The 56820-nt window shown below is 64.6% G+C and carries 54 protein-coding genes and 1 riboswitch (2 of these 55 cut by a window edge); of the genes, 20 read left to right on the forward strand and 34 right to left on the reverse strand.

Annotation, left to right across the window (positions count from 1 at the left end; genetic code table 11):
* The 13 genes from OIU93_RS01520 to OIU93_RS01580 form a co-directional block, all read right to left on the reverse strand.
* Positions 1-133 carry the 5' portion of a septum formation initiator family protein gene (locus OIU93_RS01520; protein WP_264268282.1) on the reverse strand. Its footprint begins 761 nt before the window's first position, so 133 of the gene's 894 nt are visible here — the first part of the coding sequence; its start codon is at positions 131-133; its stop codon lies beyond the left edge, outside the window.
* A 142-nt stretch (positions 134-275) separates the two neighbouring features.
* Positions 276-1556, reverse strand: a complete 1281-nt coding sequence (gene eno, locus OIU93_RS01525) for a phosphopyruvate hydratase (RefSeq protein WP_264268283.1) — start codon at positions 1554-1556, stop codon at positions 276-278.
* A 100-nt stretch (positions 1557-1656) separates the two neighbouring features.
* Positions 1657-2376, reverse strand: a complete 720-nt coding sequence (locus tag OIU93_RS01530) for a MazG nucleotide pyrophosphohydrolase domain-containing protein (RefSeq protein ID WP_264268284.1) — start codon at positions 2374-2376, stop codon at positions 1657-1659.
* A 290-nt stretch (positions 2377-2666) separates the two neighbouring features.
* The gene (locus tag OIU93_RS01535; RefSeq protein WP_264268613.1) at positions 2667-3860 is read right to left on the reverse strand and encodes an adenosine deaminase; all 1194 of its coding nucleotides are present in this window, start codon (positions 3858-3860) and stop codon (positions 2667-2669) included.
* 99 nt (positions 3861-3959) lie between these two features.
* Positions 3960-4682, reverse strand: coding sequence for a DedA family protein (locus OIU93_RS01540; protein ID WP_264268285.1), 723 nt, complete (start codon positions 4680-4682; stop codon positions 3960-3962).
* 190 nt (positions 4683-4872) lie between these two features.
* On the reverse strand, positions 4873-6186 hold the full coding sequence (locus OIU93_RS01545) for a thymidine phosphorylase (protein ID WP_264268286.1): 1314 nt from the start codon (positions 6184-6186) through the stop codon (positions 4873-4875).
* 49 nt (positions 6187-6235) lie between these two features.
* Positions 6236-6652, reverse strand: a complete 417-nt coding sequence (locus OIU93_RS01550) for a cytidine deaminase (RefSeq protein ID WP_264268287.1) — start codon at positions 6650-6652, stop codon at positions 6236-6238.
* 14 nt (positions 6653-6666) lie between these two features.
* Positions 6667-7950, reverse strand: a complete 1284-nt coding sequence (locus tag OIU93_RS01555) for an ABC transporter permease (RefSeq protein ID WP_264268288.1) — start codon at positions 7948-7950, stop codon at positions 6667-6669.
* Positions 7947-9170: an ABC transporter permease gene (locus OIU93_RS01560; RefSeq protein ID WP_264268614.1), complete on the reverse strand. Its 1224-nt coding sequence runs from the start codon at positions 9168-9170 to the stop codon at positions 7947-7949. The genes OIU93_RS01555 and OIU93_RS01560 overlap by 4 nt, the downstream gene beginning before the upstream one ends.
* A gap of 35 nt (positions 9171-9205) precedes the next feature.
* Positions 9206-10762, reverse strand: a complete 1557-nt coding sequence (locus OIU93_RS01565; RefSeq protein ID WP_264268289.1) for an ABC transporter ATP-binding protein — start codon at positions 10760-10762, stop codon at positions 9206-9208.
* Between the two features lie 208 nt (positions 10763-10970).
* A complete protein-coding gene (locus OIU93_RS01570; protein WP_264268290.1) occupies positions 10971-12065 on the reverse strand; it encodes a BMP family protein in 1095 nt (364 codons plus the stop codon).
* Between the two features lie 278 nt (positions 12066-12343).
* Complete coding sequence (locus OIU93_RS01575; RefSeq protein WP_264268291.1) at positions 12344-13549, reverse strand: amidohydrolase; 1206 nt, start codon at positions 13547-13549, stop codon at positions 12344-12346.
* 206 nt (positions 13550-13755) lie between these two features.
* Positions 13756-14868 (reverse strand): mannose-1-phosphate guanylyltransferase, encoded by a 1113-nt coding sequence (locus OIU93_RS01580; RefSeq protein WP_264268292.1) that lies wholly within the window; start codon positions 14866-14868, stop codon positions 13756-13758.
* A 250-nt stretch (positions 14869-15118) separates the two neighbouring features.
* Here OIU93_RS01580 and sdhC point away from each other — a divergent pair, with 250 nt between their 5' ends.
* The 4 genes from sdhC to OIU93_RS01600 are packed head-to-tail and all read left to right on the forward strand — an operon-like array spanning position 15119 to position 18592.
* Positions 15119-15514, forward strand: a complete 396-nt coding sequence (gene sdhC / locus OIU93_RS01585; protein WP_217388615.1) for a succinate dehydrogenase, cytochrome b556 subunit — start codon at positions 15119-15121, stop codon at positions 15512-15514.
* 3 nt (positions 15515-15517) lie between these two features.
* The gene (locus OIU93_RS01590) at positions 15518-15964 is read left to right on the forward strand and encodes a succinate dehydrogenase hydrophobic membrane anchor subunit (RefSeq protein WP_264268293.1); all 447 of its coding nucleotides are present in this window, start codon (positions 15518-15520) and stop codon (positions 15962-15964) included.
* A 58-nt stretch (positions 15965-16022) separates the two neighbouring features.
* Positions 16023-17810, forward strand: coding sequence for a succinate dehydrogenase flavoprotein subunit (gene sdhA / locus OIU93_RS01595; RefSeq protein ID WP_264268294.1), 1788 nt, complete (start codon positions 16023-16025; stop codon positions 17808-17810).
* Positions 17810-18592, forward strand: coding sequence for a succinate dehydrogenase iron-sulfur subunit (locus OIU93_RS01600; protein ID WP_264268295.1), 783 nt, complete (start codon positions 17810-17812; stop codon positions 18590-18592). Before sdhA ends, OIU93_RS01600 begins: the two co-directional genes overlap by 1 nt.
* 194 nt (positions 18593-18786) lie before the next feature.
* Here the strand turns inward: OIU93_RS01600 and OIU93_RS01605 are convergent, their stop codons facing one another.
* From OIU93_RS01605 to OIU93_RS01630, 6 genes are all read right to left on the reverse strand, one after another.
* Complete coding sequence (locus OIU93_RS01605; protein ID WP_264268296.1) at positions 18787-19941, reverse strand: YihY/virulence factor BrkB family protein; 1155 nt, start codon at positions 19939-19941, stop codon at positions 18787-18789.
* Positions 19922-20479 carry a 2'-5' RNA ligase family protein gene (locus OIU93_RS01610; protein WP_264268297.1) on the reverse strand — a complete coding sequence of 186 codons (558 nt, stop codon included), beginning with the start codon at positions 20477-20479 and terminating at the stop codon, positions 19922-19924. The genes OIU93_RS01605 and OIU93_RS01610 overlap by 20 nt, the downstream gene beginning before the upstream one ends.
* Positions 20480-20481: 2 nt before the next feature.
* The gene (gene trpS, locus OIU93_RS01615) at positions 20482-21519 is read right to left on the reverse strand and encodes a tryptophan--tRNA ligase (RefSeq protein ID WP_264268298.1); all 1038 of its coding nucleotides are present in this window, start codon (positions 21517-21519) and stop codon (positions 20482-20484) included.
* A 16-nt stretch (positions 21520-21535) separates the two neighbouring features.
* Positions 21536-22282: an exodeoxyribonuclease III gene (locus OIU93_RS01620; protein WP_372342860.1), complete on the reverse strand. Its 747-nt coding sequence runs from the start codon at positions 22280-22282 to the stop codon at positions 21536-21538.
* A 182-nt stretch (positions 22283-22464) separates the two neighbouring features.
* Positions 22465-22989 (reverse strand): hypothetical protein, encoded by a 525-nt coding sequence (locus OIU93_RS01625; protein WP_264268300.1) that lies wholly within the window; start codon positions 22987-22989, stop codon positions 22465-22467.
* 601 nt (positions 22990-23590) lie between these two features.
* Positions 23591-23947 carry a VOC family protein gene (locus tag OIU93_RS01630; protein ID WP_264268301.1) on the reverse strand — a complete coding sequence of 119 codons (357 nt, stop codon included), beginning with the start codon at positions 23945-23947 and terminating at the stop codon, positions 23591-23593.
* A 1014-nt stretch (positions 23948-24961) separates the two neighbouring features.
* Between OIU93_RS01630 and OIU93_RS01635 the strand changes: the two genes are divergently transcribed.
* From OIU93_RS01635 to OIU93_RS01670, 8 genes are all read left to right on the forward strand, one after another.
* Positions 24962-25171 carry a Flp family type IVb pilin gene (locus tag OIU93_RS01635; RefSeq protein ID WP_264268302.1) on the forward strand — a complete coding sequence of 70 codons (210 nt, stop codon included), beginning with the start codon at positions 24962-24964 and terminating at the stop codon, positions 25169-25171.
* 110 nt (positions 25172-25281) lie between these two features.
* The gene (locus OIU93_RS01640) at positions 25282-25665 is read left to right on the forward strand and encodes a TadE/TadG family type IV pilus assembly protein (protein ID WP_264268303.1); all 384 of its coding nucleotides are present in this window, start codon (positions 25282-25284) and stop codon (positions 25663-25665) included.
* Positions 25653-26729, forward strand: coding sequence for a pilus assembly protein TadG-related protein (locus OIU93_RS01645; protein ID WP_264268304.1), 1077 nt, complete (start codon positions 25653-25655; stop codon positions 26727-26729). The genes OIU93_RS01640 and OIU93_RS01645 overlap by 13 nt, the downstream gene beginning before the upstream one ends.
* 44 nt (positions 26730-26773) lie before the next feature.
* Positions 26774-27517: a Flp pilus assembly protein CpaB gene (cpaB, locus tag OIU93_RS01650; protein WP_264268305.1), complete on the forward strand. Its 744-nt coding sequence runs from the start codon at positions 26774-26776 to the stop codon at positions 27515-27517.
* Positions 27514-28710, forward strand: coding sequence for an AAA family ATPase (locus OIU93_RS01655; RefSeq protein WP_264268306.1), 1197 nt, complete (start codon positions 27514-27516; stop codon positions 28708-28710). The genes cpaB and OIU93_RS01655 overlap by 4 nt, the downstream gene beginning before the upstream one ends.
* Positions 28707-30284 carry a CpaF family protein gene (locus OIU93_RS01660; RefSeq protein ID WP_264268307.1) on the forward strand — a complete coding sequence of 526 codons (1578 nt, stop codon included), beginning with the start codon at positions 28707-28709 and terminating at the stop codon, positions 30282-30284. The genes OIU93_RS01655 and OIU93_RS01660 overlap by 4 nt, the downstream gene beginning before the upstream one ends.
* Before the next feature lie 2 nt (positions 30285-30286).
* Positions 30287-31234, forward strand: coding sequence for a type II secretion system F family protein (locus OIU93_RS01665; protein ID WP_264268615.1), 948 nt, complete (start codon positions 30287-30289; stop codon positions 31232-31234).
* Positions 31235-31250: 16 nt separating this feature from the next.
* Positions 31251-32138: a type II secretion system F family protein gene (locus OIU93_RS01670; protein WP_264268616.1), complete on the forward strand. Its 888-nt coding sequence runs from the start codon at positions 31251-31253 to the stop codon at positions 32136-32138.
* Positions 32139-32409: 271 nt separating this feature from the next.
* Here the strand turns inward: OIU93_RS01670 and OIU93_RS01675 are convergent, their stop codons facing one another.
* Complete coding sequence (locus tag OIU93_RS01675) at positions 32410-33309, reverse strand: LysR family transcriptional regulator (protein ID WP_264268308.1); 900 nt, start codon at positions 33307-33309, stop codon at positions 32410-32412.
* A 112-nt stretch (positions 33310-33421) separates the two neighbouring features.
* On the opposite strand from OIU93_RS01675, the gene OIU93_RS01680 reads away from it, so the two are divergent.
* The 3 genes from OIU93_RS01680 to OIU93_RS01690 all read left to right on the forward strand — a co-directional run bounded on the left by OIU93_RS01680 (position 33422) and on the right by OIU93_RS01690 (position 36358).
* Positions 33422-34717, forward strand: a complete 1296-nt coding sequence (locus tag OIU93_RS01680) for a cytochrome P450 (protein ID WP_264268309.1) — start codon at positions 33422-33424, stop codon at positions 34715-34717.
* Between the two features lie 64 nt (positions 34718-34781).
* Positions 34782-35105 carry a 2Fe-2S iron-sulfur cluster-binding protein gene (locus tag OIU93_RS01685; protein WP_264268310.1) on the forward strand — a complete coding sequence of 108 codons (324 nt, stop codon included), beginning with the start codon at positions 34782-34784 and terminating at the stop codon, positions 35103-35105.
* Positions 35106-35110: 5 nt separating this feature from the next.
* Complete coding sequence (locus tag OIU93_RS01690; RefSeq protein ID WP_264268311.1) at positions 35111-36358, forward strand: NAD(P)/FAD-dependent oxidoreductase; 1248 nt, start codon at positions 35111-35113, stop codon at positions 36356-36358.
* 11 nt (positions 36359-36369) lie between these two features.
* On the opposite strand, the gene OIU93_RS01695 is transcribed toward OIU93_RS01690, so the two are convergent.
* Positions 36370-37287, reverse strand: coding sequence for a LysR family transcriptional regulator (locus tag OIU93_RS01695; protein ID WP_264268312.1), 918 nt, complete (start codon positions 37285-37287; stop codon positions 36370-36372).
* Between the two features lie 170 nt (positions 37288-37457).
* Between OIU93_RS01695 and OIU93_RS01700 the strand changes: the two genes are divergently transcribed.
* A complete protein-coding gene (locus OIU93_RS01700; RefSeq protein ID WP_264268313.1) occupies positions 37458-38858 on the forward strand; it encodes an MFS transporter in 1401 nt (466 codons plus the stop codon).
* A 622-nt stretch (positions 38859-39480) separates the two neighbouring features.
* Here the strand turns inward: OIU93_RS01700 and OIU93_RS01705 are convergent.
* From OIU93_RS01705 to glyA, 7 genes are all read right to left on the reverse strand, one after another.
* A complete protein-coding gene (locus OIU93_RS01705; RefSeq protein WP_372342848.1) occupies positions 39481-40587 on the reverse strand; it encodes a fatty acid desaturase in 1107 nt (368 codons plus the stop codon).
* Between the two features lie 353 nt (positions 40588-40940).
* The gene (locus tag OIU93_RS01710; protein ID WP_264268315.1) at positions 40941-41213 is read right to left on the reverse strand and encodes an SHOCT domain-containing protein; all 273 of its coding nucleotides are present in this window, start codon (positions 41211-41213) and stop codon (positions 40941-40943) included.
* A gap of 158 nt (positions 41214-41371) precedes the next feature.
* Complete coding sequence (locus OIU93_RS01715) at positions 41372-42076, reverse strand: response regulator transcription factor (RefSeq protein WP_264268316.1); 705 nt, start codon at positions 42074-42076, stop codon at positions 41372-41374.
* Between the two features lie 37 nt (positions 42077-42113).
* Positions 42114-43241 (reverse strand): sensor histidine kinase, encoded by a 1128-nt coding sequence (locus OIU93_RS01720; RefSeq protein ID WP_264268317.1) that lies wholly within the window; start codon positions 43239-43241, stop codon positions 42114-42116.
* A 104-nt stretch (positions 43242-43345) separates the two neighbouring features.
* Positions 43346-43963 (reverse strand): hypothetical protein, encoded by a 618-nt coding sequence (locus OIU93_RS01725; RefSeq protein ID WP_264268318.1) that lies wholly within the window; start codon positions 43961-43963, stop codon positions 43346-43348.
* A 79-nt stretch (positions 43964-44042) separates the two neighbouring features.
* Entirely contained in the window at positions 44043-44924 is an 882-nt protein-coding gene (locus OIU93_RS01730) for a bifunctional methylenetetrahydrofolate dehydrogenase/methenyltetrahydrofolate cyclohydrolase (protein ID WP_264268319.1), read from the reverse strand.
* A gap of 77 nt (positions 44925-45001) precedes the next feature.
* The gene (gene glyA, locus OIU93_RS01735) at positions 45002-46288 is read right to left on the reverse strand and encodes a serine hydroxymethyltransferase (protein WP_264268321.1); all 1287 of its coding nucleotides are present in this window, start codon (positions 46286-46288) and stop codon (positions 45002-45004) included.
* 62 nt (positions 46289-46350) lie between these two features.
* Positions 46351-46438, reverse strand: a riboswitch (ZMP/ZTP riboswitch).
* Positions 46439-46530: 92 nt separating this feature from the next.
* Here glyA and OIU93_RS01740 point away from each other — a divergent pair.
* A complete protein-coding gene (locus OIU93_RS01740; protein WP_264268322.1) occupies positions 46531-47628 on the forward strand; it encodes an NAD(P)/FAD-dependent oxidoreductase in 1098 nt (365 codons plus the stop codon).
* A 60-nt stretch (positions 47629-47688) separates the two neighbouring features.
* Complete coding sequence (gene purU, locus OIU93_RS01745; RefSeq protein ID WP_264268323.1) at positions 47689-48537, forward strand: formyltetrahydrofolate deformylase; 849 nt, start codon at positions 47689-47691, stop codon at positions 48535-48537.
* Between the two features lie 85 nt (positions 48538-48622).
* On the opposite strand, the gene OIU93_RS01750 is transcribed toward purU, so the two are convergent.
* Complete coding sequence (locus OIU93_RS01750; RefSeq protein ID WP_264268324.1) at positions 48623-49144, reverse strand: hypothetical protein; 522 nt, start codon at positions 49142-49144, stop codon at positions 48623-48625.
* 380 nt (positions 49145-49524) lie between these two features.
* On the opposite strand from OIU93_RS01750, the gene OIU93_RS01755 reads away from it, so the two are divergent.
* Together OIU93_RS01755 and OIU93_RS01760 are read left to right on the forward strand one after the other, a co-directional pair.
* The gene (locus OIU93_RS01755) at positions 49525-50049 is read left to right on the forward strand and encodes a gamma carbonic anhydrase family protein (RefSeq protein WP_264268325.1); all 525 of its coding nucleotides are present in this window, start codon (positions 49525-49527) and stop codon (positions 50047-50049) included.
* 37 nt (positions 50050-50086) lie between these two features.
* Positions 50087-51145, forward strand: a complete 1059-nt coding sequence (locus OIU93_RS01760) for a Gfo/Idh/MocA family protein (protein WP_264268326.1) — start codon at positions 50087-50089, stop codon at positions 51143-51145.
* Between the two features lie 206 nt (positions 51146-51351).
* Here the strand turns inward: OIU93_RS01760 and OIU93_RS01765 are convergent, their stop codons facing one another.
* The 5 genes from OIU93_RS01765 to metE form a co-directional block, all read right to left on the reverse strand.
* Positions 51352-51819 carry a 2'-5' RNA ligase family protein gene (locus OIU93_RS01765; protein ID WP_264268327.1) on the reverse strand — a complete coding sequence of 156 codons (468 nt, stop codon included), beginning with the start codon at positions 51817-51819 and terminating at the stop codon, positions 51352-51354.
* Between the two features lie 128 nt (positions 51820-51947).
* On the reverse strand, positions 51948-52952 hold the full coding sequence (locus OIU93_RS01770) for a bile acid:sodium symporter family protein (protein WP_264268328.1): 1005 nt from the start codon (positions 52950-52952) through the stop codon (positions 51948-51950).
* A gap of 328 nt (positions 52953-53280) precedes the next feature.
* Entirely contained in the window at positions 53281-54486 is a 1206-nt protein-coding gene (locus OIU93_RS01775) for a cystathionine gamma-synthase (protein WP_264268329.1), read from the reverse strand.
* An 18-nt stretch (positions 54487-54504) separates the two neighbouring features.
* Entirely contained in the window at positions 54505-55836 is a 1332-nt protein-coding gene (locus OIU93_RS01780) for an O-acetylhomoserine aminocarboxypropyltransferase/cysteine synthase family protein (RefSeq protein ID WP_264268330.1), read from the reverse strand.
* A 96-nt stretch (positions 55837-55932) separates the two neighbouring features.
* Positions 55933-56820, reverse strand: the end of a protein-coding gene (gene metE, locus OIU93_RS01785) for a 5-methyltetrahydropteroyltriglutamate--homocysteine S-methyltransferase (RefSeq protein ID WP_264268331.1). It continues 1470 nt past the right edge of the window; the window shows 888 of its 2358 coding nt (coding positions 1471-2358); its start codon lies beyond the right edge, outside the window — the gene reads right to left on this strand; it ends in the stop codon at positions 55933-55935.

The following is a 56820-nucleotide window of genomic DNA, read 5'->3' on the forward strand; positions in this document are numbered from 1 at the left end:
AGGGGCGCGGTCGCTTGGGCGCTTCGTCGGGTGCCTGCGAATCGGCGTCGTGGCGGGAATTCGCTGTGCCATTGCGCGCGGGGTCATTGGCGGAGGACCCGGAGCGTGGCATGGGGGGACGTCGCGTGGCCATCTGACTCCTTGCCCGGTAATGCCGGAGCCCTTTTTAGATGGCCCCGGAAGGTTCGTGGTGGCGAGCTTTCGGGGGTTAACACAAAAACTCGTGGGGGAACCAAGAATAGTTCCCCCACGAGCCTACGTGTAATTACGGCTTGCTATGCACCGAAACGCGGGAAGGCACCGGCACCGGCGTAAACCGCCGCATCGCCGAGTTCTTCCTCAATGCGCAGCAGCTGGTTGTACTTGGCAACGCGCTCCGAGCGGGCCGGGGCACCGGTCTTGATCTGGCCGGCATTGGTGGCAACGCAGATGTCGGCGATCGTGGTGTCTTCGGTCTCACCCGAGCGGTGCGAGGTGATGGTGGTGTAGCCGGCACGCTGGGCCATGGACACCGCGTCCAGGGTCTCGGTCAGCGAACCGATCTGGTTGACCTTCACCAGCAGCGAGTTGGCGGTGGCCGTCTCGATGCCGCGGGACAGGCGCTCCGGGTTGGTGACGAACAGGTCGTCGCCCACCAGCTGGACCTTGTCGCCGATGGCGTCGGTGAGGGTCTTCCAGCCTTCCCAGTCGTCCTCGTCCAGCGGGTCCTCGATGGACACCAGCGGGAAGTCGGCAACCAGCTGGGCGTAGTAGTCGCTCATCTCCTGCGCGGTGATCGACTTGCCCTCGAACTGGTAGGTGCCGTTCTCGAAGAACTCGGAGGAGGCAACGTCCAGCGCCAGGGCAATGTCCGTGCCCGGGGCGTACCCGGCGCGGGTGATGGCCTCGGTGATCAGTTCCAGTGCCGCACGGTTTGACGGCAGGTTCGGGGCGAAGCCGCCCTCGTCGCCCAGGCCGGTGGACAGGCCCTTTTCCTTGAGCACGGACTTGAGGTTGTGGTAGACCTCAACGCCCCAACGCAGGCCCTCGGAGAAGGTTGCGGCGCCGATCGGGGCGATCATGAATTCCTGGATGTCGACATCGGAGTCGGCGTGCGAGCCGCCGTTGAGGATGTTCATCAGCGGAACCGGCAGCACGTGGGCGTTCGGGCCGCCCAGGTACTTGTACAGCGGCAGGTTCGCGGACTCGGCGGCGGCGTTGGCCACTGCCAGCGAGACGCCCAGGATGGCGTTGGCGCCCAGCTTGGACTTGTTGGACGTGCCGTCCAGGTCGATCATCGTCAGGTCGATGGCGCGCTGGTCGGTGGCATCCATGCCCTCGATGGCCTCGCCGATGTCCTCGATGACCGCTGCGACGGCGCCGAGAACACCCTTGCCCTGGTAACGCTTGGGGTCCTCGTCGCGGCGCTCTGCTGCCTCAAAGGCACCTGTGGATGCACCGGAAGGAACTGCTGCGCGGCCCATCGAGCCGTCGGACAGCAAAACCTCAACCTCAACGGTTGGGTTGCCGCGCGAATCGAGGATTTCGCGGGCGTGAATGGCTTCAATCAATGCCATGGGAAGGTACTCCTTCAAGGGGTGTGGATGTTGGTCAAACGTGAACTGCATCATGCAGGCGCCGTTGCCTGCCCCTAGCCTAGCTTGGGCGAGACCCAGTTCACGAAGTTGTTTCCTGCGTTTCGGCCCCGGCCTGCGCAATGCGCTGTTGCACGACGTTGCGCAGGGCCCGTTCGGCGTCGAGCCCTTGGGTCTGGGCCTGGGCGCACAGGGCGAGCAGGTGCTCGCCCAATTCCTGTTCGCTTTCCGGGACGCCGCCTCGCAGCGGTTCCCCCAAGCGGACAGAATCCTGGATGTCCCGCTTCCCCACCGCTACGGGTTCGTCCCGGGTTTCGGTGATCGCGGCGTGGCGGGCGGTGCGGGAGAGAAATGACTGGGCGTAGAGCAGCGCCGGCAGGTTGGAGGGCAGGCCCGCGGCGGCCGATTCGTTCAGCGGCTTTTCCGCCCGCTTCGCGCGGTCCCACGAGTCGATGATCTCGGCAATCGACTCCGGAAAACTGTCCTTGAGGCTGCCGTCGGGGTTGAAGACGTGGGTGTTGCGGCGGATCATCTTGGCGCCCAGGTAGGCCGCGACCGAGTCCAGGTCGAAGGCCCGTCGTTCCTCCCCGATGGCCGCATGAAGGACTACCTGAAGAAGGATGTCGCCAAGCTCGGCCTCGAGTTCGGCATCCGGTGCGTGGGTCTCGATGGCCTCGGTGAGTTCGTAGGACTCCTCGAGCAGGTATTGGACCAGCGACTCGTGGGTCAGCGCCGCGGTCCAGGCGCAGTGCTCGCGAAGTTGGGAAATGATCTCGACGAGACGGTCGACCTGCTCACTCACTGCTGCTTCTCCCCCTGGTCGGCGAAGGGCCCGGTGCAACCGGTGCCGGCGACGGCACGGTGCGTGTAAGACCCCTGGGCGGCGTTGCCCGCATCCAACGATATCCGAATCCCGGGTACCCCCTTCGCGCGGCAGGAACCGGTGTCGGTCACATCCGCGCCACGAAGGCGAATGTCCGATTGAAGCCTTAAACGCCAAGACCGGTGCATCAATGCTCCAAGACGAGCATTGATGCACCGGCGTTCGGTGGCGGGGTCCGGCCGCTGCCGGACCCCGCGTGGGGTTCTCCCTTAGTCTTCGTCCTCGTCGTCAAGGTCCTCGTACTCGAGGTCATCGTCGTCGTCTTCGTCGTTGAGCGCGTCGTAGGCCTCATTGATGAAGTCGACCAGGGCCTCGCGCTCCTCCAAGGGAAGGAAGGCTGCCTCGGCGGCGTTCAGCGTGAGGTCCATCAGGTCCTCGAGGTCGTAGTCGAAGGCCTCGACGAGCAGTTCGAACTCGTCCGAGAGGGTGGTGCCGCTCATCAGCCGGTTGTCCGGGGAGATGGTGACGTTGAAGCCGGTCTGGATCAGCAGGTCCACCGGGTGGGACTCGATGCCCTCGCCAAATGCTGCGGTGGCGCCGGTCTGCAGGTTGGAGGACGGGCAGATTTCCAGGGCAATGCCACGGTCGCGCACCCAGTTGGCCACCGGGCCCAGGTTCACCAGGCCGGTGTCCTCACCGACTTCCTCGCCGTCGTCGTCGAGTCCGCCGTACTGGATCTCGATGTCCTCGGCAATGCGCACGCCGTGGCCCAGACGCTGTGCACGTCCGGTGATCAGTGCGTCGCGGATGGATTCCAGGCCCGCTGCCTCTCCTGCATGCACGGTGGCGGGGAAGAAGTTTTCGGCCAACAGGTCGAACGCCTTCTTCATCCGCGAGGGCGGGAAGCCTTCCTCGGCACCGGCGATGTCGAAGCCGACGACGCCGCGGCTGCGGTGGCGCAGTGCGAGTTCGGCGATTTCGACGCCGCGGTCGGCGTGGCGCATGGCGGTGAGAATCTGGCCGACCTGGATCGGGGTGCCTGCCTCGGTCAGCCGGGTGCTGGCATCCTCGATTCCCGCCTGCACGGCCTCGACGGCGTCGTCCAGGGACAGGCCCTCGCGCTGGTGCTGTTCGGGTGCCCAGCGCACCTCGCCGTAGACCACGCCGTCGGCGACGAGGTCCTCGACGAATTCGATGGCCACGCGCTTGAGCGCGTCCTTGGTCTGCATCACGGCAATGGTGTGGTCAAAGGTTTCCAGGTAGCGATCCAGCGAACCGGAGTCGGCCGAGGCCCGGAACCAGGCTCCGAGCTCCTCTGCGTTGGTGGAGGGAAGCGCGTGGCCGGCCTCTGCCGCCAGCTCGATGATGGTTTGCGGACGCAAGCCCCCGTCGAGGTGGTCGTGCAGCGATACCTTGGGCAGGGCCCGGAAGTCGAAGGAAGGGTCATAGGCAATGTGGATCATCTCGTCAGTCACCTGCCCAGCCTAGCGGTGTGCCGCAGGTTCCAACAGTGGGTGCAGGTGACGTGGGGGCAAATGTTCACCCAACGCTTCCAAGGAGTTCTAGTTGCCGTCCGACGCCATTGGTTCGGGCTCCGGTTCCTGCCCGGGAACGCGCACCGGACGGGGCGCATCGATGGCGATTGCCTGGGCATTGGCACCGCGCTTTTGACGTTCGGAAATGCGGCGCCCGGTCCGCACCAGGATGGCGTGGGAGAGCTTGTCGATCAGGTAGCCCATGACGATGGCCAGGGCGACAGAGAGGACGATCCCCAGCAGCTGGTTGTCGTGGAACCAGGCACCGGCAACCACGCCGATGGCCACCGAATAGCTGGACCAGGTCAAACACCCGGCGACATCCAGCACGGTGAAGCGCCGGTGCGAGAAGCCGGTCGCTCCGGAACTGAGGTTCACCACCACCCTGCCAATGGGAACGTAGCGGGCGGTGAAGATCAGCATGGCCCCGCGCATGTTCAGTTCGCGGCGGGCAAAGGCAAAGAGCTTCTGCATGCGCGGGCGCCTCATCCAGCTGAACCGCTCGGTGCCGATGCGCCTGCCCAGCAGGTAGGCCATCTGGTCCCCGGTGATCGCCCCCACTGCCCCGGCAAGGATCAACAGGTAGACGTTGGGGATTCCGGTGCCTGCAGCCACGACGCCCAGGGCGACGAGCAGCGTCTCCGAGGGAAGGATGGGCAGGAAGCCGTCGATGAAGCAGAAGAGGCAAACGATCGGCAGGATCCACCACGCGTTTGCCGCGTGAACGATGGCCTCGTTGATCAGGTCCACTGGGAAACCGTCTTTCATTTGCATTGGCGGCGCACCGCTGGAAACCCCAAGGCGCGGCAACTCGTGGCCCCAAGAACCACTTGGCTCCCATTCTCCCGCATTTCACCGGCCACGTGAATCATTCCCCGGGTTGAATACTGGGTTCCGCGCATCGTCCGTTCGGACCATGCGCCCCCGGGACGGGGACGCCTCAGGAAGCGGTGATCCTGTCGATGACCAGTGCCATGTCCGGACGGCTTCCGGCCGGTGCGATGGTTGCCGCTCCCTCGAGCAGGGCGCGGGCGCGCTCGAAGCGTTCGGGGGTGTCGGTGAGCATGGTGGCCAGCGGGGCACCCCGGCGCACGAGGTCGCCTGGCTTGGCATGCAGGCGCACGCCGGCTCCGGCCTGCACCGGGTCCTGGCGGCGGGCCCGTCCGGCGCCCAGGCGCCAGGCGGCAACTCCCACATCCATCGCGTCGAGTGAGGTGAGGAAGCCGTCTGCTTGCGCGTAGAGGGTCTCCGACTCCTTCGCCACCGGCAACGGCGCGTCGTTGTCCCCGCCCTGCGCGGCGATCATGGCGCGCCACTTGTCCATCGCCCTGCCGTCCTTCAGCGCAGCCGCGACATCCACGTCGCGGACACCCGCCCCGGCAAGCATCTCGGTGGCGAGCGCGAGGGTCAGCTCCACCACGTCGGCGGGCCCGCCCCCGGAGAGCACCTCGATGGATTCCTCGACCTCGATCGCATTGCCGGCGGTGAGCCCCAGCGGGGTGTCCATGTTGGTCAGCAGCGCCACGGTGTGCACCCCGGCGTCGGTGCCCAGGTTCACCATGGTGGCGGCAAGTTCCCGGGCGTCGGCGAGGTTCTTCATGAACGCTCCGGATCCCACCTTCACGTCCAGCACCAGCGCCCCTGTGCCCTCGGCGATCTTCTTGCTCATGATCGAGGAGGCAATCAGCGGGATCGACTCGACGGTGCCGGTGACGTCACGCAGCGCGTAGAGCTTCTTGTCCGCCGGGGCCAGGGAAGCGCCGGCGGCGCAGATCACCGCGCCGATCTCCGAGAGCTGGCGCATCATGGCCTCGTTGTCCAGCTCGGCCCGCCACCCGGAAATCGCCTCGAGCTTGTCCAGGGTGCCGCCGGTGTGCCCCAGCCCGCGGCCCGAGAGTTGCGGGACGGCAACGCCGAAAACGGCTACGAGCGGTGCCAGCGGCAGGGTGATCTTGTCCCCCACCCCGCCGGTGGAGTGCTTATCCGTGGTGGCCATCGCCAGTCCGGCGGGGGTGCGGAGCGTGGAGAAGTCCATGCGCTGCCCCGAGTTGATCATCGCGGTGGTCCAGCGGGAGATCTCCGCCCTGTCCATGCCGTTGAGCAGGATCGCCATGTTCAGCGCCGCCATCTGTTCCTCGGCGATCACCCCGCGGGTGTAGGCGTCGATGGTCCAGTCGATCTGCTCCCCGGACAGGGTGCCGCGGTCGCGCTTAATGCGGATGATGTCAACGGCGTCAAAGTTCTCGGTGCTCATCTGTCTTCCTTGATCCGGACGCCGGCCCCGCGGGTGCGGGGTTCGCGGCCTAGAGGTTGTGCTTGCCGAAAGCGTCCGGCAGCACCTGGTCCATGGTCTGGATGCCGCGCGGGGTCATCAACTGCATCCGCTCCCCGCTGTGCTCGAAGAGCAGCTGCCGGCAGCGCCCGCAGGGCATCAGCGGGGTGCCGGAGGCATCCACGCAGTAGAAGGCATGCAGCTTGCCGCCGCCGGTGGCAAAGAGTTCGCCGACCATATTGCATTCGGCGCACAAGGTGACCCCGTAGGCGGCGTTTTCCACGTTGCAGCCCGAGACGATGCGCCCGTCCTCGGTCAGCGCCGCGGCGCCGACCTTGAAGTTCGAGTACGGCGCGTAGGCCCGTTCCATGGCGGCGACGGCGGCCAGCCGCAGGGCCTCCCAATCGGCCTGGCCCACCACGGGCAGGGCAGCGGGGGAATCAATCATCGTTTCCCCCCTCCCTAGCCCTTCACGTAGGGCTGGCCGGTGGCAGCCGGTGCCCGTGACTTGCCGACCAGGCCGGCCACGGCAAAGACCGTGACCACGTAGGGCAGCATCGCCATGAACTGGCTGGGCACCGGGGTGCCGATGATGGTGAGGATCGACTGCAGATTGTCGGCGAAGCCGAAGAGCAGTGCGGCGAAGAAGGCCCCGATGGGGTTCCAGCGTCCGAAGATCACCGCGGCCAGGGCGATGAAGCCGCGCCCGCCGGAGATTTCCTTGGTGAAGGAGTCGATGGCCACCAGCGTGAAGAAGGAACCGCCGATGCCGGCGATCGCCCCGCCCATGATCACGTTGACGAAACGCGTGGCGTTGACCTTGATGCCCAGGGTGTCTGCGGCCTTGGGGTGTTCGCCCACGGCGCGCACGCGCAGCCCCCAGCGGGTCTTGAAGAGCCCGATCCACACCGCCGCCACGGCGATGTACATCAGGTAGCCCACGATGGACTGGCGGAAAAGGATCGGGCCGATGATCGGGATGGCCGAGAGCACGGGGATCTCGATGACCGTCAGGCGGCCCGGGGAGTTGTAGAGTTCCGGGTCGGTCTGCATCACGGTGGTGAACAGGAACCCGGTAATGCCCGAGACCAGCACATTGAGCACCACGCCGACGATGATCTGATTGACCACGTACTTGATGGAGAAGATGGCCAGCACCACCGAGACCAGGGCGCCTGCCACCGCTGCGGCGAGCAGGCCGAGCAAGGGGCTGCCCGTCACCGAGGCGATGATCGCGGCGCTGAAGGCGCCGCCGAGCAGCTGGCCCTCGATGGCGATGTTGACCACGCCGGCGCGCTCACACAGGACCCCGGAAAGCGAACCGAAGACCAATGGCACCGCCAGGGTCACCGACCCTGCAATCAGCCCGGCCAGGGAGATCTGCGGGGTGCGGGCGCCGGAGACGACCCAGACCAGGAACGCGAAGATGAACAGCGCCGCGAAGACCATGGGCACCCAGCCCGGGGTGGGTCGGTGCTCGCGCGTCATGAAGATCGAGTACCCGGCCAGCACGCACATGGCCAGGCCCAGCACGATTCCGGTGGCAATGCCAGGGACCACCACGTTTGGCAGGGTGAACACGTCGCCGCCGGTGGAGATCCCGAAGGTGGCGGTTTGCGCGGAGCCGCCGAAGCCGAAGAACACCAGTGAGAGTAGTCCGATGACCGAGAGCATGATGGGGGTCTTCCAGCCCACCGGCGCATGCACCAGGGACTTGGCGGACAGGGTTGGGGCCGGCGCGCTCATGCGCCACCTCCTTGGCTGGCAGGTGCAGCGGGCGCTGGCGCCTCGTGCCTGGGTTTCTTCGGTGTCTGGTGCTTCGACTTGCGGTTCAGCCCGAACATGGCGCGAACCAGGGGCGGTGCGGCAATGAAGAGCACGATCAGCGACTGGACCACCAGGACGATGTCGATGGGGGTCCCGGTGGAAATCTGCATGGTCACCGCCCCGGCACGGAAGGCGCCGAAGAGCAGGCCGGCAAAGAAGGTGCCCCACGGGGTGGAGCGCCCCAGCAGCGCCACCGTGATCGCGTCAAAGCCCAGGGATGCGGCGATGCCGGCGGTGAGCACCTTTTCGGTGCCCGCCACCTGGGCCACGCCCGCGGCCCCGGCCAGGGCACCGGCGATGGCCATCACCAGGATGGTGGAACGCGCGACGTTGACCCCGGCGGTGCGAGCGGCAGCGGCATTGGCTCCCACGGCGCGGAACTCGAAGCCGATGGTGGAGCGCTTCAGGATCCAGGCAACCAGGACTGTCAAGGCGATGGCCATGACGAAGCCCAGGTGCAGGCGGGATCCGGGCAGCGCCGGGAAGACGGCGCTGGGATCCAGGATGGGGGAAATCGGGTTGGTCTCCCCCGGGCGCTGGAAGGCCTCGGTGTTCAGCAGGAAGTCAAGGAAGTACAGGGCCACGTAGTTGAACATGATCGTGAGGATCACTTCGTGGGCACCGGTGCGTGCCTTGAGCAGGCCCACCAGACCGCCCCAGACCGCTCCGCCGAGGATGCCCATGAGGATCACCAACAGCAGGTGCAGGCCGAAGGGCAGGTGCCAGGCAAAACCTGCATAGGAGGCCATGACGGAACCAATGATGATCTGGCCCTGGGCACCGATGTTGAACAGCCCGGCGCGGAACGCCAAGGCAACGCCCAGGCCGGCGCAGATCAGCGGGGTGGAAACCGTGAGGGTTTCCAGGAAGGGAGCAAAGCCCTGGCGCGAATTGTAGATCGAGCCCTGGAAGAGCGAGACGTAGGAGTCGGTTCCCGCCGCCCACAACGCCTGGAAAAAGTCCGAGGGACGCGAGAAGAGGTAGCCGGCGGTGGTGGCGACCTTGGGGTCGGTAACGGCAATCAGCAGCCCGCCGAGCACCAGTGCCACGATGACCGCCAGGATCGAGACGAGGCCCGGGCCCTGGGTGATTCGCTCCCAGGTGCTGCGCTGCTTCTCTTCGGTGGTTTTGGCGTGCAGCGGTGGAGGGCTGCCGGGGGAAAGTTCGCTCTGGCTCACGCGAAGTCTCCTTCCATGTCGTCGGGGGAATCCTTGTGGGCGCTTTCGGCTTCGGTCGGCGAGACGCCGGCCATCATCAGGCCCAGGACATCTCGCGGGGTGTCCGCATCCACGATGCCGATGAGCCTGCCCTTGTAGATCACGGCGATGCGGTCGGCGAGCTGGAGCACCTCGTCGAGTTCGGTGGACACGATCATCACCGGGGTGCCGCCGTCGCGTTCGGCAAGGATGCGCCGGTGCAGGAATTCGATGGAGCCCACGTCGACACCGCGGGTGGGCTGGGAGGCGATGAAAAGACGCAGCGGGCGGGAGAGCTCGCGGGCCATCACGACCTTTTGCTGGTTGCCGCCCGAGAGGGAGGAAGCCAGGTTCTCGGCCGATGGGGTGCGCACATCGAACTCGGCGACCCGGGACGCCGCATTCTTCGCGACCTGGGCCGGGCGCATCGAGATGCCCTTAGCGAAGGGTGCCTTGTCGTAGAGGTCCAGGACCAGGTTTTCGGCAATGCTGAAATCCGAAACCAACCCATCGGCGGTGCGGTCCTCGGGAACGAAGCCGATGCCCGCGCCCAGGACCTGCTTGACGCTGCGACCCAGCAGTTCCTTGCCCTCCAGGGTGATGGAGCCGGAGACCCGGTCCTGGATGCCAAGGATCGCCTCGGTGAGTTCGGTTTGTCCGTTGCCCTGGACCCCGGCGATGGCCAGAATCTCGCCGCGGCGGATCTCGAAGCTCAGGTCATCGACCACGTGTTGGCCGGTGATGGAGGTGACGGTGAGGTTCTTGACCTTGAAGGTCGCCTCGCCCGGGTTGGCCGGGTCCTTGTCCATGGTGAGCTTGACCTCGCGGCCGACCATCATCGAGGCCAGCTCGGTGGTCTCGGCATCCGGTGCGGCATCGCCCACGACGCGGCCGCGGCGGATCACGGTGATGACGTCCGAGACGGCCTTGACCTCGCGCAGCTTGTGCGAGATGAAGACGATGGAGGTGCCGTTGGCCTTGAGCTGGCGCATGATGTCCAGCAGCTCGTCCGTTTCCTGCGGGGTCAGCACGGCCGTGGGCTCGTCGAGGATCAGCACCTCGGCGTTGCGCACCAGGGCCTTGATGATCTCCACGCGCTGCTGCACGCCCACCGGCAGGTCCTCGACCAGCGCGTCGGGGTCGACGTGGAATCCGTATTTGTCGGAAATTTCCCGGATCTTTTTCCGGGTGACCTCCAGGTCAAGGAAGCCGCCGCCCTTGGTGGACTCTGCCCCCAGGGCGACGTTTTCGGCCACGGTGAAGACAGGGACCAGCATGAAGTGCTGGTGCACCATGCCGATGCCCGCGGCCATGGCATCGCCGGGGCCGCGGAAGGTCACCGGTTTGCCGTCCACCAGGATGCGTCCGGCCGTCGGTTCGTAGAGGCCGTAGAGCACGTTCATCAACGTCGACTTGCCGGCACCGTTTTCGCCGAGCAGGCAGTGGATCTGCCCTTCGTCGACGACGAGGTCGATGTCCTCGTTGGCGTAGAACGATCCAAAAGCCTTTGAAATTCCTTGGAGTTCGAGTTTCACGACACCACCATTCTTGCTTGTCAGATAGCGGTGGTGGCCCCAATGGGGCCATCCCTCCGCATTGCCCGTGCCAGCTGGTTCCAAGACTATGCAGGCCAACGGCGCACCGCCAGCCCCCACTGCCACCTCCACGTGTTGCGGGAGGTGCAAGGGGGCAGGCAGCGCGCCGTGTGGTGCGGTGTCCGGAACCCGCCGGATATGCGGGGTGCTAGGCCTTCGGGCTGGCCTGCGATTCGACCTTGATCGAACCGTCGATGATTCCGGCCTTCAGGGCCTCGAGCTCGGCCTTGGTCTCGGCGGAGACCTCGGAGTCGAAGTCGTGGAACGGAGCCAGCGCGACGCCGGTGTTCTCCAGGGTGCCCACGTATGCCTCAGAATCGAAGGTGCCGGCCTGGTCCTCGGTGATGACCTGCTCCACCGCGGTGTCCATGGTCTTGATGACCGAGGTCAGCATGATGTCCTTGTAGTCCGGTGCGGTGAGGTAGCCGTCGGAGTCGACCCACACCAGCAGGGCGTCCTTGCCCGCTGCGTTGGCTTCCTTCACGGCCGCACCGGCGCCCTTGCCGACCGGGCCTGCCACGGGCATGACGATGTCGGCGCCCTGGTCGAGGAAGTTCTTGGTGACCTGCTTGCCCTTGTCCTGCTTCTCGAAGTCGCCGGTGAAGGTGCCGTCCTGCTTGTCCTTGTCCCAGCCCAGCAGCTTCACGTTCTCGTTCTTGTCGGCGTTGAACTTGTCGACGCCGTCGGCAAATCCGTCCATGAAGATGGTCACGGTCGGGATCTTGATGCCGCCGAAGGTGGCGACGGTTCCGGTCTTGGACTGGGCCGCAGCCACGTAGCCGGCCAGGTAGGCAGCCTGGGCCGTGTCGTAAATAATCGGCTTCACGTTTTCGATCGGCTCGTCGTAGGCGAAGTCGACGATGGCGAAGTGCTTGTCGGGGTTGGCCTCGGCAGCTGCCTTGGTGGCATCGCCGAGCAGGAAGCCAACCGTGATGGTGAGGTTGCAGCCCGCCCCCATCATGCCGTTGAGGTTGGTGGCGAAGTCGGAGTTGGCCTTGGACTCGGCGGTCTTCGGCGTGAAGCCCAGCGTCTCAGCGGCCTTGCTCAGGCCGCGGAAGGAAGATTCGTTGAAGGACTGGTCGTCGAATCCGCCGGAGTCGGAAACGATGCAGCCCAGGTAGTCCGATGACGCGTCCGGGCCGCCGTTGCCTTCCTCGGGGGCAGCGCCACAGGCCGTCAGGACGAGTGCAGAAATGCCGAGCACGGCAGCAGCCATACCGGTCTTGCGCTTGATGTTGCGCATAGGGAGTTCCTCCATATAGTTACGAGCTACAAGTACCGTGGCCCGGATTCCCGGGGGCTACCCGGCAAAGAATCCATGCCCACGATTGGTGGGGCACTGCCGCCGGCAACTTGCCGCGCCGGCATGAATCCACTGCTTCCCACGACGACCCGGGCCCCCCACGATTGTGGGGCAGGACGCGTTCGGAAGGAACGGCTTCACAACCACATAGCCTAACCTGTAAAACGCTTGACGCATTATGGAAGAAGGTTACAACCAGATAACGCTACGGATCGGACCTACTCCTCGGTAGCCAACCGCAGCTGTTCGATGGCCCGGAGGGCTGCCGAGGCCATGACCGTCACGCCCACCTCGATGGCTGATTCGTCGGGAATGTAGTCCCCGCGGTGCAGGTCGTAGTTTTCCCCGCCCCGGGTTCGCGTGCCCAGGCGCATCATGGCGCCGGGCACCTTGCTGGTCATCCAGGCGAAGTCCTCCCCTCCCATGGATTGCGGGGTGAGCACGATGGATCCGGAACCGAACTCGGCGCGCGCCGAATCCTCAATGAGGTCGGTCTCCTCTTCGGTGTTGATCACCGGGGGGACGCCGCGGATGTGCTCGAGCTTGACCTCGACTCCGTAGGGGCTTGCCACCTGGCGCACCACTTCGTCCAGCAGGTCCCCGGCGCCCTTCCAGGCTTCCCCGTCGAGGCAGCGCATGGTTCCGGCCAAATAGCCGGTGGCAGGGATCGCGTTGGGAGCGCTGCCGGCATGGATTTGGCCCCAGACCACGGAGACCGCGCTGCGCACGTCGATGCGCCGGCCCAGGACAGCCGGCACGTTCGTGGCGATCTGGCTCATCGCGAAGACCAGGTCCTCGGTCAGGTGCGGGCGGGAGGTGTGCCCGCCGCGGCCGACGAGTTCGATCTTGATGGTGTCGGACGCGCTGGTGATCGCGCCGATTCGGGTGCCGATCTTTCCGGCGTCGATGCGCGGCTCGCAGTGCAAGGCCACGATGCGCGGGACGTCGTCCAAGACGCCGGCGGCAATAACGTTCAGTGCGCCGCCTGGCATCTTTTCCTCGGCGGGCTGGAAGATCACGCGGATCCTCGCGCCCAGCGGCGACTGGTCGTCGATGGCCTTGAGCACTTTGGCAACCCCGAGCATCACGGTGGTGTGGATGTCGTGGCCGCAGGCATGCGCAACCCCGTCCACCACCGAGGCGTAGTCCAGGCCCGTTTCCTCCAGGATCGGCAGCGCATCGATGTCAGCGCGCAGCGCCAGGGCGATGGGCCCCTCGCCGATGTCTACGTAGGCGCCGGTGTCCTCCAGCGCGACAGGGGCCAAGCCCACCTCGCGCAGCCGGGTGAGGATCCGTTCGGTCGTCTTGTATTCCACGAACGAGAGCTCCGGATTCGCATGGACCTCTCGACGGAATGCCACCAGCTCGCCAACCATGGGCTTCACCCAGGGCTTGACGGAGGGGATCTTCAGGTCTTCATTCATACTCGTGCGCACCTTACCGACAATACGCGCTGGGACCTGAGCTTGCGCTGTTCGCTTCCAATTGTTGCCTCGCTCACTTTCGCCTCCTTTTCAATGCGGACGCTGATGCGCAACCGTTTCCGCCGAATGAAAATGCCCCGCGGCAAACGCTTCTTCAGCACTGCCGCGGGGCATCGGAAGGTGCCGGTGGCTTCCGGCCCCTGCACCTACAGCACGTCGACGGCGCCCTCGGCCTTGAGCTTTTCCACGGTGCCCTTCACCGACTGGGCATGTTCCTTGGTGGTGACCAGCAGCGCGTCGGGAGTGTCCACCACGACCACGTCGTGGATGCCGATCAGGGCAATCACGCGCTTGGAGTCGGTGACCACCACGCCGGTCGCGTTGTCCGAGTACACGCGCGGGTTCGCGCCCACCACGGTGACGCCTGTCTTCTCGCTGGCCGGATTCAGCCGGCCGATGGCGGCAAAGTCTCCGACGTCGTCCCAGTTGAACACTCCGGGAATCACGGCCACGTCCCCGGCCGCGGCGGCAGGCTCGGCCACTGCGTAGTCGATGGCGATCTTGGGGAGCGTTGGCCAGATGCGGTCCATGGTCGCCACGCGATCGCCGGTTTCCCAGGCGGCTGCGATTTCCATGAGGCCGGCGTGCAGCTCCGGCTGGCTGCGCTGCAGGTGCTCGAGCATCAGAGACACCGGGGCCACGAACATTCCTGCGTTCCACAGGTAGCCGCCGTCGGCGAGGTAGCGGCGGGCGGTGTCCTCGTCGGGCTTCTCCACGAACTCGACCACGTCGCGCGCGGTGGGTGCGCCGGAGATGTCCATGCGCTCCCCGGCCCGGATGTAGCCGAAGCCGGTGGACGGCAAGGTCGGACGGATGCCGATGGTGACGATCTTGCCGGTGGCGGCGGTGTGGATCGCCTCGCGCACGGCCTCCTGGAAGACCTCCACCGGGACGATGACCTGGTCCGCGGCGAAGGAACCCATGATGGTCTCCGGGTTGCGCAGGTACAGGATCGCCGCGGCCAGGCCGATGGCTGCCGCGGAGTCCTTGGGATCCGGCTCAAGGACCAGGTTCAGGTCGCCGAGCTCCGGCAATTGCGCCAGCACCGCGGTGCGGTGCGCGCGACCGGTGACCACCATGATGTTGTCGCCCGCCAGCGGGATCAACCGCTCGTAGGTGGCCCGAATCAGTGTTGATCCGGAGCCGGTCAGGTCGTGGAGGAATTTCGGGGCGGCGGCGCGCGAGAGCGGCCACAGACGGGTGCCGACACCACCTGCAGGGATGACCCCGTGGAATCGTGCCATGAGTTCAGCGTTCATCCGACTAAGGCTAATGGATGAACCTCGGGAAAGCGGTGCCGGCCCCCATGAAATACAGCATTGGAATCTAATGTATTTCGCGCATTTCCCGGATGTTTAGCCGATCAGCCCCGTGTTCCGGTGAGGCTACTCACACGGATAGCCGAAAGAATGGGCACCCTTGTCGATGGTGGTCTAAGATCGGGCAAGGAACGCTCGCACCAAGGCGTCAATTTATTGTGTGGAAAATACACATGCGCCCTTGCGAGTCATGGAGGTTAATTCAGTGTCGAAGGCTTCGTCAGGCACCCTCTACCGCGGCCATGAAGGCATGTGGTCTTGGGTGGGGCACCGCGTAACGGGTGTCGTAATATTCTTATTCCTTTTGGTACACGTGCTCGATACGTCCCTGGTCCGGGTCTCCCCCGGCGCCTACGACGCGGTCATGTCCACGTACAAGAACCCGCTGATGGCCCTGGGTGAAACCGCCCTCGTCGCTGCCATCGTCTTCCACGCGTTCAACGGCTTGCGCCTGATCCTGGTCGACTTCTGGAAGTCGGGAACCAAGTACCACCGCCAGATGCTCTGGGGCGTTTTGGCCCTCTGGGTCATCACCATGGTGGCATTCTCCATCCGCCACCTGTCACTCGCCTTTGGAGGTCACTAACCCATGTCGGCAGAAATCGCTGCACCCCGCAGCCAACGCATCGATCCGAAGTACAACCGCGCCCGCAAGTCGCGCGGCAGCTTCGAAATGGTCGCATGGCTTTTCATGCGCCTCTCCGGCGTCGCACTGGTCGTCTTGATCTTCGGACACCTCTTTGCGAACCTCATGGTCGGCGACGGCATCAACGCCATCGACTTCGGCTTCGTGGCCGGCAAGTGGGCCGATCCGGTCTGGCAGTTCTGGGACCTGGCAATGCTCTGGCTGGCCATGCTCCATGGCACCAACGGCGTGCGCACCATCATCAATGACTACGCCGAGAAGCCTGCCACCCGCGTGTGGCTCAAGGGCATCCTCTACGTTGCGACCATTGTCATCGTCGTCATGGGCACCCTGGTGATCTTCACCTTCGATCCCTGCATCGCCGGTAACACCATCGCGGCTTGCCAGTAATCTTCGGCTCCCCGTTCGTTCGCTGAAGCAGAGAATTCAAGAAAAGAGAGCATCAGGTATGCAGGTACACAAGTACGACGTCGTGATCGTCGGAGCAGGCGGCGCAGGCATGCGCGCGGCCATTGAATCCGGCCAGCGCGCACGTACGGCCGTTCTCACCAAGCTTTACCCAACCCGCTCGCACACCGGTGCGGCACAGGGTGGCATGTGTGCGGCCTTGGCCAACGTAGAAGAAGACAACTGGGAATGGCACACCTTTGACACCGTCAAGGGCGGGGACTACCTGGTTGACCAGGACGCAGCCGAGGTCATGGCGAAGGAAGCCATCGACGCTGTGCTCGACCTGGAAAAGATGGGTCTTCCGTTCAACCGAACCCCGGAAGGCAAGATCGACCAGCGCCGCTTCGGCGGCCACACCCGCGACCACGGCAAGGCCGCCGTGCGCCGCGCGTGCTATGCAGCCGACCGCACCGGACACATGATCCTGCAGACGCTGTACCAAAACTGCGTCAAGCACAACGTTGAGTTCTACAACGAGTACTACGTCCTGGACATGCTCATGGTTGAGGAGGATGCCTTCCGCGAGGACGGCACCGCCTACAAGCAGAAGCGCGTTGCAGGCGTGGTTTCCTACGACCTGGCCACCGGCGAACTCCACGTCTTCCAGGCCAAGTCCGTCATCTTCGCCACCGGCGGCGCCGGCAAGGTCTTCAAGACCACCTCGAACGCCCACACCCTGACCGGCGACGGCATGGGCATCGCCTTCCGCAAGGGCATCCCGCTCGAGGACATGGAATTCGTGCAGTTCCACCCGACCGGCCTGGCCGGCCTGGGCATTCTGCTCTCCGAAGCAGCCCGTGGCGAAGGCGCCATCCTGCGAAACTCGGAAGGTGAGCGCTTCATGGAGCGCTACGCCCCCACCATCAAGGACCTCGCACCGCGTGACATCGTCGCCCGGTCGATGGCCAACGAGGTGCGCGAAGGCCGCGGCTGTGGCCCGAACAAGGACTACGTGCTGCTCGACCTGACCCACCTGGAGCCGGCACACATCGATGCCAAGCTCCCGGACATCACCGAGTTCGCCCGCACCTACCTGGGCGTGGAGCCGTACACCGAGCCGGTGCCGGTCTTCCCGACCGCGCACTACGTCATGGGCGGCATCCCTACCAACATCGAAGCCGAGGTCCTCCAGGACAACGACACCGTGATCCCGGGCCTCTTCGCCGCCGGCGAGGTTGCCTGCGTTTCGGTGCACGGATCCAACCGCCTGGGCACCAACTCGCTGCTGGACATCAACGTGTTCGGCAAGCGCGCCGGCATCTCCGCTGCCAAGTACGCCCTGGGCGCCGAGTTCGTTGAGCTTCCAGAGGATCCGGAGGCATTCACTGCCAACCAGATCGATGCCATGATCAACTCCACCGGAACCGAGCGCGTTGCCGTCTTGCGCAAGGAACTGCAGGACATCATGGACGCCAACGTCCAGGTGTTCCGCGACAAGGACTCGATGAACCGTGCACTCGTGGTCATTGAGGAACTGCGCGAGCGCTACAAGAACGTCTCGGTCCAGGACAAGGGCAAGCGATTCAACCTCGACCTGCTTGAGGCCATCGAGCTTGGCTTCCTGCTGGACATGGCCGAGGTCATGACCGCGGCCGCCATGTACCGCAAGGAATCCCGCGGCGGTCACTACCGCGAGGACTTCCCGAACCGCGACGACGAGAACTTCATGAAGCACTCGATGTCCTACCGCGATGCAACGGCCACCACCGAGGGCATTTCCGGCATCCGCATGGAAACCAAGCCCGTCATCTTCACCCGTTACCAGCCGATGGAGCGTAAGTACTAATGAGCACGGAACTTCCGGAACCAGCATCGAAGATTGAGCTGAAGCCAGGTGTTGGCGGCGGCGGAGAAATCCCGCAGTTCAACATCACCTTGCGCGTCCGCCGGTACCTGCCGGAGACCACTGCAGACGCGTACTGGGAAGACTTTGAGCTGACCATGTACGGCACCGACCGCGTGCTGGATGCCCTGCACAAGGTCAAGTGGGACCACGACGGTTCGCTGTCCTTCCGCCGTTCCTGCGCCCACGGCGTCTGCGGCTCCGATGCCATGCGCATCAACGGCCGCAACCGCCTGGCCTGCAAGACCCTGCTCAAGGACCTGGACCACTCCAAGCCGATCACCGTTGAAGCCATCAAGGGCCTGCCCCTTGAAAAGGACCTCATCGTCGACATGGAGCCGTTCTTCCAGTCCTACCGCGAGATCATGCCGTTCCTGATCAACAAGGGCCACGAGCCCTCGGCGGAGCGCTACCAGTCGGCAGAGGACCACGCCAAGTTCGAGGACACCACCAAGTGCATCCTCTGCGCCGCGTGCACCTCTTCCTGCCCGGTCTTCTGGACCGATGGCCAGTACTTCGGCCCGGCGGCAATCGTTAACGCACACCGCTTCATCTTCGACTCGCGCGATGATTCGGGCGACATGCGCTTGGAGATCCTGAACGACAAGGAAGGTGTGTGGCGCTGCCGCACCACCTTCAACTGCACCGAAGCATGCCCGCGCGGCATCCAGGTGACCCAGGCAATCGCCGAGGTCAAGCAGGCCATCCTGGCCCGTTCCATCTAGTTTCCAACTAGGCGCCCGTGTGGCCCGGCATCCCTTCGAGGGGAGGCCGGGCCACACTGCTTTAACGCAGTATCTGGGGGTGGGCGGGCGACGGGACGGCCATCCGCGCAGTCCATTCTCATGCCATGGGGCAGGACCCCATGCGCGGGCCCATGTGGGGGTGTCCAGGGAAGGCGGAAGCCCTGCTTTGCCGGTCAGGCGCGTTTGGCGCGAGCGCGTTCCACGTCCGCCGAGCGAACGGCCACGACGGCCGCCGAGAGCAGGTACACGTGTCCGAGCAGGTTGAACCAGACGAACAACCCCAGGATCACGGCAAAGGGCGCCAGCACGGCATTGTTGGTCAAGGAGGCCAGCAGCATGGCGGAGAGGAAGCGCAGGATCGTTGCACCGGCTCCCGCCAGCAGGACGCCACCCGCCAGTCCCCCGTCAATGACCTTGGCCCGTGAAGCCACCCGCAAGAGCACCCATGCGGTGGCGCAATCCAGGCCGAACATCGCCACGACGAAGCCCACCCTGCTCAACGCGTTGGTCCACCACCCATTGAGGTGGAGTACTGCCGACAGGGATTCAACCATCGAGGAACTGGCAATGGCCAAGGTGCTCGAGGCAATCAGGGCCACTGCCAGGACCAGCAACAGCAATGCGTCGCGCAGCTTGGACACCACCGGGTTGGAGCGGTCCCGATGCAGGCCAAGGATGGTGCGGATGCCCTCGCGAAGGCCGGACAGCCAGCCCAACGACGTGAAGACCAAGGCGCCCAGGGAAACGGCAAGGGTGAGCCCGAAACTGCGAAAGCCCAGGAGTTGTTCCGGGTTGGCCAGTCCCCCGTGGCCGGTGTCAAGCAGTCCGGGTGTGCCGGCCGCGACCATGGCGATCACGCCGTCGCGCAGCACCGGGTTCTCGCTGGCAAACATTCCCAGCACGGCGAACCCCGCCACGAGCATCGCGGCGATCGAGAAGAACATCCGGTACGCGCTGCCGGCGGCCAGCAACGGTCCGCGGCGCCTGACGTAGAGGTTCCAGACCCTCAGGGGGTAGAGCGCGTAGAACCTGGCGGTGAGCAGGAGGCAGAAGGCCTTGAAACGCAGCCACGGCGTGCCGGAGGCACGCGCTTGGTAAAGTTCCTGCGCCTTCAGCCGGATGAAGGCCTGAAGTGCCCGCGGGTCCAGAGGGGAAGGCGGGGCCACGACCGGAGCGCCGACAAAGCGGCGGGCCACCACGCCGGGGGCCCGGGTTCCAAGTTCCCCGGCAACGGGGTCAATGGACGTACTCGCCGAAGCGGCCGGCTCAACGTCGTCGGCTTTGTCCCAAGCCGGCGCCGTGGTTCCCTTAGCTCGACGGCCCGCCAAGACCCAGCTCCTCACGAAGCGACCAGGCACCGGTGGCATCGAGGGCAAAGAGACCAATCCTTTGGACCGTGAAGCTCAGGGATTCGCCCTTGAGTTCTTCCTGGGCCAGGTCCATGACAGCCTCTTCGACCTCGTGGGCGATCGTGAGGTGCGGGTGGTAGCCGTAGGCCACCTCGTGCCGCATGGGACCGTCAACCAACGCGTCATGCAGTTCACTGCATGAATCGGCGCCGTTCTCCACGTTCAGGAACACCACCGGGGTGATGGGCCTAAACGTCCCGGTCCCGCGCAGGCTGACCTCGAAGGGCTCCGCTTGGGCGGCCACCTTGTGAACATGCTCCACCGCGGAATCCCAGTCGGTGGTGGAGCCGGAGACCAGGGTGATGTGCGGGGCGACGGCCGCTGCCGCCACGCCGCCGTAGCGCCGGAGCCACGTGCGCAGTGCTGCGTCGTGCGGTGCAGGGATCTCAATGACCACCCCGAGGGCCGTCGCCTGCGCGACGTCGGTGCCGGTCGTTTCCCCTGCATTGGTGCCCATTGCTAGCGGATCTCTCCCAGGGGAGCCATGAAGCCAACGCGCTCGTATACGTCTGCCAGCGTCTTGGAGGCAACCTCGCGGGCCTTGAGGGCGCCGGCGGCAAGGAGCGAATCCAACTCGGCCGGGTCCTGGAGCAGTTCAAGGGTCCGGGTCCGTACCGGGGTCAGCGCCTCGACGACCGCCTCCGCCACTGCGACCTTCAGGTGGCCGTACATCTTGCCCTCGAACTCGTTGACCAATGCCGGGATCGGGGTTCCGGTCACTGCCGAGAGGATCTCCAGCAGGTTCGTGACCCCGGGCTTGTTGGCCCGGTCGTGGGCCACGACCGTATCGGCGTCGGTGACCGCCGACTTGATGCGCTTGGCGACGGTCTTGGGCTCGTCCAGGACGTTGATCAGTCCGTTGGGGCTGGAGGCGGACTTGGACATCTTGGAGGTCGGGGCCTGCAGGTCGTAGATACGGGCGCCTTCCTTCTTGATGAAGGCCTCCGGCACCACGAAGGTCTCGCCAAAGCGGTGGTTGAAGCGGGTGGCCAGGTCGCGGGCCAGCTCCACGTGCTGGCGCTGGTCATCGCCCACCGGGACGCCCTGGGGCTGGTACAGGAGGATGTCGGCGGCCATGAGCACCGGATAGGTGAACAGTCCCACCGACGCGACGTCCGCGCCGCCCTTGGCGCTCTTGTCCTTGAACTGCGTCATCCGGCTGGCTTCGCCGAAACCGGTGATGCAGTTCAGCACCCAGGCAAGCTGCGCGTGCTCGGGCACCTGGGACTGGACGAAGAGCGTTGACTTCTCCAGGTCGATGCCGCCGGCGATGTACTGGGCGGCGGTGACCCGGGTGCGGTTGCGCAAGTCGGCCGGATCCTGCGGCACTGTGATGGCGTGCATGTCCGGGATGAAGAAGAACGCCTCGTAGTCGTCCTGGGCCTTGACCCAGTTGACCAGGGCGCCCAGGTAGTTGCCCAGGTGCAGGGAATCGGCCGAGGGCTGCATGCCCGACAGGACGCGCGGACGGGTGGTGGTGGCCAGTGTTTCGCTCATGCGTGGGGTGGGTCCTTTAAAACTGGTAGTCGACGACCAGCGGAGCGTGGTCGGAGAAGCGCAAATCGTAGGCCGAGGCGCGATCCACATGGGACTTGATGGCCTTCGCCGTGAGGTCTGCGGTGGCCATGTGGTAGTCGATGCGCCACCCGGCGTCGTTGTCGAAGGCCTGCCCGCGGAAGGACCACCAGGTGTAGGGGCCCTGGGCGTCGGAGCCGGCCAGTTCGCGGGCCACGTCCTTGTAGCCGATCTCGGCGCCAAAGAATCCGTCGAAGTAGGCGATCTCCTCGTCCATGACACCGGCGCGCTTATTGTGGTTCGGCTTCCAGTTCTTGATGTCCTTCTCGGTGTGCACGACGTTCAAATCGCCCACCACCAGCACGTGGTCCTTCTCGTCCTTCAGCTCGACCAGGCGCACATTCATGCGCTCGAGGAAACGGTATTTGTCTTCCTGCTTCTGGGTGCCCAGCTCGCCGGAATGTACGTAGGCGGAGACCACGCACAGCGTGCTGCCGTCCTGCATGGTGAAGTCCGCTTCCACCCAGCGCCCGGACTCGGCGAAGTATTCCTCGCCGATGTGCCCGCGCACGGCGGTCGGCTCGGCGCGCGAAAGCACCGCGACCCCGGCGCGACCCTTGTCCTTGGCCTCGGCATGCAGAATGTGCCAGCCCTCGCCGACCAGCTCGCGCACTATCGCATCCGGCGCGCGCACCTCCTGCAGGCAGAGGATGTCAGTGTCGCGGGCGTCGATCCAGTCGGCCATGTTGCGCTTGTAGGCAGCACGGATGCCGTTGACGTTCACCGAGGCAACGCGCACCGCACGCTCGGACTTGGCCAGGATCTCTTCTGAGGTAGGTATCACGCCATCCACCTTATCGATATTTGTTCGAGGGGTTGTCCCCGGCACTGCCGGGGTGTCGCCGTGCCGGCGAGGGCTCCGAATATTTAGTCGATGACCTCGCCGGTCATGGGCTCTCCGCGGCCAGAGGGCTTCATCATGTCGCGGGCGTTGGAAGCGGTGATCTGAATGGTTTCCAGGGCGCGGTCAACCATGCCCTTGGCATCCTCGCCGCCCTGCGCCCTGTACTCGTTCACCACACCGACCTGCACCTGAATGATCTTGAAGGAGTGGTCAAGCTTCAGGTCGCGATTCCGCGTTGCCTCGTCCATGACGACGGGGCTGGTGCTTGGACCTCCCTGGCCGCGGGTGGCGGCTGCCGCTGTGGCGGCCTTCAGCTGGGTACTCATCTTCGCCGCACCCCGCTTGAGTCCAAGGACCAGGAACGCCGACAGCAGGAGCCAACCCAAGGAAATCACCACAACGAGCCAGCCGATGACATCGTTCTGGTTCGCTGCGAAGACGACTGCCACCAAGAAGATGGTGACCATGACGGCGAAGGAGAGGGTCGAGGCGTTGATGGTGATTTTTTTGCCCTGCGCGCGGGCCGAGCTACTACCGAGGGGTTCCATGGTTATATTCTCTCAAACACGCAGCGGCAGGACCGAATCCGGGCACGAATTACGCTTGTCAGCTTAATCGCCCAATGCCTGGGCCGCACGTGCAGGTTCGCGGGGACGACCCGGGCCTTGCCAATCGCGTGTTTGGCGCCCCGGTTGGAGCAAGGACGCCCTGGGCATTCTCCTCCCCCAATACCGTGAATCCCCGCGATTTCCCGCACCGCTCCGGACAACGACCGCACGCATCAGCAAGGGACGACGGCGCAACGGGCCGGGCTTACCAGGAAAGTTCACAAGTTGACGAAAGCGAGCAGAGTATTCGCAGCCATAGCGGCCAACACGTTCCGCGGCGCTACCTCCTTAGGATCGCGAAGAACGAGCAGCCCAAATGCCGCCCACTCGCATTGGGCCGGGAGAAAAGCTCGAGGTCATCGAGTCGATTCTGTATGACAGTCTCGCCGACTTGGACCTGCGCTTGACAAGGTATTCCCGCGTGAAACTACTGAAAATTTGGACGTAGCCCCATCCAGCGAAAGACCTCTCAACCCGTCTACCCGAACACCGGTGAAGCACTACTCTATTACCGGGCAAAGCCTTTCCAAAACGATGGCAATCACCAACTGACCAAGCAAAACGGATGCTTCTGCGGATCGAGGTAGACACGGTAAGACTTGGAGCCTGCTCCCATGGACGTTGCCCCCATGGACAGGACTTCGGTCTCGGCCAGGTCGAGGTCCTTGACCTTGACGTCAATGTGGGCCTGCTGCGGATGAAGGTGACCGGGCCACTCCGGTGCGACGTACGGATCCACACGCTGGAAGGCTATGGCCGGACGATCCGGTGCATCGCCAATACCCACCCAGTCGTCGTCGTTTTCGACTCGGACCATCCCCAGCAGTTCCTCATAGAAACTGGCCAAGGTGTCGGGGTTTTCGCAGTCAATTACCAATGCTTGCCATGAGCCAACCATGTCCGCACGCCTTCCAATGTCCGGTGTGTGTGGGTTTTCCTGTCCCTCAAGTATGCTCCGCGGGTTCATTTCCGACCAGAGTCAGGTCTGTCGAAAATAAACGATCTCGGACGCCTTGCAATCCTCGTGACCTCGCGTCGTGCGCCCATCCCACCCGCGGGAGGTGTTCCATGCCGAAAAAGACCTCGCGCGTTTGATTTGCGGTTGCACCGGGTGGTGAAAGCGACGAACATCCGTGGAGTTTATTTGCCGCGCCTAAACCGCTAAGGGCAGTAGTTGGTTGACTCAAGCCCCCGCCCCACCTGCACGAACAGTGGGGACTAGGGGTATTGCCCACCCAGCCCGTGAACAATTCAAACCAAGATTCGCTTGGTCAATCACGGTCGCCGGATCTTCAAGCGAACTATGTCATCCTGCCGGAACGAGCCATCCCCAGCGCAGAAGTTTAGTGTCGGTGTCATAGCCGTAGATGCGTGCCCGTGACTTGCGAGGTGCCGGGGCGGCCGCCCCTTGCGTTTGAGGGCGTGGCCCAGTTGCCGGCGGGCGTTGGCCCGTGGCGACCCGATCTCGGCCACGAGGCGGTCAAAACGAGCTCTCTTTCCTTTTTCGAGGCCTTGGAATACGCCGGGGATTTCGTCATTCTAATCTCGTTGCGCGCGCCCATCGTCAACCCGTATCCCATCGTCCAAGAACACCAAATCGCCCTACAGTCGGGTAGGGTTTCGCGATCATTTCCTGAATGAGGCACTGACCCATTTCGCGAGCACTTTTGATGAGTCTCGCTGAACTCTTTACTCGCCGAGCTCTTTACAAGTTCAAAAAACTCTCCTAAGCTCCACATCAGATGCTAGTGGTTGGGGAACCACCTGGGGGGATTACAAATGTAATTGGCATCTAATGGGGTCTAGTTTCTTTTGGGGACCATTTTATTCTTCCAAAAATTTCTCATCAAGAATAATTCGCTGGGGGGCGAAGAATTTCGCACCTTCTTGACGCAGAAAATGGAGTTTCATCATGAACACCTTGTTCGCAAACATTTACATTGGCCTGTCCACCGCCGCGGGTAAGCTGCGCCGCGAGGAGAAGGGTGCCACCGCCGTTGAATACGGCATCATGGTCGCGCTGATCGCGGTCGTCATCATCGTCGCGGTGACCGCCATCGGCGGCCGTCTCAACGGGGCTTTCGAGACAGTCCGCGATGCCCTTAAGCCCGTAGCCGGCTAGTGCTAGTCAATAGCTAGTTGTTCGCCGGGTACCGATCCGCATCGGACCCGGCGAACAGCACCACGTCCGGGGTAAAACCCATGACCAGATCTTTGAGCCTAGGGGCAAACATGCAACGTGCTGCGAAGCGGGAACAAGGTTCGTCTGCCGTTGAGTTCGCCCTTGTCCTCCCGGTCCTCATTACTCTGCTCTTGGGGATCATTGAATTCGGCTTCTTCTTCAATCAGCAGATCTCCGTGACTCAGGCGGCGCGTGAAGGCGCCCGCGCATACGCCATCGAGCATAGCGACGCGGAATTCAGCCTCAACGACGTGGTCCAGAATGCGGCTCCCAGTGTCCCCGGCATTACTGCCAAAGCGGACACCACCGGCTGCCCGGTCAACACGAACGTCACGATCACCGCCTCAAAAAAATACATCTCCATCACCGGTTGGATCGATTTCACCATGCCAGCCACAGTCCAAGCGAAGGCGGCCATGCGATGCGGCGGTTAGAAGTGCGCAACATCTCAGGTGCAGAAGGCAACGAACGTGGTGCCACTTCGGTGATGGTTGCGCTGCTCATGGTTGCGCTGCTTGGATTCGCTGCCATTTCCATCGACGTCGGAAAGCTCTACTGGGAAAAGGCCCAGCTGCAGAATGCTGCGGATGCTGGCGCACTGGCGCTGGCCGGAATCTGCGGCAAAGACGAATCTGATGTTGGTGGGTGCTCCAACGCTTCAGGCGTTCCGCTAGAGCTTGCTGTTGCCAGCTCGCATGATGCGCTGTCGCTGGTGAGCAATAGCGTCGATAAACTTGCAAACACTGCCACGGTGAGCACGCGCTCATCTGAAACCGGTGCCACGCCAAACTCCGTGTCCCTTTGGTTTGCACAGGCCCTTGGCTTCGACGAGGCAGCGATCGGCGCCAGAGCCACTGCGGCATGGGGAGGGCCCACGGGAGGCGCGTTTGCATTTCCGTTGGCGTTCTCGGAATGCGCTCTGCACGAATTCATCGCAACAAGTGCTGCCGTGTCGGGGAAGTCGTGGCTCAAGTACAAGGACGACGATGACCAGCTCCCATGCAGTTCGATCTATCACGCAGCAAACATCGTTCCTGGCGGTTGGGGATACCTAAATCCGGAGGCCGACGCCCCTGGAGCATCCGACGGAGCATGCGTGCTGACGCTAGACCTGACGGACACAACTGTTTATGAAGGCTCGGCTGGCAACTCCATTCCGGGCAGTGGCAGCGAATGCAAAGCGAAACTGGACGGCTGGGTCGGCGAAGCAGAAGCCAATGGCTACGCGGAGGTCTACTTTCCCATCTTTTCTAAAGTCACAACCCCTCCCGGTGGCGGCAATTACACTATCCAGGGAATCGCGGCATTTCGTGTCTACGCTTGGAAGTTATCCGGTGGCGGTACACCCGAAACCTTCGAAGCTAATTCGTACCCGGGCTGCTCGGGCAATTGCCGAGGTGTATACGGGGAATTCGTTCGCATGCTGGATGAAGACGAACTCACGGGCGGGGGCGGGCGGAATCTCGGCGTCACGCGGCCGCCATCGCTCAGCGACTAATCCCTAACTCAATAACCATATCTACATAGCCTTGGGGGCACACAATGAAGACACGGCTGCTTGGGGGCATAGCAGCACTGGTACTGGCAATCGTCGGTACGGTTCTACTCCTCACCTACGTGCAGGGCGCAGACGCCCGCGCACAATCGTCGCTCGATCCCGTGAAGGTGCTGGTCGCTACGCGCGACGTGCCTGCCGGCACGCCTGTCGCCGAACTGACCAAAGCATTCAAGGAGCAGAGCCTGCCGGCAGTCGCCGTGCCGAAGGATGCGCTGGACACGCTCGCGGACCAGGACGGCAAGGTTTTGGCGCAGGCGGTTACCGCTGGTGAGCAGCTCCTCGCGGCCAAACTCGTCGCAGAGGACTCGCTCCTCACCCCCGGGACCGTCGAGGTCCCCGAGGGAAAACAGGAGATCACCGTCCTTCTGGAGCCCGAGCGCGTGGCCGGCGGTAACCTCCGCGCCGGGGACAAGGTGGGCGTCTTTGGCAGCTTCACCGTCAAGGACAAGAACGACAAGGACGCCGACGAAGTCGAGATCACCAAGCTACTCAACGAGCAGGTCCTGGTCACCGCCATCCAGATCGCGGCGGGCGAGGCGGAAAGCACCGCCGAGGGAGCCGCGGCACTTCCGGTCGGTTCGGCCTATGTCACCTTCGGAGTCGACTCCGCCCAGGCGGCCAAGATCATCCACACCCGCGAGTTCGGCCTGGTTTGGCTGACCAAGCAAAACGAGGACACCGACAAGGGCGACACCCGCGTCTGGGAAATCAACCAGGTGCTGAAATGAGCCGCTTCCTGCTCCTGACAGACTCCGCGGAGTTCGAACGCCGCGTCCTGGCCGCCGTCAAGGGTGCCATGCCCGGCGCCGTCCAGCGCATCGGCGCCGGGGCCGCGAACCTCTCGCCGCACGATCTGCTCGCTCGCAGCATCGGAGAGACGACCGACGTCGTCCTCCTGGGCCCGGACACTGACCGTGAGGCCGCCCTCCGACTGGCCACCGCGCTGGACCTGCTGAACCCCGACATCTCCGTGGTGCTCACCGCCGGCGCGGATCCGCAGCTGGTCATGCTTGCCATGCGTGCCGGTGTCCGGGACATCACGGAACCCGATGCCGACCCCGCCACCCTGCGCGTGCTCTTGGAGCGCGCCTGCCTGTCCACGGACGGGCGGCGGCGCCAGTCCGGCGACGGCGGTTCCAATGAACGACGCCGGGGTCGCGTCGTTGCGGTCATGTCGCCCAAGGGCGGCGTGGGCAAGACCACGGTGGCGACCAACCTTGCCGTCGGGCTGGCGAAGACCGCCCCGATGGGGGTAGTGATCGTGGACCTGGACCTGCAGTTCGGCGACGTCGCCGGCGCCCTTAACGTGGATCCCGAGCACACCATCACCGACGCCGTCTTCGGCGCAGCCGTCCAGGACTCAATGGTCCTCAAGGCCTTCCTGACGGTCGACGACACAGGTGTCTACGCGCTCTGCGGGCCCAAGAGCCCGGCCGACGCGGACCTCATCACCCCGGAACAGGTCGCCGTGCTGATCAACCAGCTCGCGGCCGAGTTCCGGTACGTGGTCATGGACACGGCTCCCGGCCTCGGCGAGCACCTGCTCGCGGCGCTCGAACAGGCCACCGACGCCGTGTGGGTGTGCGGCATGGACGTGCCCAGCATCCGCGGGCTGAACACGGGGTTCGGCGTCCTGCGCGAGCTCCAGCTCATCCCACAGGGGCGCCACGTGGTGCTGAACTTCGCGGACCGTCGCAGCGGCCTCACGATCCAGGACGTCGAGGCCTCCATCGGGGTCCCGGTCGACGCCGTGGTCCCCCGGTCCCGCGCCGTCCCGCTCAGCACCAACAAGGGGACGCCGCTGCTGACCGACCACTCGCACGATGCCGCGGCACGCGGACTGATGAAGCTTGCGCGCCGCTTCGACGCCGACCAATCAGCCAGCAACCGCAAGATCCACCGCAGGGAAGTGGTCCGATGAACCTCGCCAGCCGCCTCACAGCAGCCCGCCGCGGCGCGCCGGAGCTCACCACGAATCCTGACGGGGGAATCCCTGGCGACGCCGGGGCGCTGCCGCCGATCTCAACTTCCGTCCCCGCGGAGCCAGGCCCAGTCGATGCCCACCCGGGGAACTCGCCGCGCGGTGTCGAGGAACCCGGCGTCGTGCCGGCGCTCGAATCCGACCTCGCTGCGTTTGCCGACGCGCCTGCCGCTCCGGCGCGACGAGGGACCGTGGACGCCCTGTCCGGCCTCAAGGCGCGTTCCGCCGAGGCCCTGTTCGAGCGCCTCGGCTCGCGCATCACCGACCCGTCGCTCACCGAAGAACAACTGCGCAAGCTGGCCCGCGACGAGCTCAGCCAGGTGATCGACGCCGAGCAAGTGCCGCTCTCCCCCGAGGAACGACGGCGGCTGATCCGGGACATCGGCGACGAGGTCCTCGGGTTGGGACCACTGCAGCGCATGCTGGACGACCCCGAGGTCAGTGAAATCATGGTGAACCGCCGCGATCAGATCTACGTGGAACGCAACGGCAAGCTCGAGGCGACCGACGCCACGTTCAGTTCCGAGGACCAGTTGCGCCGCGTCATCGAGCGTATTGTGTCCAAGGTTGGACGTCGCATCGACGAGTCCTCGCCGTTGGTGGACGCCAGGCTCGAGGACGGAAGCCGAGTCAACGCGATCATCCCGCCGCTGGCCGTCAACGGACCGTCGATCACGATCCGCAAGTTCTCCAAGGATCCGCTGACGGTACGGAACTTGATCGAGTTCGGTACCTTGACTCCGGACATGGCCCATCTGCTGGAGGCCTGCGTCAAGGCACGGCTGAACATCATCGTCTCCGGCGGCACCGGTACTGGCAAGACCACGCTGCTCAACGTCCTGTCCGGCTTCATTCCGATGGACGAGCGCATCGTCACCATCGAGGACGCCGTGGAATTGCAACTCCAGCAGGACCACGTCGTCCGGCTGGAGAGTCGTCCGGCGAACATCGAGGGCAAGGGCGCCGTCACCATCCGCGACCTGGTCAAGAACTCCCTCCGCATGCGGCCGGACCGCATCGTGGTGGGCGAGGTCCGCGGCGGCGAAGCGCTGGACATGCTGCAGGCCATGAACACCGGCCACGACGGCTCCATCTCCACCGTCCACGCCAACACCCCGCGCGACGCCGTCGCCCGCCTCGAGACGCTCGTCCTGATGGCCGGCATGGATCTGCCGCTACGCGCCATCCGCGAGCAGGTGGCCTCCGCCGTGAACTTGATCGTGCACCTCACCAGGCTCCGAGACGGCACTCGCCGTGTGACGCACCTGACCGAGGTTCAGGGCATGGAGGGTGAGGTCGTCACGCTCCAGGATGCGTTCCTCTTCGACTATTCGGCCGGGATGGACGCCCAAGGACGCTTCCTCGGCAAACCGGTTCCGACCGGCGTGCGGCCCCGCTTCCTGGACCACTTCCACGAGGTCGGCGTCAAGCTTCCGCCGGGGATCTTCGGCGCGTCGGGCGGCGCCGGAGCGGGAACCGGTGCCCAAGCGGGCGCCAGCAAGGGCCGGTGGTGACGATGGAGGGGATCCTGCTCGCAGCCGGTCTACTCGCTGGGCTCACCGCCATGTTGTTGCTGTTGTTGGTGGTGCTGAGGCCCGTCAGCGCCGAGGTGCCCATCGAACGACGCCGGATGGGCGAGGCGGCCCTTCAGTCGCCGTCCCTGCTCAGCCGCTTCAGCGGTGCCACGGTCAGGGCCGTGGAGCGCAACGCGACCACAAGCGCGGGCGGGCCCTTTAGACGGGGCGCGCTGCTGGCCGCGGGCGTCAAACAGGATCCGGCGGAATTCCTGGTCCTCGTAGGATCCGCGGCGCTGGCCGCCGGCGTGGTTGGCCTGCTCCTGGGCGGAGCCGGTCTTGCCGTGCTCCTTGCAGTACTTATCCCGGCCGGCGCCTGGGCGTTTCTGCAAGTACGCGCAGAACGACGTCGGACCAAGTTCGGAGACCAACTGCCTGACATGATCATGACCATCTCCGGCAGCCTGCGCGCGGGACACTCGGTGTTGCGCGCCCTCGACGGCGCAGCACAGGAGTTCGATTCGCCGATGGCCGAGGAATTGGGTCGAATCGTCAATGAGTCACGGGTGGGGCGCGACGCCGAACAGACGATGTTGGAGACCGCGGCGCGCATGAGGTCTGAGGACTTCTCCTGGGTGGCCGGGGCGATCCAGATCAACCGCGAGGTCGGCGGAGACCTGGCCGTGGTGTTGGACCAGGTCGGCGAGACGATCCGCGAGCGTTCCCAAATCAAGGGACAGGTGAGGGCCCTGTCCGCTGAGGGCAAGTTCTCGGCGTACATCCTGGTGGGACTGCCGTTCGGGATCAGCGGCCTGTTGTTCCTTATGAATCCGGGCTACATCGGGACACTATTCAGCCATCCACTGGGCATCGGCATGCTCGTGGTGGGTGGCATCATGATGGCGATCGGCTCCTTCTGGATGAGCCGCATGGTCAAGATCAAGTTCTAGGGGGAAGACCATGGGAATTACAGCCATCGGATGGATATCCATCGCGCTGGTGGTGCTGCCGCTCTCGTTCATCGTGTGGGGATTAGTCTCGGTTGACCGCAACCAACTGGTACTGGTGCGGCAAAACCTTTCGAGGTCCGCAGCGGCAACCAGTGAAGAAATCAAAAGCAGCGGCGACAACGAATTCGCGGCACTGGCCCGGCGTCTGACACCCGGCAGCTACGCGGCGAAACTGGACCGCATGCTGGCCATGGCCGGCCGGACGGCATCGTGGCCGCTGGATCGCGTGTTGATGATGAAGCCGTTGTTGGCGCTGGGCGGTGCCCTGATGGGTGTCCTCCTGTTTTCGTCCAACCCGGGAACGGGCATATTCGTTCTCGGCGTGGCCCTGACGGCATTCGGCTATTTCCTGCCGGACCTTCTGGTCTACAACAACGGCATCAAGCGCCAGCAGGCGATCCAGTTGGAGCTGCCCAACACGCTGGATCAACTGCTGATCTCTGTTGAGGCGGGGCTGGGTCTGGAATCCGCCATGGCACGTGTGGCCGCGGGAGGACAAGGTCCCCTGGCGGAGGAAATGGGACGCACACTCCAGGAGATGCAGGTGGGTCGTTCGCGCAGGGAAGCCTACGCCGCGATGGCCGAACGCTCCTCCGTTGCGGACCTCAAGTCCTTCGTCCGGGCGGTAGTCCAGGCAGACAAGTACGGGATTGGCATCGCAAGGGTGTTGCGGACGCAGGCGGGCCAAATGCGTATCAAGCGCCGGCAGCGGGCCGAGGAAACGGCGATGAAGTTGCCGGTCAAGATCCTGTTTCCGCTTTTGGTTTTCATTTTCCCGACGCTGTTTATCGTGATCCTGGGGCCCGCGGCCATCAACATCATGAAGAGTGGGATGTTCGGCTGATCCAGGCCACCCCGTTTTTTGGTAAATCCTCCACCGTAATCCATGAGGAGGGATTGGGTCTCGACCTTGACTGACCAATGCACACAATGGCGGCAGAAGGGCTCGCACCAGCGGCTGGCTTCGGAGTTCTAACCCAGGCAATCATGGATCGTTTCCCCGTTCACTCTTGCTTCTTCTTTATCGGTTTCAGGTCCTCGCCGGCAGCGGTTTTCCTCACTCTGGTGCGCTGTGGTGCGCTGTGGGCGCGTTTGGCGAGGTTCTCTGTTCTCAGCTACCGTCGGTGCAACTCGAGTGAAAGTTCGAGCATCGCCTCGGCGCTCCTGGACAGCCGAACCCCTTCGCTCCAAACCATGGATATCGGTACGTGGCGCACGGCCGGACGGATCTGGCGAACCACCAACGGTCTACCCTCGTAGGAAACGTCTACGGCCGGACGCTGGACCAGGATCGCATATCCCATGCCACGGGCGACCATCGAACGGGTCACCTCGAAGTCGGTGGTGCGGAAGCGGATCCAAGGTGTCAGCCCGGCTGCGGAAAACATCATCTCGGTGTTCTCGCGACTCGGGTTCACGTCAAGCAAGATCATGGGCTCGTCGACAAGTTCGGCGAGCGCTACCGTATCCAGTGCCGCGAGCGGGTGGTCCGCCGGCAGCACGACAACGGGCACGGCTTCTCGTAACCGTTTGCGGGTCAGCCCCGGGGGAACAGTGAGATCGTAGGCAATGGCCAGGTCCAGTTCGCCTGAAAGCAGTTTCTCGTGGATTTCCTGCTGGGTTCCCGCGAAAAAATCCAGCTCCACGTCCGGGTGTCGGTTTCCATACTCCGCCATGAGCTCGGTCAACAGCGTGGGAGCCAAAGACGAATAGCATCCGATGACAACCTTGCCCCGCAAGGTTTTGCCAGCGTCGGCTGCCATGACCTGCAGGTCCGTGGCGGCATGCAGCAGCCCCCGGGCCTGGGACAGAACGTACTGGCCCGACGGGGTCAGGCTGACGCCGTGGGCTTTCCGCCTGATCGTCAACTGCGCATTGAATGCGCGTTCCAGCTCGTTCAGTGCTCCGGTGATCGCCGACGGTGAGAGCATCAATGCCGCCGCGGCCCCGGCAATGGACCCCTGCTCCCCCACGGCGACAAAGCATTCCAACTGCCTCAATGTGTACCGGGCCACAACACCTCGCTAAAAACGTGGATATACCGTTAGAACTCGTACTTTACCCAATGTTATGCAGTGGCTCACACTGGAGGAAACCAGCCGACCTTTCATACAGGAGTCCACCGCCATGAGTGCATCGAACACCCCGACCGCCACTTGTCCCTTCAGTGGCGCAACCAGTGCCTCAGCGGCCGTCGAGGAATCTGCAGGGGGAACCGCGGCGGGCGCATCGCCTGCAGCAGCCATGACCGGAGTTGAAGCACCCGTGGCGGATTGGGTGACCATCCCGGATCTGCACGCCGACCCGTTTCCGATCTACCAGCGCATGCGCTCGGAGTCACCCGTCCACTGGGTCCCCGCAGTCAACCGCTACATGGTGACGTCCTACGCCGCGTGCCACGAGATCGAACAGGACGAGGAACGCTTCTCCGCCGATGAAAACAACTCGCTGATGAAGCGCGCCATGGGCCATTCCATGCTGCGCAAGGACAACCCGAAGCACCAGGTGGACCGGGACTCCTACGGTGCCACGCTGCGTCCCGGCACCATCAAGAAGCACTGGAATGAGATCTTCACCGCCAACCATGAGAAGTACCTGAGCGAGCTGGTCGCCAAGGGCCCGGGCGCGGACTTCGTCTGGGACTACGCGGCTCCCTACGCCGCGGAGAACCTGCGGCTGATCTGCGGATTCCACAACGCATCGCAACAAGACATGCAGCGCTGGAGCCAGACCATGATCGACGGAACCGGAAACTACGCCGATGACCCGGAGATCTGGGACAAGAGCGCCGCATCCTCCGCAGAGGTGGATGCCGCCATTGACGAGATGCTCCCCTACCTGGCAAAGAATCCCGACCACTCGCTGCTCTCCGGGCTGGCGTCCATGCCCATCCCGCTCGAGGCCATCCGCGCCAACCTGAAAATGACCATCGGCGGAGGACTGAACGAACCACGCGACGTCCTGGCCACCACCATCTGGGCCCTCCTGAACCACCCCGAGCAACTGGAAGCCGTGAAGAACGACGCCAAGCTGCATGCGGTGGCCTTCGAGGAATCCGTGCGCTGGGTCGCCCCGATTGGCATGTACCCCCGCGAAACCACCCAAGACGTCGTGCTCGAAGGCGTGCATCTGCCCAAGGGCTCCCGGCTCGGCGTGGTTCTTGGGGCCGCCAACCGCGACCCGGAGGTCTTCGAGGATCCCGAATCCTTCAACATCTTCCGCCCCAAGAAGCCGCACCTTGGCTTTGGCGGAGGCGTGCACTTCTGTGCCGGGACCTGGATCGCCCGTGCCCAGGTCGCCCAGATCGCCATGCCTGCACTGCTGGAGCGCATCCCCGACCTGCGTCTGGCCCCCACCGCTCCCAGCATCGACGCCGGCTGGGTCTTCCGCGGCATGACCAAGATGCCGGTCACCTGGGGTTAGGCCCGCCGGCCTCCCCACACTCCACCGACCCCACATTTCTCGACCACCCAAAGGAACCATCCCCATGCCCACGATCACCTTCGCCCAGGCAACCGGCGAGTCCACCGAAGTCATCGTCGAGGAAGGCACCTCGCTCATGCGCGCCGCCGTCACCAACGGCATCGAAGGCATCGTCGGGGAATGCGGCGGCCAGGCCATGTGCGCCACCTGCCATGTCTACGTCCGCCCCGAATTCGCCGCCGAGCTGCCCTCCGTCAGCGACGACGAGGACGAAATGCTCGACTGCACCACCGCCGAGCGCACCGATGCCTCGCGCCTGGGCTGCCAGGTCAAGATGTCCGGTTCACTGGCCAGCATCGTCGTCGACGTTCCCTCGGACCAGGTGTAACCGCCGTGAATGAAAACAACACCGAACACACCGTCGTCATCGGAGCCGGACAGGCAGGCATCCAGGTCGCCGATTCCCTGCGCGCCGAGGGCTACGACGGGTCCATCACCATCCTCAACGACGAGCTGGCATTTCCCTACCAACGCCCGCCGCTGTCCAAGGACTACCTGGGTGTCGATTCGCCCGCCGATCCCCTGCCGTTGCGCGGGCCGGACTTCTTCACCGCCAAGGACATCACGCTGCACGCCTCCGCCGCCACAGCGGTGGACACCGAGGCGCGGAACATTTCCTTGGCTGACGGCACCACTCTTCGCTATACGCATGTGGTCTTTGCCACCGGCGCCGCCAACCGGCCCTTGCCCTGCCCGGGCGCAACCCTCCCGGGTGTCCATGCCCTGCGAACTCTCGACGACGCGCAAGACCTGCAGCGTGCCCTGTCCGACGCGCGCAGGGTGGTGGTGATTGGGGCCGGCTTCATCGGTCTGGAATTCGCGGCGGCTGCACGGGCCCGCGGGCTTGAAGTCACGGTGCTCGAATTCGCGCCGCGCCCCATGGGACGAGCGCTCTCGGCGACCGCCTCGGAGTGGTTTGCCGCCCGGCACAGGGCCGACGGCATCGAGCTGCGACTGAACGAGGGAGTGTCCTCCATCCACCGGGACGGAAACGGATTGCTCGTCGAATCCACTGGCGGCGGACGCTACCCGGCGGACCTGGTGCTCTACGGGGTGGGCGTGCTACCGCGCACCGAACTTGCCGAGACAGCCGGGCTGGCCACCGACAACGGGATCCTGGTGGACTCTGCGCTGCGCACCAACGCGGATGGCGTGCTGGCCGTCGGCGACTGCGCTTCCTTCCCCAACGCCCACACCGGTTCCCGCACCCGACTCGAATCGGTCCAAAACGCCACCGACCACGGTCGCCAGGCCGCCCGCAGCATTATGGGGCACCACACCCACTACGCCGAGACGCCGTGGTTCTGGAGCACCCAGGGCAGCATCCGCCTGCAGATCGCCGGCATCTCGGATCCCGGAGACGAGCCGGTGGTACTTGGGGACCCGTCCGGCGGCAAGTTTTCCATTGCGCTGCTGCGCGATGGTGCGCTGGCGGCAGTGGAATCGGTCAACAGCCCTGCCGACCACATTGCCGCCCGCAGGCTCGTGGGCCGGGGCATCACGCTGGACGCCGAGACCCTTGCCGATCCGGGATTCAGCCTCAAGGCCCTGGCCAAGACATGCATCCCGATACCGGCATGAGCCGCCATGCCTCAGACCCGGCCCCAGGCCCCGTCCATCGCGGCCATGCAATGTTCCAGCAGGGCCTCGGCCCGGGGTCCGGGCGTGGAGTTGCGTGGCCAGATGGCCACGACCGCACTCGGGCTATTCGGAGGCTCGAGGTCCCTGATGGCCACCGGCAAACCGTCCAGCGTGTGCGGCGGATTATTGGGCCGTGCATACAGCAGCCCGTAGCCCAGGCCGCGTCCCACCATGGCATTGACCAGCACCACCTGCGGCAGTGAATAGGCGACGTTGGGATGGAGCCCAGCCTCGGCAAAGAGCCTGCGGGTGTTTTCGGTGCTTGGACTGGATTCGTAGTTGATCAGCGGTTCGTCCTCCAGCTCCGTCAGCGTGATCGAGTCCTTGGCGGCCAGCGGGTGCTCCGGGTGCAACACCACTTCGAGCCGCGTCTCATAGATGACGCGCTTGGCGAATCCGGTGGGCAGCAACAGGTCATAGACCAGAGCCAGATCCAGCTCTCCGTTCTCCAGGGCCGGGAGCAGGTCATCGTGGGTGCCGACGCGCACCGTCACGTCGATGCCCGGATGCAGGGTGCGAAAGCCTTCGAGCATCGAGGGCACCACGTGGCTGGCAAAGGACGCGAAGCACCCAATGGACACCGGACCGCGCAGGGCTCCATCGGAGCGGGGAAAGGATTCGGCCAGTTCCTCTGAATCTGCAACGATACGCGCAGCCTTGGCCGCAAAGTACTGGCCGGCCGGGGTCATGCGCACCCCATGGGACTTGCGCCGGACGCAGAGTTGTTCCCCGGCGATCTTCTCGACTGCGGTGATCGCCTGGGAAAGCGCCGATTCCGAGATGTTCAGTTCGGTCGCAGCCGACCCCAGGGTCGAATGCCGAGGAAGTTCGGCCAGCAGTTCAAGCTGGCGCAGGGAGAAGCGGGCCATTCTTCAGTCCAATCAATAATGTTGTACAAATAATTGAAGTTTACTCAATCTATGTGGCCTGCAACACTGGTTCGTGACCTGGCATACAAAATCCGGATTGCCACAGGCAGTCCCGGGGCACCAATGACCGAGTCGATCCAGTCCGAGCAGTCCGCTCAAAGAGGAGCACCATGAGCATTGCCCATAGCCAGACGCCGGCCCAGCGCGCCAACCAGCGCCGGGTGGCCTTTGCCACGATCATCGGCACCACCATCGAGTGGTACGACTTCTTCATCTATGCCACGGCTGCGGGCCTGATCTTCGCCGAGCTGTTCTTCAAGCCGGCCGGTGCACAGATCGGCCTGTTGCTCTCCTTCGCCTCGGTGGGCATCTCCTTCCTCTTCCGTCCGCTCGGCGCCTTCCTGGCCGGCCACTACGGGGACAAGATCGGCCGCCGCGCCATGCTGGTGATCACCCTGATCCTCATGGGTGCTGCAACAACCCTGATCGGGGTGCTGCCGACCTACGCCACGGCCGGGGTCATGGCTCCGATCATGCTGCTGCTGTTGCGCATCCTGCAGGGCATCTCCGCCGGCGGCGAGTGGGGAGGCGCGGTCCTTATGGCCGTCGAGCACGCACCCAAGGACCGCCGCGGCCGCGCCGGGGCCTTCCCGCAGCTCGGTGTCCCGCTGGGCATGCTCCTGGCCTCCGGCGTCATGGCACTGATGACCGGCGTCATCTCCCCCGGTGAGCAGTTCCTACAGTGGGGCTGGCGTGTGCCGTTCCTCTTGAGCATTGTGCTGATCGTCGTTGGCTTTCTGGTGCGCCGCGCGGTGGACGAATCCCCGATCTTCGAGGAAATCGCCGCCAAGAAGCAGCAGACCAAGGTCCCGATCGTGGAGCTCTTCCGCAAGCACTGGCTCCTCGTCATCCTGGCCGCCCTGGTGTTCGCCGGCAACAACGCGGCCGGCTACATGACCACCGGCGGGTTCCTGCAGGCCTACACCACCAATCCCGAGGGACCGATCGGCTTCGAGCGCACCGACGTCCTGGTTGCCGTCGCCTTCGCCGCGGCCATGTGGTTCATCTTCACGCTGCTTTCGGGCTACCTGGCGGACAAGATCGGACGCAAGCGCACGTACCAGATCGGCTTCACCTGCCAGGCACTGGTGGTCTTCCCGCTGTTCTGGATGGTGAACACCGCTTCGCTGCCCATGCTGTACCTGGCCTTCGCGCTCTTCGCCGTCGGTTTGGGCCTGGGTTACGGCCCGCAGGCGGCCCTGTACTCGGAGCTGTTCCCGGCATCGGTGCGATTCTCCGGCGTGTCCATTTCCTACGCCCTGGGCGCCATCATCGGCGGCGCATTCGCCCCGATGATTGCCACGGCCCTGGTCCAGGCAACCGGCACGACCACGTCGGTGTCGATCTATCTCTTGTGCATGACCCTGATTTCACTCACGGCGGTGTCCTTGCTGCGTGACCGCAAGGGAATCGACCTCTCGATCAACAACCAGGCCGAGCAGGAAATCGGTGCCACGATCTTCGACAAGCGCCGCCCGGCACTCGAGTCTCCGGCCGTTCCGGTCAAGTAGCGGACCGAAGACAAGGATCCCCGCGCTCCGCGGGTCCCACCGCCAGACACGAATGGTCGGTGTCCCCCTCCCTATCTGGGAGTCGGACACCGACCATTTTTCGTTTGGATCCATCCAGTGAAGCTCGGAACGCGACTGCCTCGTAAATGGCCAGCAGGTTCAGCTCCATGCCGGGGAGCGGCATCGCGGCATTCCAAGCGCGGCCTTCCAATCGAGGTAGAGATGGCTTCGCCACCGTCCTCGAGTCCGGAGTATTGGCGAGAGCCTGATCCGCCCGGTTTCCGGCCGGCCTGACTAATCAAGGGCAAGCGCTGGACCTGCATATCGCTTCAGGCACGGCCGTTGGGTTCAATCCACGGTGCAAGCACCGCAATGCCAAACGACAGCCGGTCACAACGGTATCTAGCGGGTAGGGCTCATCCGCTTGCTTATCCGGCATGCTTGGAGCGCCGCAGCCGGCCGATCCCGAAAAGCCGTGACGAATCCGTATTACAGACCGCAAGAAAACCGCACCCCAACAAACGCATTGCCCCCGGAGCCGATCAATCGGATCCGGGGGCAATGCGAAGTATTCAGTGAGGGCCGCCAAGCCGAGCAATCTCTCGACGACGTCAGTATCCGCCTACTTGTAGGGGCGGAACTCGCCGACCATCGGGCAGTCAAACGGGTCGCGCGCCGAGAGGCCGACCTTGTTCAGGTACGTGATGACCTGGGCGTAGGACTGGGAGACCGAGGTGACCGTGTAGGGGACCTTGAGCTCGTGGCAGTATTCGCGCACGATCGCAGCCACGCCCGCGAGGTTGGCGCGGGGCATTGACGGGAACAGGTGGTGCTCGACCTGGTAGTTCAAGCCGCCGAAGACGTGCGAAAGGACGCGGTTGCCAAAGGTCGTACGGGCCATGACGTTGCGGCTGGTCAATACCTGGCGTGAGAAGAAGTCGATGCGCGACTCCTTGGGAATCAGCGGCATGCCCTTGTGGTTCGGAGCGAACGAGGCACCCATGTACACACCAAAGACGGCAAGCTGAACGCCAATGAAGGCCGAGGCGATGCCCACCGGGAGGAAGATGTAAATGGCCGCCACATAAAGGGACAAGCGGATGATGATGGAGATGATCTCGCGCCTGCGATCCTTGACCCGCTCACTCGTGAACAAATAGATCATGGAACGCATGTGCAGGTTGAAACCCTCAAGGGTCAGCAGCGGGAAAAACAGGTAGCCCTGGCGCTCGGTGATCCATTTCAGGAACCCCTTCTGCTTCTGGGCGTCCTCCGTCTGGAACGAAATGGTGTCCCACTCGATATCCGGATCCTTGCCGACCGTGTTGGGCATGGCATGGTGCTTGTTGTGCTTGTTCATCCACCACTGGTAGCTGATGCCCACCACGAAGTTGGCCAGAAAACGGCCGATCTTGTCATTGGCCGGGCCCGAGGTCAGGATCTGGCGGTGCGAGGCCTCATGGGCAAGAAATGCGAACTGGGTCAGGATGACACCAACGGCAGCGGCAATGAGCAGCTGGTACCAACTGTCCCCTAGCAGAACAAAACCGGTGACGGCTCCGCCAAGCATGGCCACAAGGACGCTGATGAGCCCCAGGTAGTGGCCTTTGCGGCGGCCCAGCAGGCCAGCGTCACGAACGCGGATTTTGAGGTGGCGGTAATTGTTGGCTCCGGCCGAACCACGCGATACACGTTGTTCCGGGGCCGAGGGGGTCAAAGTGGAACTCATACTACTCAAGGGTCACTCCCGGTAAACGGTTAGGGCGGCGGTTTCAGTCGCAAGAACTGAAAATCTCGGTTCCTATCTACAAGAGCTTACGTGCTACGCATGTGAAATGCCTGATCGTTGCGCATTGACACCAATTAGCTGAATTCATTTTCGGGCATGGACTGTGCATGATCATGCGGCAATCCGCCCCTGGCCCCGTCGTTCCGGGATTTTTCCCCGGCTCGATCAAATCCCTACATATAGCCGAAAGGGCATATGTGGGCTATGTCATGCCCCCAATAAACAGGATTCGACCGAGCACAACCACGGGTCCTTGGACCCGCGGTTCGGCTCGGTCGGAGTTGTTGCCGGGCCTATTTCCGGTTGGCCCGCAGCACCTCGAGCCGCTGCCGGTACTCGGTTTCATCGATTTCACCACGTGCATAGCGCTCGCGCAGCACGCCTTCGGCGCCCATGGGGTCGCCCTGGACACGGTGGCGCCAGTACATGCGGCGGCTGAAGAAGATAAAGAATCCAATGAGCAGGATCCAGAAGAGAGGGAACAGGAAGAACCATCCGGGGCCATGGCCCGGTCCCCAGGCGTGGGCTGGCATGGATGCAAGTGCCGGAAGAATTGCGGTTGTCATGATGGGTTGCTCCTCAAAGAGTGAATAGCGGGATTCCGAGGCTCTATGCCTCATGTATCCACTTTCATCCTTGGGAGTCCATCGCCGCATCGGCCGTGTGGAGACACCTAGGGGTCCGGGGCGTACTCCGGCCGGTGCAGGCTCGGGTGGAGCCGGGATTAGTCGGGATTCCGTCGGGAGGTCTGCGGAGCGGGCTGTGCACCGGGGGTGATGAGTCCGCTTTCATAGGCGATGACCACGAGCCCGGTCCGGTCGCGCACTCCCATTTTCCCGATGATGCGTGAGACATGGGTCTTGGCGGTCAGCGGGGTGATGAAAAGCTCCTCGGCGATTTCGGAGTTGCTCTTGCCCGTGCCGATGAGCATCAGGACCTCGCGTTCGCGTTCGGTCAGCACGTCAAACACCGCCGCCGGTTGCCGCGACGTCGGCACGGGCTTGGTGGCGGCAACTTGTGCCAGCAGCTTTCGGGTCACCGAGGGCGAGAGCAGCGAGTCCCCCGCCGCGACGATGCGCACGGCCGCGATGAGCTCTTCGGGTTCGGTGTCCTTGACCAGGAACCCGGAGGCGCCGGCCCGAATGGAATCGAGGATGTAGTCGTCTAGTTCGAACGTCGTGAGCATGATGATCCGGGTGTGTGCCAGCGACGGGTCCGAGGCGATGGCCGCAGCGGCAGTGATGCCATCGCCCAGGGGCATGCGGATATCCATCAGCACGATGTCGGGTCCCAAGGCGCGCGCCTGTGCAAGTGCCTGCACGCCGTTGGAAGCCTGACCAAGCACCTGCATGTCGTCCTCGGCCCCCAAGAGCGCGGAAAATCCCGCCCTGATCAGCGATTGGTCATCAACGACGAGAATGCCGATCATGTGGCTCCCTGGTGTCGGTTCGTGGGGTGTCGGGGTTTCAGGCATGCGGCTTCCCGGGTGCCGGCAGCCAGGCGTCGATGCGGGTTCCGACCCTGCCCGCTCCGCCGGCTTCTCCGGTGGTGATCGTGAGCTTTCCGCCGTGGGCGCCCAGGCGTTCGCGCATCCCGCCAATCCCGTTGCCCTCGTCCCCGGTGCCCATGCCGATCCCGTTGTCCGTCACGTCGACCGCGGCATGCACGTCATCAAGTTCGACGGCCACGGTCACGCGGCTGGCCTTCGCGTGCCGCACGATGTTGGTCAGGGATTCCTGCACCACCCGGTAGAGAATGTTCTCCACGCGCTCATCGATCCATTCCGGGGGCGGCAGCACCGGCGGGGTAAAGGAGATGGTCAGGTTCGCTCCGCGGACCCTCGCGATGAGTTCCTCGAGTTGCTCCAGCCGTTGGCTGGGAACCCGCGGCGCGTCTTGTCGCAGGACAGCAAGGACGTCGCGGACCTCGGAGAGCGCGTCCTTGGAACCGGTCTTGATGTTTTCCAGTGCCGCGAGCATCCCGGAGGTGTCGCCATCCTTCTTGGCCAAGTGCAGCGCCACGGAAGCCTGTACGTTGATCATGGACAGCGAATGCGCCACAACGTCGTGGATGTCCCGTGCCAGCACCAGGCGTTCCTCGTCGCGCTGGTGCCTGGCCCGCTCGTCGGCAGCCCGACGGAACTCGTCGCGGCGGGCTTTGGCACTGCGCCCCAGCTCTCCTGCCAACAGGACGACAATCAACCACACGAGCACGAAGAAGACCGGGGTACTTTCTCCGTACTGCAGGGCAAGCAGCAGGAACGCGATTCCGGCGCCCGCGGCACTCCCCCAGGCCCACCAGCGGGCCCCGGCGAGGACGGCAAGGACCAACCCAATGGCAAACGACAGAAGGAACGGGCCCCATGGGAAGCCTGCCGCGACGTAGCCCACGGTCACCAGCCCGATGCCGGCAACCATGGGTCCTGGCACTCGGCGGCGGAACAACAGCAGGGCGGGACCCGCCAGCAGGAGCAGTACCGCGCCCCACGGCAGGGACTCGTCAAACCGCCGTGCGGCGAAGTGGGTTCCGATCAATTGCACGACCGCCACGGCCACCGGCAGGATGCCCAGTGGAGGACGGCGTCGGTTGATCATGAGACGAGACTACTCGTTCTCACTCTCCGCAATCATCCGGCCGTGGCCGTAGGCACGCATACTCCGCCGGGAGTACGAACCGCCGCCTAACCCGCGGGGTTGTCCTAGTGAGTGCCCGCCAGGATCACGTCAAACCCCTGGCAGGTCAGGATCCAAGGCCGGACGTCCGCATTCAGGGAGCAGTCCTTCGTCTCAATATTCGTTTCTGTCGGGAAGCCGCTGTTGGGTGCCTCCACATACATGTTGGGCGAGTCCGGAACCCAGACGGACACAATGTCTTGGTCGCCAATGCTGCGGTCAAGGAGTACCCGCTGTCCATTCGGGGCGGTGACCGAATCCATCGCGCCCATCCCGGCGCCGAGCATGGCAAAGAAGAGCACCAAAATCCAAAACAGTAGCAGCACGGTACCGGCAGCCAAAAGCACGAGCTGCACGAGAACGAACAAGGCATTGCTCCGGATTCGTGAAACCGGCGGTGCGATCAATAGAACCAACGCGGTTCCCAACGCCAAGCCGCCGAGCAGACACGCAAGGACTGCGAACTCTCCGTCATGCCAGCCCGCGTATAAGACCAGCCGGTTGCCTGCCCCATCATGGAATGGCCGATCGAACAGCCAACCCATCACCGCGAAGCAGGCCATCGCGAACACCGTCAGACCGATGACCCACCGGATACGCACCGAGATGGTGGGCCGCGAAGCGGATGAGGTGTCAGGGGTCATGGCGACCATCGTATGCAGGCAAGCCAACGATTGCCTGGCAAATGACAAACGGCCCGGGCGTTGCTTGGTGGCGAACCGGTTAGATTCCGGCAGCGCGCTCCGCGGATTCGACCACATTGGCCAGCAGCATGGCGCGGGTCATCGGCCCCACGCCGCCCGGGTTCGGGGAGATCCAGGAGGCAACCTCATGGGCTGCAGGTTCCACGTCGCCGGTGACAACGGCCTTGCCGTTCTCGTCATTGACGCGCGAGACGCCCACGTCCAGCACGATCGCGCCGGGCTTGAGGTCCTTGGCCTTGATCATGTGCGGCTGGCCGGCTGCGGCGATGACCACGTCGGCCTCTGCCAGGTGCTGGGCCAGGTCCTTGGTACCGGTGTGGGCCAGCGTGACCGTCGCATTGACGTCGCGGCGGGTCAGCAGCAGCCCGATCGGACGTCCGATGGTCACTCCGCGACCGACGACCAACACGTTCTTGCCGTTCAGGTCGATGTCGTGGCGAGCCAGCAGCTCAACGCAGCCCTTGGGGGTGCACGGCAGCGGCGAGGTCATCGGGCGGTTGACGTTGGCGACCAAGCGGCCCAGGTTCATCGGGTGCAGGCCGTCGGCGTCCTTGGCCGGGTCCATGGCCTCGAGGATGACGTCCTGGTCGATCTGCTTGGGCAGCGGCAGCTGGACAATGTAGCCGGTGCATTCCGGGTTCTCGTTCAGCTCGCGGACCTTGGCCAGCAGCTCGTCCTGGGTGGTCTCCTCGGGCAGGTCCACGCGGATCGACTTGATGCCGACCTCGGCGCAGTCCTTGTGCTTGCCGCCGACGTACCAGGTCGAGCCCGGGTCGGATCCGACCAGGATGGTGCCAAGGCCCGGGGTGACGCCGCGTTCGGCGAGTTTGGCCACGCGTTCGGTCAGTTCGGCCTTGAGGGCCTTTGCCGTTGCCTTGCCGTCAAGAATCTGTGCAGTCATGTGTTTGTGGTGCTCCGTTTCAAGAGTTTGTTCCCGTGCGCGCATGGTACGGGCGGTGTTCGGTGGCCGGAGGCCGTTTACCAGTCTTCGAGACCCTCATAGAGCGGGAAGGCCTTTGCCAGGGTGTTCACGCGCTTGGCCAGCGCGACCTTGTCAGCCTTCTGTCCGTCACGCAGTGCCTCGCCGATGATGTCGGCGACTTCGGCGAAGGCAGCGGCGTCGAAACCGCGGGTGGCCAGCGCCGGGGTGCCGATGCGCAGGCCCGACGTGGTCATCGGCGGGCGCGGGTCGAACGGCACCGAATTGCGGTTCACGGTGATGCCGATTTCATGCAGCAGGTCCTCGGCTTGCTTACCGTCCAGCTCCGAATTGCGCAGGTCCACCAGGACCAGGTGCACGTCGGTGCCGCCGGTGAGCACCGAGACGCCCGCCGCGGTGACATCCTCGGCGGTGAGGCGCTCGGCCAGCAGCTTGGCACCTTCCAGGGTGAGCTCCTGGCGTGCCTTGAATTCCTCGCCGGCTGCGATCTTGAAGGCAACCGCCTTGCCGGCGATGGCGTGCATCAGCGGCCCGCCCTGGTGGCCCGGGAAGACGTTGGAGTTGATCTTCTTGGCCAGTGCCTCGTCGTTGGTCAGGATCAACCCCGAGCGCGGACCTGCAAGGGTCTTGTGCACGGTGGAGGTCACCACGTCGGCAAAGGGCACCGGGTTGGGGTGCAGTCCTGCCGCGACCAGGCCGGCAAAGTGGGCCATGTCGACCCAGAGCTTGGCGCCGACCTCGTCGGCGATGGCACGGAAGGCGGCGAAATCGAGCTGGCGCGGGTAGGCGGACCAGCCGGCGATGATGACCTGCGGCTTCTCGGCGATCGCCTGGGCACGAAGCTTGTCCATGTCCACGCGGAAGGTTTCCGGGTCGACCTCGTAGGCGGCAACCTTGTAGAGCTTGCCGGAGAAGTTCAGCTTCATGCCGTGGGTCAGGTGTCCGCCGTGGGCCAGGGAAAGGCCAAGGATCTTGTCCCCGGGTTCGATCATGGCCGAGAGGGCAGCGGCGTTGGCGCTGGCGCCGGAGTGCGGCTGGACGTTGGCGAACTTGGAGCCGAAGAGGGATTTCACGCGCTCGATGGCCAGGTTCTCGGCCACGTCCACGTGCTCGCAGCCGCCGTAGTAGCGGCGGCCCGGGTAGCCCTCGGCGTACTTGTTGGTCAGCACCGAGCCCTGGGCCTCGAGCACCGCGCGCGGCGCAAAGTTCTCGGAGGCGATCATTTCCAGGGTGTCGCGCTGGCGGCCAAGCTCAAGCTTCAGGACCTCGGCGATTTCCGGGTCGAGCTCGACGAGGGATTGGTTGGTCACGGGATTCTTGCTCATGATGTTGAACTCCAGTGGGTGAGGGTTGTTCTTCGGGCAGGGTCACATTGCGAATCATTCAACCCCCGGACCCAGGCGCGCGGTCCGTGGTTAGCTCATGTGCCGCTCCCCGGTGGTTCACCCCACCCAACGCCAGTTGCGACACCCTTCGATATTAGTCGGAATAGGCCCGCGGGTCAGACTGTTACACCGGGTGACACTTGAATCTTCAATTACCACGTCCTCAGGGAGGGCCAGCCGACATGCAGTCCATGGGTGAGCAGTTGCGTACGGTCGTCATTGGTGCAGGCCAGGCGGGACTTTCCGCGGCCCACCACCTGCGGCGCAAGGGCTTGGTCCCCTTTCAGGACTTCGTGGTGCTGGATGCCAACGAGGGCCCCGGCGGCGCGTGGCGCCATCGCTGGGACTCGCTGACCTTTGACCGCGCACACGGATTGCACTCCCTTCCCGGCATGGAATTGGACACACCCGACCCATCCGAACCAGCCTCCGCGGTGGTCACCCGCTACTACGGGGATTATGAATCGGCGTTCGCACTGCCGGTGATCCGGCCCTTCAAGGCCAAGACCGTCACCGGCTCGCTGACCGAAGGCTTCACCATCATCTCCACCGACGGCCGCCAGGTCCACGCCGCCACGCTCATCAACGCCACCGGAACCTGGGACAAGCCGTACTGGCCCTACTACCCCGGAGCACGGGAGTTCGCCGGGCGCCAGTTGCACACCCACGACTTCGTGGCGCCGGAGCAATTCCTGGGGAAGCGGGTGCTGGTAGTCGGCGGCGGCACCAGCGCCGCGCAGTTCCTGCTGCAGTTCGCTTCCTTGGGCATCGACACCCTGTGGTCCACCCGACAGGCACCGCAGTGGCGGGATGCACCCCAGAACAAGTCCTGGGGCATCGAGGTGGAGATGAATGTCAACAGCCGCACCCGGGCGGGCCTGACTCCGAGATCCGTGGTCTCGGTAACGGGACTTCCGCTCACTGATTTCTACCGCGAGGGCATCGACTCCGGTGTGCTGGTCTCCCGCGGCGGGATTGATTCCATCTCTGCCCATGCCGTCACCTTCACCGACGGAACCACCGAGGCCGTCGACGTCATCCTGTGGGCCACCGGGTTCCGGGCCTCGCTTGACCACTTGGCTCCGCTGGGCCTGCGCGAACCCGGCGGCGGCATCGTCATGGGCGAGGACTCGGTCACCGTCGACAAGGTCCCCGGCCTCTTCCTGGTGGGCTACGGCGCCTCAGCCTCCACCGTCGGGGCAACGCGCGCCGGCCGGGCCGCAGCTGTTGCCGCGCAACGGTTGCTGGATGCACGCGTCGCGGTGGTCGGTGCCAACTAGGAATGCTTCATTTAACTGCAGGATTCAGCCGCGGCGAGGGCTGCCTGTAGCGTAATCCCCGTGAGCACCAACGATTTCATTGTGTCCCTGTCATGCCCCGACCGCCCGGGCATCGTCCATGCCGTCTCGGGAGCGTTGCTGAGCGCCGGTTGCAACATCACCGAGTCGCAGCAGTTCGAGAGCCCGGAGACCCACAACTTCTTCATGCGCATCGCCGTGGCCACCGGCCAGGATCTCGAGACCGTGCGCGGATCACTGGGCCCGGTCAAGGAACGGTTCGGGATGGAGCTGAAGGTAACCGCCGCGGGTTCCCGGGTACGCACCATGATCATGGTGTCCAAGGAAGGCCACGCCCTGAACGACCTGCTCTACTCCCAGCGTGCAGGGACCTTGCCGGTGGATATCCCGGTCATTGTCTCCAACCACCTGGATCTGAAGCCCATGGCCGATTTCCATGGCATCGAATTCATCCACATACCCGTCACCGCTGCGACCAAGGCCGAGGCCGAGGCCCGGTTGCTGGCTCTGGTTGACGAGCACGACATCGAGCTGGTGGTGCTGGCCCGCTACATGCAGATCCTGTCGGATGACTTGTGCCGCGCACTGAACGGCCGTGCCATCAACATCCACCACTCGTTCCTGCCATCTTTCAAGGGGGCCAAGCCCTACCACCAGGCGCACGCGCGCGGCGTGAAGATCATTGGCGCCACCGCCCACTACGTGACGGCTGACCTGGACGAGGGACCGATCATCGAGCAAGAGGTCATCCGCGTGGACCATGCACGCACCGCCGAGCAGTTCGTGGCGATGGGCCGGGATGTGGAGGGCCGCACCTTGACCCGGGCAGTGGCCTGGCATGCCGAGCGCCGCGTCATGCTCGACGGCTACCGCACCGTCGTCTTCTCCTAGTCTGGCGGGCCGGCACCAGTACCTGGTGCCGGCTTTTCTTCCCAGCCCCTTTCGGCGCTGGCCCCAGGTAACTGCTAAGGAAGTGCTACTGCTCAGCGGCCCACTGGTCATGTTCGTCCAGATGCTGGCGTTCGCTGGCCTCTGGTTGGGTCCCCGAATCGGCCAGCTGTTGCATGCGCCCCATCAGGTCCACGGCAACCGTCCAGGTTTCCAAGGTGGAGGGTGGATTGACGCCAGCGGCCCTGGCGATCTTGTTGCGCCATTTGTTGCTAAAGCCCAAAACCTGGTCACCGCCGATATCCCGGTCCCAGAGCCAGCGGGCCAGTTGCCTGGCCTTAAGCATCCTGTTGGCCTCGGCGTGGGCGCCATGGCGGAAGGGATCGACCGCGGTGCTCTCCGCGGCCGGGGCGGAATCGACCGATGTCTCTTCGGCCACCACGGGCTCGAGAACTTCGGGCTCGATGTCCGGCAGGCCCACCGCCACGATTTCCGGACTGGTGTCGATGGAGTGAACCGCTGACCTGATGATCCCGTTCAGTCGTTCCAGGACCTCTGCCGGGATATTCTCCGACTGCTCCTCAAGTGTGTGCCGGAGGGCCGCGACCATTTGCTCGTATACCTCAACCTTGTGCTGCGGCCACATCGTCCCAGCTGCTCCCGTTCTTTTGCATCCGAACACCGTCTCAGGTTCCGCAGCCCCGAGGCGCGGAGCCGAAGGACAACACTATCCGGTTGCCCAAGGCCGTGGCCACCGCATGCCGTCCCCACGCTAACCAGCCAAGCCCCGTTGGCAAGAATGACCGCCCACGGCCTCGTCCATGTCATTGCCCGGACTTCCGCATCCGCAGGGTGCCACCATCAGCCGAACCGATGGATGACCACGGGACACCTCCGTGGCCCGGGCCTCGCAAATTCCCGAAAACGGCTTCGCGCCTTGTTGTGTCGCACAGCCAAAATGGGCGCAGGGCACAGGCTACAGTGGGTGTCATGGCCCACATCATCACCATTGACTCGATCACACCAACCGTCGACCCCACCGCTTTTGTGGCACCGACGGCCACGCTTTCCGGGGACGTCTCCATGGCCGCAAACACCAGCGCCTTTTACGGCGTCTCGGCCCGCGGGGACTCGGACACCATTACCGTCAAGGAAGGCACCAATCTCCAGGACAACGTGGTCCTGCACGCGGATACCGGTTTTCCCTGCACCATCGGCGAGCGCGTCTCGGTGGGCCATTCGGCCGTGGTCCACGGCGCCACCGTGGGCAGCGACTGCCTCATCGGCATGAGCGCGACCATCATGAACGGTGCCGTCATCGGGGAGAACTCCCTGGTGGCCGCAGGCGCGCTGGTGCTCGAGGGAACGCAAGTTCCCCCGCGCTCGCTGGTTGCCGGGGTCCCGGCCAAGGTCCGCCGCGAACTGAGCGACGAGGAGGTGGAAAACCTGAAGGAAAACGCCGCCCACTACCTCGTGCTGGCGGCAAAGCACCGTGAGGCCAACGCCTCACGCTAGGTCCACACCCGCCCACGAAATAGGGAGCACACAAGCGATGGTCAGTTATATCCAGGCACCACCCACCGCACACCCGGGAGCCCCCTCGCCCATCAAGGCCACGGGCCGCACACTGAACTGGGGCGTCGTTTCCACCGGACGCATCGTCGGAAGGGTCATTGCCGACCTGCAATCACTCGAGGACGCCAACGTAATGGCGGTGTCCTCGCGCAGCGAGAAACGCGCCCGCGCCTTCGCCGACGAACATGACATCGAATGGGCCTACGGCTCCCACGACGCCATGTTTGCCGAGCCGGAAATCGACGCCGTGTACATCGGCACCCCGCACGGGCAGCACTTCGAGATCGCCATGTCGGCGCTGAAGTCCGGCAAGCACGTGGTCTGCGAAAAGTCCCTGACCGTCAATGCGGACGAGGCCCGCGCCCTGGTCGCCGAGGCCCATGAGCGCGAACTGTTCCTGATGGAGGCGGTCTGGTCCCGCTTCACCCCGGCGTTCGGCCGGGCGCTGGACATCCTGGAATCCGGCGAGCTCGGGGAACCTTCCTGGGTCCAGGCGGACCTTGGTTTCCTGGCCCCCTACGATCCGACGTGGCGGCTCTACGATCCGGCTGCCGGCGGCGGCGCCCTGCTGGACATGGGCGTGTATCCCCTCACCTGGGCCATCGGCGCCTTCGGCTTTCCGACCTCGGTGCAGGCCAGCTGCGACCTCAACGAGGACGGCGTGGACATCCAGACCGCCATCACCCTGGGCTACTCCGGCGTGCGCCATGCCCAGCTCATGGTGTCGCTGACCAGTTCCCCCACCAAGGAAGCGCGGATAGCCTGCACCAATGGCTGGCTGGGGACCAACGCTCCGCTGCACAACCCCACGAAGCTCTTCATCCACCCGGCCGACGGCCCGGCACGGACCGAGGTCTTCGAGCCCGTGGGCGAGAACTTCACGTTTGAATTCCGCGAGGCGACCAGGTGCATCCAGCAGGGGCTCAACGAATCCCCCACCATGCCCTGGGAACACTCGATCAACACCATGGCCATCTTCGACGGGATCCGCCACCAATTGGGAATCCGCTACCCGAACGACCTCGTCGCGAGGTAGATCGGTCAGCAGGGCCATGACAAGGGTTTCGTGGTGCCGGAGGATCCTCCGGCACCACGAAACCCTTTCTTCATGCTCGAAAGATCCAGGTGGGCGAAGCGATCGCCTGCAGGCTGTCCGTCCCCCTCCGGATCCCACGCATGCTTCGGATCCGGTCAGTTTTCACCAGGTACCCGTGCAGGCTGCATGCTGCGGCGAACCGTCTCCTACGCTGGTTCCCAGACGGCCAGGACCTGACGCAGCCGCGGATCGTTATCCGGACGCATATCCACCAGTGCTGCCTGGCGGATGCTGATTTGGTCCCCGGGAAACAGCCGTGTGGCGGCATGGGTGACGTGCGGGCGGTAATTCGAGCGGTTGTGCTGGGCGCCGGGCAAGTGGACCTGCGGTCCCAGCGCTTCCAGTGCGCCAACATGGAGCCGATGCAGCGCCGGCTCCGGTTCCACCAGGGAGACCGGCACGGACGCGTTGCGGCCGAACTGCGCATCCGGGCCAATGCGCACGCCAAAGCCCAGCAGCGCCGGCAGCACACCGTCGAACCTGGAGCGTACGACGTCGGCGGTTTCCCGGGTGTCGAAGCGCACCAAGGTGATGTGCAGCGGCCAGCCGGACCGGGGGAAGACCAGACCGGCCTGCACGGGTACGACAAAGGCAACGAGGACATATGCTCCCATGGTTCAGCATAGGCACACGGTCCCGGATTCCGCAGGGCCTCGAGTTGCCGGTGACGATGCCGAAAGGATCCCTAGGCCGGACGATTACCGCCCGGCCTAGGGATCCTTGTGTGACTTCGGGCTACCGGCTACTTGGCCGCAAGCTGCGATTCTGCGTCGAACGCGGCGTTCTTGGCGCTGCTGCGGCGCCAGTAAGCGGCGATGAAGGCGCCGGAGAGGTTGTGCCAGACCGAGAACACGGCGCCCGGCAACGCGGCTTCGGGGGTGAAGTAGGTCTTGGCCAGACCCGAGGCCAGACCCGAGTTCTGCATGCCGACCTCGATGGCCATGGTGCGGCGGCTGGCAATGGGCTGCTTGAAGAGCTTGGCGGTGCCGTAGCCCAGCGCAACGCCGCCGGCGTTGTGCAGGATGACTGCCAGCAGGATCAACAGGCCGGCACTGAAGATGGCGGCGGCACTGCCGGCAACCACGATGAGCACCACGCCGGTGATGGCGAGGACCGAGACCCAGGGAAGGGTGGGGAGCATCTTGGCGACCAAGCGCGGCAGGATCACACGCAGCACCAGGCCCAGGACCACCGGGATGAGTACGATCTGCACGATCGACTTGGCCATTGATCCGGCGTCAACCGGAAGATACTGGCCGGCCAGCCACAGCGTCAGCAGCGGGGTGAAGATGGGGGCCAGCAGGGTGGAGATCGAGGTCATGGTCACCGAAAGCGCAACATCACCCTTGGCGAGGTAGGTCACCACATTGGAGGAGGTGCCGCCCGGCGCGCAGCCGACGAGGATCACGCCGGCGGCCAGGGCCGGAGGCAACTGAAGAAGCATCGCAATGCCCAGGCCCAACAGCGGCATGATCACGTACTGTGCCACAACACCCAGGAACACCGGCAGCGGCTTGCGCACGACCATCGCAAAGTCGGGCAGCGTCAGGGTCAGGCCCATGCCGAACATGATGACCATCAGCAAGGGGTTGATGGCCTTCGAGAACCCACTGAAGGTTTCCGGGGTCAGCAGGGCAATGGCCCCGCCGGCCAGGACGAGCAGCGGAAAAAGCGTCACGGCAATCTTGGCACTGCGCTCTTCGGCGTCCAGTTCGGGCTTGGGTTGTACGTTTCGATCAGTTGACATGAAAAAATGGTCACAAATTGATCAAACAATGTCCAATCGGATTACCAGTTCGTCCAACATCCACCATTCGTCGCGGATAAACCACCGCTTATCGCATCTTCCGGGGCTCATATGACTGGGCTCGGTCATGCAAGGGGGGCACCACCACTAGCGGCAGGAGCCGACCGGCTGCCAGATGCCGGCCAACTCCTGCCTCTCCGGCACAGCGGGAACTCCCATACCCGCCGTCCCGTTGGTACCGGTTCCGGCGATCAAGCACGGTACCCGGTCATGCGGTGTTCCTTCGCGGCCCCCTCAGACCAGGTACGGGAACACCGCAAGCTTTTTCTCAGGCGGCGGCGCGCTGCAGCGAGGCATCCTGCGCCGCGACCAGCCCCAGCCGAAGGTCCGCGATGAGGTCCTCCACCTGCTCGATGCCCACCGAAAGCCGGACCAGGTTCCGCGGCACCGCCAGCGGGGTGCCGATCACCGACGCGTGGGTCATTTCCGCGGAGTAGCAAACCAGCGACTCGACCCCGCCCAGGGACACGGAGAGCGCAAAGAGCTTGGTCGATTCGGCAAACGCCCGAGCGGCCGCCTCCCCTCCGGCAAACTGCATCGAGACGATCCCGCCAAAGCCGTCGGACTGTGCCTTGGCCAGTTCGTGGCCGGGATGGGTTTCCAGGCCCGGGTAAAGCACCGTCGCGATTTCCTCCCGACCCTGGAGCCAGTCGGCAATGGCGGCGGCGTTGGAACAGTGGCGCTCCATGCGCAGCCCCAGGGTCTTCAGCCCGCGGGCCGCCAGGAAGCAATCCTGCGGACCGGCCACCGCTCCCCCGGCAAATTGCTGGAAGCCCACGGCCTCGGCGAGCGCCTGGCCGCGGAATGCCCGGTCGGCCACGACCACTGCGCCGCCGAGCACATCCGAGTGCCCGCCGATGTACTTGGTGGTCGAATGCACCACAACGTCGGCGCCCAGGGTGAGCGGGCGCTGCAGGAACGGGGTGGCGAAAGTGTTGTCCACGACCAGCAGGGCACCGGCGGCCCGGGCGATCGCCGCCCAGCCGGCCACATCCGCGATGCCCAGCAACGGATTGGACGGGGTCTCCACCCAGAGCAGCGCGGTCTTCCCCGGTTGCACCGCGGCCTGGACCGCCGCGAGGTCGGTGATGTCCACGGGGGTGTTGGTGATCCCCCACTTGCCGTGCAGGCGGTTGATCAGCCGGTTGGTGCCGCCGTAGACGTCGGAACCAAGGACGATGTGGTCCCCGGGCTCGAGCACCGCGCGCAGCAGCGCATCCTCGGCGGCGATCCCGGAGGCGAACGCAAATCCTGCGTGGCCCGTTTCCAGGACGGTGAGCTGGGATTCGAAGCCGTTGCGGGTCGGGTTGGAGCCGCGGGAGTATTCGTGCCCGTTGCGCAGCACATTGATCCCGTCCTGGACAAAGGTGCTGGTCTGGTAGATCGGCGGGATGACCGCGCCCGTCAACGGGTCCGGTTCCTGGCCGGCGTGGATGGCCTGGGTGTTGAAGCCGTGGTTGGTGGTGGTGCCCATGGTGACTCGTCCCTTTCTCTAGGCGTTGATGGTTTCGCGCGGCGTTGCGGCCGGCGCGGTGGATGCGGCACCCAGGGCATCGAGGACTCCGAGCAGGTCCGCCACCAGGTCGGCGGCATCCTCGAGCCCGACGGAGATGCGCAGAGTGCCGGGCTTGATCCCGGCGGTCGCCAATTGGGAGGCGTTGAGCCGGCAATGGGTCATGGCCGCCGGGTGAACCACCAGGGAGCGGGTGTCACCGATGTTCGCGGCCAGGGCGAAAAGGCGAAGCGAATCGACCAGCCGCGGCACTGCAGCGGGATCCTTGAGGTCGAAGGAGAACACGCAGCCGGTGCCCCGGGGGAAATCGCGGGCAGCCAGCGCGTGGTCGGGATGGGTGTGTTCCGATGGGTGGTGGACCGTGGCCACTGCCGGGTGCGCGGCCAGCGCCCGGGTCAGGGCCAGCACGTTGTCCTGGGCCTTGGCCACGCGCAGGGAAAGCGTCTCGATGCCGGTGAGGATCGCGGCGGCGGAGGCAGCAGGGAGTGTGGGTCCCAGATCGTGCAGGAACTTCGAGCGCAGCAGCATCAGGTAGGCCTTGGACCCGTAGCGGTCCAAGAGCGAGTCCCCGTAGTAGCGCGCCCGCGGCGCGGCAATCTGCGGCCAGCGCGTCGCATCCGAGAAATCGAAGGTGCCCGCGTCAATGACCAATCCCCCAAGAACCGATCCGTGACCCGCCAGCGCCTTGGTGGCTGAGTGCACCACCACGTCCGCCCCGAAATCGATGGGGCGGTAGGCGGCCGGGGTGGCCAGGGTGTTGTCCACGACCACCGGCACGCCCGCGGCGTGGGCCACCTCGGTGATGGCGCGCAGGTCCACCAGGGTGATCAGCGGGTTGGAGACGGACTCCAGCAGGAAGCCCCGGGTCTTTTCCGTGATGGCCGCGGCCCAGGCCGCGGGGTCGGCAGGGTCCACAAAGCTCACGCTCACGCCGAAGTCGGCGAAGGTGTCCGTGAGCAGGTCCACGGTGCCGCCGTAGAGCTTGTTGGAGGCCACCAGGTGGCCCGGGCCCTGCAGCAGCGCCAGCAGGGAGATCGCGACGGCAGACTGCCCGGTGGCGGTGGCAATGGCGCCGATCCCGCCCTCGAGGGCGGCTGCACGTTCCTCCAGCACCGCGACGGTCGGGTTGCCGGTGCGCGAATACGTGTAGCCCGGTTCCCTGAGCGCGAAGAGCTTGGCGGCAGTGGCGTAGTCGGGGAACTGGTAGGCGGCGGAGTTGTAGATCGGCACGGTCATGGGGCGGTGCGGGGCGGACGGGGCGTACCCGGAGTGGATTTCGGTGGTGGCGTTGCGCCAGGTGCTGGAGGCCATGATCGTGCCTTTCGGGCCGAAGGTAAGTCGAAGCGTGGTCGGTGAGGGAGGCACGGGGGCGGCACCCGTGATGGATGCCGCCCACGCGCGGCGGTGCTAGACGGTGGCACCCAGGGTGGCGCGGGCGGCGACCGCGGCTTCCACCAGGTTGGCCAGCGAGGCCTCGGTTTCCGCATAGCCGCGGGTCTTCAGGCCGCAGTCGGGATTGATCCACAGCGCCTTGGCATCCAGGGAGGCCAGCGCGATGTCGATGAGCTCGGCGACCTCGGCGGTGGAGGGCACGCGCGGGGAGTGGATGTCGTACACGCCCGGGCCGATGCCGCGGGAGTAGCCGAACTCGGTCAAATCCGCTGTGACCTCCATGCGGGAGCGGGCTGCCTCGATCGAGGTGACGTCCGCATCCAGGGCGTCGATGGCCTCAATGATCTCGCCGAACTCCGAGTAGCACAGGTGGGTGTGGATCTGGGTGGCATCGGTGGCCCCGGAGGTCGCCAGGCGGAAGGAGTCAACGCTCCAGCCCAGGTACTTGGCCTGGTCGGTGGCGCGCAGCGGCAGCAGTTCGCGCAGGGCCGGCTCGTCGACCTGGATGATGCCGATGCCCGCGGCCTGCAGGTCGGCGATCTCATCCCTCAGGGCCAGGGCCACCTGGTTGGCGGAGGTGGCCAGCGGCTGGTCGTCGCGGATGAAGCTCCAGGCCAGGATGGTCACCGGACCGGTGAGCATGCCCTTGAGCGGCTTGTTGGTCAGCGAGGCGGCGTAGGAAATCCACGGGACGGTGAAGGCTGCCGGACGGGAGACATCCCCCCAGAGGATCGAGGGACGGGTGGCCCGGGATCCGTAGGACTGCACCCAGCCGTTCTCGGTCTCGGTGAAGCCGTCGAAGTTCTCGGCGAAGTACTGGACCATGTCGTTGCGCTCGGCCTCGCCGTGCACCAGCACGTCCAGGCCCAGGCGTTCCTGAAGCTGCACGACACGCTCGATCTC

The organism is Paeniglutamicibacter sp. ZC-3, from assembly GCF_025847175.2.
GTDB classification, from domain to species: domain Bacteria; phylum Actinomycetota; class Actinomycetes; order Actinomycetales; family Micrococcaceae; genus Paeniglutamicibacter; species Paeniglutamicibacter sulfureus.

Bases quoted from the DNA above. Each gene is read 5' to 3' on its own strand.
- eno (WP_264268283.1), bottom strand. From the start codon at position 1,556: ATGGCATTGATTGAAGCCATTCACGCCCGCGAAATCCTCGATTCGCGC.
- OIU93_RS01535 (WP_264268613.1), bottom strand. From the start codon at position 3,860: ATGATCCACATTGCCTATGACCCTTCCTTCGACTTCCGGGCCCTGCCC.
- OIU93_RS01545 (WP_264268286.1), bottom strand. From the start codon at position 6,186: ATGAGCACCGAGAACTTTGACGCCGTTGACATCATCCGCATTAAGCGC.
- OIU93_RS01550 (WP_264268287.1), bottom strand. From the start codon at position 6,652: ATGATTGATTCCCCCGCTGCCCTGCCCGTGGTGGGCCAGGCCGATTGG.
- OIU93_RS01555 (WP_264268288.1), bottom strand. From the start codon at position 7,950: ATGAGCGCGCCGGCCCCAACCCTGTCCGCCAAGTCCCTGGTGCATGCG.
- OIU93_RS01570 (WP_264268290.1), bottom strand. From the start codon at position 12,065: ATGCGCAACATCAAGCGCAAGACCGGTATGGCTGCTGCCGTGCTCGGC.
- OIU93_RS01575 (WP_264268291.1), bottom strand. From the start codon at position 13,549: ATGAATGAAGACCTGAAGATCCCCTCCGTCAAGCCCTGGGTGAAGCCC.
- OIU93_RS01580 (WP_264268292.1), bottom strand. From the start codon at position 14,868: ATGAACGCTGAACTCATGGCACGATTCCACGGGGTCATCCCTGCAGGT.
- sdhC (WP_217388615.1), top strand. From the start codon at position 15,119: ATGGAGGTTAATTCAGTGTCGAAGGCTTCGTCAGGCACCCTCTACCGC.
- OIU93_RS01590 (WP_264268293.1), top strand. From the start codon at position 15,518: ATGTCGGCAGAAATCGCTGCACCCCGCAGCCAACGCATCGATCCGAAG.
- sdhA (WP_264268294.1), top strand. From the start codon at position 16,023: ATGCAGGTACACAAGTACGACGTCGTGATCGTCGGAGCAGGCGGCGCA.
- OIU93_RS01600 (WP_264268295.1), top strand. From the start codon at position 17,810: ATGAGCACGGAACTTCCGGAACCAGCATCGAAGATTGAGCTGAAGCCA.
- OIU93_RS01610 (WP_264268297.1), bottom strand. From the start codon at position 20,479: ATGGGCACCAATGCAGGGGAAACGACCGGCACCGACGTCGCGCAGGCG.
- trpS (WP_264268298.1), bottom strand. From the start codon at position 21,519: ATGAGCGAAACACTGGCCACCACCACCCGTCCGCGCGTCCTGTCGGGC.
- OIU93_RS01620 (WP_372342860.1), bottom strand. From the start codon at position 22,282: ATGGCCGACTGGATCGACGCCCGCGACACTGACATCCTCTGCCTGCAG.
- OIU93_RS01625 (WP_264268300.1), bottom strand. From the start codon at position 22,989: ATGGAACCCCTCGGTAGTAGCTCGGCCCGCGCGCAGGGCAAAAAAATC.
- OIU93_RS01630 (WP_264268301.1), bottom strand. From the start codon at position 23,947: ATGGTTGGCTCATGGCAAGCATTGGTAATTGACTGCGAAAACCCCGAC.
- OIU93_RS01635 (WP_264268302.1), top strand. From the start codon at position 24,962: ATGAACACCTTGTTCGCAAACATTTACATTGGCCTGTCCACCGCCGCG.
- OIU93_RS01640 (WP_264268303.1), top strand. From the start codon at position 25,282: ATGCAACGTGCTGCGAAGCGGGAACAAGGTTCGTCTGCCGTTGAGTTC.
- OIU93_RS01645 (WP_264268304.1), top strand. From the start codon at position 25,653: ATGCGGCGGTTAGAAGTGCGCAACATCTCAGGTGCAGAAGGCAACGAA.
- cpaB (WP_264268305.1), top strand. From the start codon at position 26,774: ATGAAGACACGGCTGCTTGGGGGCATAGCAGCACTGGTACTGGCAATC.
- OIU93_RS01655 (WP_264268306.1), top strand. From the start codon at position 27,514: ATGAGCCGCTTCCTGCTCCTGACAGACTCCGCGGAGTTCGAACGCCGC.
- OIU93_RS01660 (WP_264268307.1), top strand. From the start codon at position 28,707: ATGAACCTCGCCAGCCGCCTCACAGCAGCCCGCCGCGGCGCGCCGGAG.
- OIU93_RS01665 (WP_264268615.1), top strand. From the start codon at position 30,287: ATGGAGGGGATCCTGCTCGCAGCCGGTCTACTCGCTGGGCTCACCGCC.
- OIU93_RS01680 (WP_264268309.1), top strand. From the start codon at position 33,422: ATGAGTGCATCGAACACCCCGACCGCCACTTGTCCCTTCAGTGGCGCA.
- OIU93_RS01685 (WP_264268310.1), top strand. From the start codon at position 34,782: ATGCCCACGATCACCTTCGCCCAGGCAACCGGCGAGTCCACCGAAGTC.
- OIU93_RS01695 (WP_264268312.1), bottom strand. From the start codon at position 37,287: ATGGCCCGCTTCTCCCTGCGCCAGCTTGAACTGCTGGCCGAACTTCCT.
- OIU93_RS01700 (WP_264268313.1), top strand. From the start codon at position 37,458: ATGAGCATTGCCCATAGCCAGACGCCGGCCCAGCGCGCCAACCAGCGC.
- OIU93_RS01705 (WP_372342848.1), bottom strand. From the start codon at position 40,587: ATGAGTTCCACTTTGACCCCCTCGGCCCCGGAACAACGTGTATCGCGT.
- OIU93_RS01710 (WP_264268315.1), bottom strand. From the start codon at position 41,213: ATGACAACCGCAATTCTTCCGGCACTTGCATCCATGCCAGCCCACGCC.
- OIU93_RS01715 (WP_264268316.1), bottom strand. From the start codon at position 42,076: ATGATCGGCATTCTCGTCGTTGATGACCAATCGCTGATCAGGGCGGGA.
- OIU93_RS01720 (WP_264268317.1), bottom strand. From the start codon at position 43,241: ATGATCAACCGACGCCGTCCTCCACTGGGCATCCTGCCGGTGGCCGTG.
- OIU93_RS01725 (WP_264268318.1), bottom strand. From the start codon at position 43,963: ATGACCCCTGACACCTCATCCGCTTCGCGGCCCACCATCTCGGTGCGT.
- OIU93_RS01730 (WP_264268319.1), bottom strand. From the start codon at position 44,924: ATGACTGCACAGATTCTTGACGGCAAGGCAACGGCAAAGGCCCTCAAG.
- glyA (WP_264268321.1), bottom strand. From the start codon at position 46,288: ATGAGCAAGAATCCCGTGACCAACCAATCCCTCGTCGAGCTCGACCCG.
- OIU93_RS01740 (WP_264268322.1), top strand. From the start codon at position 46,531: ATGCAGTCCATGGGTGAGCAGTTGCGTACGGTCGTCATTGGTGCAGGC.
- OIU93_RS01750 (WP_264268324.1), bottom strand. From the start codon at position 49,144: ATGGTCGCGGCCCTCCGGCACACACTTGAGGAGCAGTCGGAGAATATC.
- OIU93_RS01755 (WP_264268325.1), top strand. From the start codon at position 49,525: ATGGCCCACATCATCACCATTGACTCGATCACACCAACCGTCGACCCC.
- OIU93_RS01760 (WP_264268326.1), top strand. From the start codon at position 50,087: ATGGTCAGTTATATCCAGGCACCACCCACCGCACACCCGGGAGCCCCC.
- OIU93_RS01765 (WP_264268327.1), bottom strand. From the start codon at position 51,819: ATGGGAGCATATGTCCTCGTTGCCTTTGTCGTACCCGTGCAGGCCGGT.
- OIU93_RS01770 (WP_264268328.1), bottom strand. From the start codon at position 52,952: ATGTCAACTGATCGAAACGTACAACCCAAGCCCGAACTGGACGCCGAA.
- OIU93_RS01775 (WP_264268329.1), bottom strand. From the start codon at position 54,486: ATGGGCACCACCACCAACCACGGCTTCAACACCCAGGCCATCCACGCC.
- OIU93_RS01780 (WP_264268330.1), bottom strand. From the start codon at position 55,836: ATGGCCTCCAGCACCTGGCGCAACGCCACCACCGAAATCCACTCCGGG.